Genomic DNA, 56,666 nt, shown 5'->3' with positions numbered 1-56,666 from the left:
ATATAATACTCGAAGAGTGTTTTTACCCCAAATAAGTCGGTTAAATACCCAATAATCTATTAAAATTACAAAAGACCTTCAGAATAAGCCCATTCTGAAGGTCTTTTGTCAACAACCTGAACTCACGCATTTGCATGAGTTCATTATTTATAAATAATTTATGAAATTAATTCTTTTACAACTTTTGAAATAGTTGCACCATCAGCTTTGCCAGCAAGTAATGGTTTTGCAATCTTCATTGCTTCCCCCATATTCATTCCTTTTACAACACCAGCTTCTCCTAGAACTTGAATTATTTCTTCTTCAGATAATTGCTTCGGTAAAAAACCTTTTAAAATCGATAATTTTAATTCTTCCTTTTCAATTAAGTCTTCACGGTTTGCCTGTTTAGCACCATCCAATGATTGATTTGTTTGTTTAATTTCACGATTAACAACAGCCACTTCTTCTTCTTCTGTTAATTGTGTACCCTTTTCCTTTTCTGCTTTATCCAGAGCCGACTTCAATAGAGTAAGGACACCCTTGGCTACAATATTTTTTTCCTTCATCGCAATTTTTAATTGTTCAAAAACAGTTTCTTTTAACATAATTGATTCTCTCCTTATATATCTTTTCACATATTATTTTACCTTTTTTGCAAAACAATATTAACTATATACTTTCTTTTCTATTCATTCCATTAGAAAACAGTTAAAAATAATTTAAAATATTATTATCTTTCTATTTCGATAAGAACTTTTCGTTATTTTAATTATAAAGTTATATTCTATTTGAAAACGTCATCATTCGCAAAATAGTTCTTTTTTCCTCACTCAATATATTTATCAGAATATTAACAGTTGAATTAATCTTCTAAACTTATATAATAATTTTTACTAACATTTGACGTTAACATCTAAGAGAGGAATTGAGATTTGTTATGAAAGAATTTTTTAATAAGTTATTAACAGGAATGAGTTTAGGTATTGTTGTATGTTTAATTCCAAATGCTCTCGTAGGTGAAATATTAAAATTAATTATTCCTTATGCACCATTTTTACAAACCGTTTTAAACGTATCGATTATTGTAATGAGTTTACTTCCTGTAGTTATTGGTGTAATGGCCGGTATTCAATTTAAATTAACTCCCATCCAAACATGTTCGGTTGGATTAGCAGCCTTTATCGGAAGTGGAGTTACTACTATTACAGAGGATGGCACATTCACAATTGCTGGAATCGGAACAGTTATAAATATAGCGATTACAACTGCAATCGCTATACTATTCGTGCAATTCTTAGGTTCAAGATTAAAGGAATGGACTTTACTTGCCATGCCTGCTTTAACTATTTTCATACCTGGTATCATTGGTCTTTCAATACTTCCATATGTAAAAAACGGTTCTTTACTAATTGGTGAAGGAATCATGTATTTAACAGATTTACAGCCAGTGATCATGGGTGCTTTGATTGCTATGATTTTCTCGGTGTTAATCTTATCACCTATTTCTACTATTGGCGTTGCAACAGTTATTATGCTTTCAGGCATCGGTGCTGGTGCTGCAAATTTAGGAGTTTGTGCTTCTGGAGTAGGAATGTGTATTGCAAGCTATCGTGCAAATAATTTTGGTACAGCTATCGCACATATTGCATCTGCTAAAATTCAAATGCGTAATTTCTTTATGAAACCAAAAATTGCATTTCCAATGATTCTTACTGCTGCAATTCTAGGTGCTCTTGGTGGAGTATTCGAGGTTATTGGAACACCATACAGCGCTGGATTCGGACTAGCAGGTTTTGTTGGACCACTTAAATACTTAGACTTAGTTGGTTGGAATTTAGAAAGTATTATCATTTCATCAACATTGTTCATTGCATTACCAGTAGTTTTAAATTTAGTATTTTTAAAACTATTTGAGGTAAAATTATGTTGGTTGAGCTCTGAAGATTATAAAGTAAATTATGAATAAGAAAAGCAAATACTTCAGCTCATCTATTATGCTGCTTGTACTGATAAACATTTAACAATCTTTACTATCTTATTCTAAAAAAATAGGAATGTGCCAACCATTACTAGCACATTCCTATTTTTATTTATTAATAAAGTTCATTAACTGATCAACTCGTTCATTTCCTAGCCTATAACCCATGTTATAGTTTTCCTTCATAATATCTACATCTTTTTCCAAGCTATTCATTGCATATTCTGGACGAAAGATAAAGCCTTCCCCTCTTTTTCTAATTGTTCACAGTAATCTAATGTCTCATTATAGTTATCAATGCGATCCTCTATTAAATCAGCAAGCTTAGGATATTTTTTCTTTAATAGCCGCATAGCCCATTTACTTTGGCGATCTAACTCCTTACGGTATCCATTAGGGCGCGTTAGTATTATCACATGCTTTTGATAGCCATCCTCAATCGCCTTTTTTATAGGAATTGGATCAGCTAAACCACCATCAAAATATGGAATATTATTTATTTTTATTTCAGGAAAAAGAATAGGAATTGCACATGTTGCACGCAATAAAGTACACTCACGATCCATTTCCAATGCATTCATGTACTCTACTTCACCAGTTAGCGCATTTGTTACACCAACCAATATGGTACCTTCATATTTTTGATATGTATCCCAATCAAATAACTCTAATTGATTTGGTATGACGTCATAAGCAAAGTTTAAACCAAATATACTTTTTTCTTTTAAGAAATTTCGAATTCCCATATATCGTTTATCGTGTCTATAATCAACAAACACACGCAACGTTCTTTCTTTTTGCTTTGAAATATAGGAGCATGCATTAATAGCCCCTGCAGAAATTCCAATTATGTAAGGCAGCATTATTTCATGATCCAACATAGCATCAAGAATCCCAGCTGTATAAACTGTACGAAATGTACCGCCTTCTAAAATCAAACTACTACTATTTAAATTAACCATTTTTAAACCTCTTACTTTTCTTTTATATTATTAGATTCATTTTTTGTAAATCTTTTAACCCTGTCTACCAGGACACTTTTTCGGGAGTATCCAAATTCATTATATAGCTCATCTAGATTTGCATCTGATTTTTTTGTTATTTCATTATTTATTGTTGAATACCTCAGCATTGTTGCTGTAACTTTAAAGCCAACTTCTCGTGAAATCGCTTGAAACAGTCGCTCAATTGTTTTAACAGTAATTGGTTCGTTTTGTTTATTTCCAATACCTAACCATATAAAATCAATCTCTGAATTAGCTGGCAACAAATCCTCTGCAGCTTTTTTATAAATATAGAGCCATTGTAACATCGCTATCGAGAGCTTTACTCTTCTAGATCTTTTTTGTTTAGTAATTCTAATAACCTGATCATTTATATGTGACCATTTCATTTCAACAACTTCTGAAGGCTTTAAACTAAGTTCAGAAATGATGCGAACAATACAAAAGTTTCTAAGTGCAATCCATTTGTATACTTCATCGTCACTTCGTCTATACAAATTTAACCAATAGTTAATCACCTTTTTCATTTGCTCTTCTTGTAATGTTTCAATATTATGTTCAACTAATTTTTTAGGAATTAAAAGCTCAATCGGTATTTCTTGAATTACATTACGTGATTTTAAAAAAAATAGAAAATGTTTTAAGGAAGCTATTTTACGATTAAAACTCGATACGGAACGATACGTATCACTCAAAAAAACTATATAATGTTCTACAGTGGAATCAATCCTATTTTCAAATGACAAATTACATTTATCAATATAGCTAATAAATTGTTCAATATCGATGCAATACTGTTTGATTGTATGAGGCGATTTGTTTAAAGATACTAAGTAAGCCTTGTAAAATTCCAAATAACTCACATAATCACTTCCTTATAGACTAATGCGTCATTTTTCATGTGTTTTACTTTAAGTTTAGTGCGTGAGGATGTAATTTTTTATACTATATAGTGTCGGATAATATGTAACTGTTGTCAATAACATATGGAAAATTTAACTATTGTTTATCGAGATTTTGTAAAAATTTCCCGAAAATGTGTGAGTAAAAGCTATTCTAGTATATACTATTGGAAACAAACTAAGGGGGATTTTTGCATGCAAGTTCGTACAATGAGATTAGAAAAGGAAGATGCAAAAATTATTTATCAAGAAACTGCAGGACTTGCGATTATTACCATTCATAGACCACAGCTTAAAAATGCATTAACTGCAAATATGTGGACACAGCTTTCCAAAATTGCATTGCAGGCGTTGGAAAACCCAAAAAACAAAGTGCTTTTGGTTCGTGGTTCAGGGGAAAACTTCACAGCGGGATCCGATATAAAAGAATTCAATTCTATTTCTTTAGAAAAGGCAGAAGAAGCATTTATTCATATGGAAAAAACGATCTCTACAATTGAAAATTTGCCTATTCCTGTTATCGGTATAATCAACGGTCCTGCAATGGGAGCTGGACTTGAGCTAGCACTCGCATGTGATATACGAATTGGTTCAGATAAAGCTCGTATGGGGATTCCCGTTGGCAAGCTAGGAATAACTATAAACAATAAATTCGCTAAACGTCTAGTTGATTTAGTCGGTCCATCAGCTACAAAGGATTTAGTTTTTACCGGAAGAATTTATAAAGCTGAGGAAGCCTATAAAGCAGGCATGCTTAATTACTTAGTTGCAGAAAAAGACTTAAATAAATTTTCTATCAGAATGGGAAAATTAGTAGAAGGGATGTCGCCTGCATCACTTCTTGCGATTAAGCGCTCTGTAAAAGAATGTGTTGATTCTGTCCCTGTTCTATGGGAGGGCTCTACACCCTTTGTCGATCCTAATGATTTCCCTGAAGGTGTCCGCGCATTTGTCGAAAAGCGTAAGCCACAGTTTACGCGTAATTAAAGCATGGGAAGTCATCACAAAATCATGACTTCCCTCCCGTAAACTTACTGTATACCTTTTACAAAAATTCGAATATCCTGCGGTTCAAATTCAAAATGCTGAATAAATTGATCACCTATTGCTTGCTGTAATCCGCGTATTTTATTAACGAGATGATAATTCACAGGCCCTTTAACTATTAATGATATATAGATGATTGGATTAAATTGTTTCATCGTAAATTGAACAGTTTCAGCTTTTAATACAACACTGCATTGTGCAACTGTATGCTTAATTAAATCAACATAAACATTCCTTGAAATATTAACTACCTGTTTATGAAAATCAGGTTGAACAATCGTTGTTTCTCCGAGCTTTACCTTTGTTTTTGAAATTATATCAAATCCTCTTTGAATAAATCGCTTAAAGAAATTTTGCTCCACCTGTTTATAAGGAACAGGCATGACATGTTTGCCCTGCGTCCCTCTGACAAACTTAGCCATTTGTATTTCTTTATTCGTTCTTATTTCTTCTATATGATGAAAATAATGAATTGGCGCTATTTCAAGACGACTTGCAATCTGTTTTGTCATTTTGTCGGATGTCCCAATGATTAGGATAGATTGTACTTTGTGCTGGTGAATCGCGTCGATTACTTCTTTTTTATGATTGTGATCTTGGAAAATGGCGCGTCTTACTGCGGTAATTGTATTTTTTTCAAATTTTGCTGAAGTACCTGCTTTCTTTTCACCATTAATAATGAGTAATCCGTCATCAATAATAGCTTCAATTTGATGCTCGTATGCAAATTGTATGGCACTAGTACTCTTCCCTGTCCCACTTGGACCGCTTAATGAATGAACAATCATCTAACCACTCCAGCGTTTTTCCTCAGTTTATACCAAACTGAAAAAACAATCTATTGTTTACTAATTATTAACTGCTTCTCTACCTTTATTTCTCTTAACATTCGCTCTATTTCCTATATTTTTTCTTTTTTCTGATTTTATAGCGAATTTTTATTTTTCCTATGTTAAAATGTGATTTATATTTGTAAGTTTATAAGGAGTGTTCCACCTTGAATATTGTTCCATCGAAGAAAATGTCATTATTTCAGCCTGCAATTTTTAGCGATTTAAAAAAATATGCTAAGCAGCAGCAAGAAAAAGGACTTGAGCTAATTGATTTAAGTTTAGGCAGCCCTGATATCCCACCGCATGAAATGCTGCGCAACCATATGTCAGAGTTAAGTAAACTCCCCTCTTCATACGGGTATACACTAACAGCATCTAAGAAATTTAGAGAAGCCGTAGCGAATTATTATAAACGTTGTAATCAAGTAGAATTAGATCCTGAAACAGAAATTGTTCAAACTATTGGTTCACAAGAAGGCTTAGTTCACTTGCCTGTTGCGTTTTGCGATCCAGGTGATATCGTACTAACAACAAATCCAGGCTATGTTGCCTATGCAGCAGGAATTAGTTTAGCAGGAGCCGAGCCTTATTACATACCTCTGGATACTGACAGAGGATACGTTCCAAATTTGAAGGCAATTCCTGAAGAGATTGCACAAAAAGCAAAGTTGCTAATTTTAAATATGCCTGGTAATCCAGTGCCAATGTCTCCATCTACTGAATATTTCAGTGAAGTTGTTGAGTTTGCAAAAAAATACAATATTATCGTATTGCACGATGCAGCATATTCTGAATTTTACTTTACAGGGGAAGGCCCTATAAGCTTCCTAGCTACTCCTGGAGCAAAAGAAGTTGGGTTAGAGATTAACTCGCTTTCAAAAAGCTTTAGTTTAGCTGGTGCTCGTGTAGCTTATATTGTGGGAAATGCTGAAATGATTAATATCATTCAACAATTAAAATCAAATTTAGATTTTGGTATTTTTGACCCGATTCAATCAACTGCAGCCCTTGCACTTGATCACGCTGAAGAAATTACAGCAAATTTACGAACAACATTTGCAAAACGTCATCATACATTAATGTCAGGCTTGATCGACCTTGGATGGGAAGTAGCTCCTTCAAACGGCGGTATGTTTGTATGGGCAAAATATCCATATAATATTGACAGCGTTTCCTTTGCTTATAAAGCCATTGAACAAACTGGCGTTATTATGGTACCTGGTACGACATTTGGTTCTGAAGGTGAAGGTTATATGCGCTTAGCACTTGTTCAACCAGTTGAATTATTAGAAAAAGCTGTCGAACGTTTAAAAACAATTTCTCTATAAGAAATGAGTATACTTTGTTAGCAGCATTTGCTTGCTTTAGAGTCTACGATAAAAATTTAATTTCATATGAAAAGGCTATTCATGTTATCAACCATGAATAGCCTTTATTTTGTATTAGCCTAAATGTTTAAATTTCATATTTATTTACAGGATCTTTCTCAAAGCGATTGTAACGCTTTTTAAATGTAGTATAAAGGTGCGTAACTAGAACTTTTAATAACGCATAGCCCGGAATACCTAGAATAACCCCTGCCACGCCGAATAATGAACCTGCTGTTAATAAAACGAAAATAATCGTAATCGGATGAATCGATAAAGATTTACCCATAATATTTGGTGTTATAAATTTCCCTTCTATTAACTGAACAACTGTCCATACAATAATAAGCTTTACTAGCATAAATGGTGAGGTTACAATAGCGATGACAACTGCTGGTGTTATTGCAATTGCTGGTCCTAAATAAGGAACCACGCTTGTAATCATAGCTAATATACCAAGTAAAAAAGCATAGTCAAGACCGATGATTAAAAAGCCAATTGTCATCATAATTCCTATACATATCGAAACTAAAATCTGTCCAAGTATGTAAGAACTTACTTGCTTATCCATCTCTTTCATTACTTGCCCTACTTCATTTCGCATACGAGGTGGGAAAATACGCAAAATAAATTTCGGAAGTTTTTCACCTTCATATAATAAATAAAACAGAATAAACGGTACCGTTATTAGGGACAACAGGATACCTGTTAATGTTGAAACAAAACCTGTTATTCCTGAAGCAACAGTGGATGCAATATTTGTAAATGTCTCTTTTACAGTATCTACAAGATCATTCGTTACATCGGTTAATACTTTGTCATAATTTAAATCAAATTTGTTAAATAATTCATTAAAGCTTGAATTATTTAAGTAAGTAACAACAGTTTCTATTAAAGACATAAAGTAAATTGGAAACTCTTGCACTAAATTCATAAACTGGTCACGTAAAAATGGATATACGAGTAAAACGAGTAATGTAATTAACGCAATGACAATCACATAAAGAATTAAAATGACTAGTGCACGAGGCACCTTCCCTTTTCCGCCTTTTTCAGCGAGCCTAATAAAAGGCCGCAGCAGATAGTAGCCAATAATAGCTAAAATACCTGGTAAAATGACAACCTCGAATAAAACTTGAATCGGATAAAAGATAAAAGAGATTTTATCAAAAACAAATATTACTAACCCCAATAAAAGTAAAGCACATAGTGAAAATAATAGATTTTTCCCGCCTAAAAATCGTATAAATCTCGATGAAGAAAATAATGATTTATTACGCGGTAATCGGTCATCATATCCATTTTCTCTTTCCAAAAAACCACCTCGTTAAACTATGAAAATTTATAATTATCTTTATTTTAGCACGGAACATGTTTAGATAAAACTTTACTCACCCTCTAATTGTAAAAATTGGTGAAGCAATTCTTTATTTTCCTCTTTATCAATTTCTATTACAGAGCCTGCATGACTATAGGAGCCATAGCTAAACGTTCCTTCTGCTGGAATAGTCATTTTTTCTATTTCGACACCTCCTCCTGCAACTACCGATAAAACAGTTTTTAATTCTTCTGCAGCTGTTAAATCCGTAGTAACATATCCTTGTGCTGCTCCAACTAGTTTCGGTAAGTTTGGCAGATTTTTAGGTGATAGAAGCTCGTCTTTTAAAGCTTCAATAACTTTTTGCTGACGTTCTACACGTCCAAAATCCCCTTCTTCGTCATGACGGAATCTAGAATAGCCTAAAAGCTCTTGTCCATTTAAGTTTTGAACACCTTGTGAGAGTGAGACGCCAATATGCGCTGACATATCTTTTTCTACATCAATTTCAACTCCATTTGGAGCCAAAATATCAATAAGCGATTCAAAATTTTTAAAATCAATTAATGCATAATGATGAATCGGTATATCAAACATATTGTTTAGGGTATCTTTTAATAGTTGAACTCCACCTAAGTAGTAGGCCGTATTAAGTTTATAAGATTGATATCCAGGTATTTCTGCATATATATCCCGCATGAAGGATACAAGCTTCATTTCATTTGTATCTTTATTCCATGAAAGAAGCATCATTGTATCGGATCGTGATTTTTCTTCCCCTCTACTATCTACTCCAATAATTAAATAGTTTGTAATTGTATCCTGTTTTTCATCTGCAACAAATTCCTCCTCAGGCAACTTCGTTTCATCTGCAAGTTTTAAGCCGCTGCGATATTGATAAATTGCAAAAATTGAGATACCGACTACTAGTAGTAATAATGTGGTGAATAATAGCCTTCCCTTTCGTAACTTTCTCTTTTTATAACGAGACTGACGCGTTTCGTGTAATTGATTTTCTTCCATAATAAATTACTCCTTTACCCTTGCAAATTACGAGACGAAAGTAACTTGAGAAAAGTTCGTTTTTCCATTATTATACTACGACAGAAGTAAAGAAATCTTGCATTTATCCTTTGAATTGTGTGATTATTACTATCATGATACAATACTATTTATTTTAAGCATTGGAGGCGTAAAAAAATGGAAAAAGCAACATTTGCAGGTGGTTGTTTTTGGTGTATGGTAAAACCATTTGTTGAATGGGATGGAATACATAAAGTAACTTCAGGTTATATGGGTGGTACAGTTGATAATCCAACATATGAACAAGTTAAAAAAGGCGATACAGGTCATTTAGAGGTTGTACAAATCGAATTTGATCCTGTTATTTTTCCTTATGAAAAATTGCTAGAGGTTTATTGGATGCAAATAGACCCTACAGATGATGGCGGACAATTCCATGATCGTGGTGAATCTTATAAAACTGCAATTTTTTATCACTCGAATGAGCAGCAGCAGTTAGCTGAGAAATCTAAGCAACAGTTAGGTGAAAGCGGCCGTTTCAAAAAGCCGATTGTAACTGAAATTAGACCAGCTACTACATTCTATGAAGCAGAAGACTACCATCAAGATTATTATAAAAAGGAAGAAGCACATTACAAAGAAGACCGCGCAAAATCCGGCCGTGATGAATTTATTAAAGAGCATTGGGAAACAAAACAGTAAGTTAAGCACAAAATTAGCCGACAAGTTCTTGTATCAGACTTGTCGCATTTTTTCATAAAGTAAAGATTTTTATGGCAAGAGCAGGCCCAATCTGCAATAGGATCTCCCTGTAAGAAATAATTGTTAGGTATTTATCTCCAACCAATCTTATGTTAAAATTCAATTACAAATAATAACATTTTCATTCTAAATCGGTCTTGTAGCTCAGTTGGGAGAGCACCACCTCGACAAGGTGGGGGTCGCAGGTTCGAGACCTGTCGGGACCATATCGCCGAAACCCTTTAATATCAACGGGTTTCGGCTTTTATTTTGTTGTTATTAAATATAAATATATCTATTTTTTCAATCTCCTGTGACCACGATGTGACGAATTTTAAAAAAACGTATTTTGCATAAATTCGATATATATTATTTAAAATCGATGAAGTAAAATGTTTATGAACAGTAATAGAATAGTATTTCATATTTCTAAAATATGTAGGTGATTTTATGAGAGTCTATTTATGGGCTCATATCGAAGGTGTTTATCTGTTGAATGAAGATCTAACCATGTGGAGCAAGCCTTACTTTGTCACGCATCCGCAAAGGACATTAGTTTTGAAAGACCGATATGCAGAGGGAATAAATAAAACGGAGCTACTTGTATCAGATTCATGGTGACCAGCTTTTAATACAGTTGCAGATACATCATATTTAGATGCAATTTGTTCTTCAATCTCAGTACTTACATCACCCGTTAGCATCTTTTAACAAATTTAAAGGTTATATTGAGAATTATGAAAAATATATTATTGATAGTATGGAAGCAAATACTTTCTCAGTAGTTTCAAGTTGGGCATTGTTAATTGCTAGTTTTGCAGTGATTGTTAAAAAAGATTTATGGAAAGGTCCAAAAGGTTGGGTTAATGCAATGGCTGCTGCCGTTAGTGGAGTATCTCTATTGGCTACTTTTACAAGTACTATATATGCAACTACAGCACGTGCTAAATATAGTAAAAAAGCTCAACAGTATCTTGTTAATGCACAAAACCAAATGAATTTAAAAACTGGTCTGATTATTCTGCTTCGTTAGTTAGTGGCTATTAATTATCCAAGTTATAGATTATTAAAGAAGGTGTATTTATGAAGAAATTAGGTATCCCAATAACTCTCTTTATACTTTCAATTATAGTTTTGGGAAATCAAATTCTACAAAACTATGATAAAATATCGAAAGGAGGAAGCTGAAGAGATTGCTCTCGAAGATGCTAAATCAGACGGATACATTTCGGCAACTCTTTGGAAAGAGTTCGACGATAAGACTCGATTAGTATATGTTTATTCTACTAAATACAATAAAGATATGAAAACTTGGAAGGTTCAACTAGACACTGATGAACAATCGCATGATATTTATTTACCTGCTTTGACATATTTCATAAGCGTTGATAATGGAGAAGTAATTGCTATAAGTAATGCTTTAGAAAACACTGAAAAAATTAAATAGTATTTATATTTTTCCAAAAAAGACCACCTTCCAAATGGAGGATGGTTTTAACTATTGCTCATTTTTACTTGATTGACAATGAAAAGTAATTAAATCTATTGCAGACATAAATTTAACCTTTTTATATTCTTGAGCTTGTGTAACTGTTTCAAAATGATAATATCCGATATTCCACTACCTCCTTTTTCCAAAAGGATAGCATTAAGGAAATAATTAAGCTGTTAAACTTTTGATAAACGCCCAAAATAAATATTTTGTTTTTTTAATAAAAAAACCACTAATATCAATATTAATACATAGTATTATTATTGACTGATTTAGAAGAAAACTTAATGACTTCCACCGATTCTACGACTTCTTTTTTCTTTGTAGTATTCTTTTTTTCTTTCGGAGTACTCCATTTAATTTAGCGTCCCAATTATCTTTTGCTTTGTACTTCCATGAACCTATAGTTTTCTCAGACACTCCAAGCATTTCAGCTATTGTACGATTTGTAATATTACCATCATGCTCTTTATATATTTCAAACGCTTTATCGGGATTAGGATCTCTAGCTCTAGCCATCTCTCATAACACCACCTCTATAAACATTTTTTAAGTTTACTAGTAAAAAAAGACGTCAATCGACGTCATGAATTTTTGTTATTTGTAATTTTTATCGATTCAGCTTTAATACTTGGAACTTCAATAGTTGATAGAATCTCAGAAACATTTAAATCAGATAAACTCACTTTATTCTGCCAATTTCCACTAAACTTTACGTCGGAAAATGGCACAATATTTTCCCCTTTGTAATTTTGTTTTTCAATTACTGTTTTAACTTTATTTGCTTCCTCTTTTATTTCTTTAATATCTTTATTATCCGAAGGCAAATTTTCAATTTTTTGCATTAGACCGTCGACAACAACTTTAATTTCATCCTGCTGTTGAGCGAATTTTTGTATATTCGCTAATAAGTTCTTAGTGTTATCTTCGTTTTGTTCATTAAAACTTTTTACCATACTTTCTATTTCTTTACTTACTTCTTTCAAATTCTCTACGCTATTTTTTACATCAAAAATATTATTACGTTGTCCAGCTACATCAATTAATGTAATTACAATTGCAATAACAGCTAGAAGTATTGAACTTAATGTTGCCGCAAAGTTTAACAACTCTCCTGCATAATTTGATTTATTAAAGATAAAAGCTAACAATAATACAATTATCCCACCGAAAATAATTGATACATAGAGTAGATGAATAGAGTCTACTTGTTTTCTCTGTTTATTTTCCATATTACACCTCCGAATAATATATTAGACTATTTCCGGAGATAATTCCTTAAATTTTTAATTCTCAGCAGCAAGCACTATCATATAAGCGAAGGGGTAACACTCGATAATGCCCACTGCTCAAAATAAATCAGTCGAGCAACGGTTTGATTTTGCCACCACAATTGCAAGTGCTGTTACAAAATTTGTTTCCAGGTTTGCTTTTTCCTTTATCTAAGTCCGCAGGACGTTTGCATTTCTCGCAAGATAACACATAATTCATAGACATTCTCCTCATTTCAAAACATAATAAAAAGCAACCACCTTCCTCAAAGTGGTCGCTTCACTCATAGAATAGATATTGTGTTGTGGTTAAAAACTGATATACTTAGCAATTGCCTTCTCAATTAAAAATTTGTGAATATAATAATCAAAGAATAATATTGAATTTTTTATTTTTCGCTTTATAAATATTAAATAATAATTAAATATGTTTATATATATTATTTCATAAAAACCACCCCTCTCAGATACTGGGACGATCGTGTTGTCGCTTCTTCGATATAACTTTCGGCGCGTGTCGTTGGTCGTCTTGTCTTTCTCCTTTTTAGAAGAAGATTTTGGTAAGACCGGATATTTTACCGCTCCGTCCTATCTCACAGTATAAAGTATTAGTAGTGATTTTGTGTAATTTGGAAAGTGTGGCAAGTATGGCAACTATTAATTTTTAGGACATTATTAGAAAAAGCCACAACTCGTATGAGTGTGACTTTACATATTCACCAAAAATTAAGGTAAACGTTTTTATATCAATATCCTATTTTCATTAAAACATACATATCATGATATGGTGCGTAATTTACAAAGAGAACAGGCATTACAGGAATATTAAGAGATAATTTTTGACCAGCTCCATAATAATAAGCTTGCCATACAATTAACGAGCAATAAGTAGTATTTAAACTAAGTGTTTTTGTTAAATCTTGGTCTATTGTTACTTTATAAGTTTTCTCTGCACCATCACCCCAAATATAATAATCATAAGCCCACTTAGCAGCATTTGAAGCCTTGGTAGAATTTTTATGTCTCACAACTACAGTTTTAGGATATTTAGTAAACCAAGAATTTAAGGATATTGATTTAGGTAAATAACCAGGTGCCTGAATATGAGTTACAGTTCCTGTAGAAGGATTTACTATCCCAACATGACCAGTAATCCCTTTACAAGTTTCACGGTTATCATCGTTACATTGTGTACTAGGAGTATATAATATATCACCAGCTTGCGGATTATAACTACTAGGATCAAGAGCATTAGTGGTAATATCATTACCTGAATATGTTCCATTAGGTACACTTTCTATAATTTCTTGAAATATTTTTTCTTGTTTTTCTTGTTCAAGTAGATACTCATCTTCTTGAACATTGGCATGAGAAGTAGAAACGTTAAAGGCGAAAATTAATATCAAGGTTGTGAAAAATAACATTGTTGTTTTTAATGGTCTTTTCATTGATAGAACACTCCTTTTATTGTAAAATATTTACAAAAGTAACGATATAGTATATCGCCTCGTTTTACAACTATTAATCTATTTTTTTAACATTATTTACAAATTTAGGGGGTGGAAGAGTTGAAAAAAAGTGGGCTTTTAGCCATTGTTTTCTTTTTCCTTTTCATAGGAACTCTAATATATTTCAACTATCAAAATTATAAGTTTGGAAGTAGAGAAGATAGAGAAGAGTTATTAGTGGCTGTTATGTTTGATATAATTGAAAATCGGTCTATTTCAGAAGAGGAAGTGAAAGAAATAGAAGTTTTTCGTTCACAAGCAGGAGTTTATCCCTTTTTTTATAATGTTCAAGTTACATTGAACAATGGAGATAGAATACTTTACGCGTGGTCCAATAAAGAAAAAAGTAATCTTAATATTACAGATTACCCCAATAAAAATCAGTAAACTAACACTTTGACTTCAAGGAAAAAATCCTTACAGTTCCTTTTAAGTGTTATATGAAATCTAGTAGGGCCATTTATATTAATTCTACATAGTTTTCAACACTTATAAAAATAGATACAATGTACCGAGCAACCATTTGGCTGCTCTTTTTTACATGAAAATATGCAAGATTCTATGCAAAAAGTGTCAAGGAAAAGTCCATACCACTCCCTTTGGGTCTAATACCCACTAAACCCACCCAATCCGCTTCGTCTACGATATTTTCTCATTCATAGAAATCACCTTTATTCAAATAACCACAAATTTCTACTCACTCAACTATTATAATTAATTTATCATTTGCTTAACAATACTATCCTTAATGTTCTGAATATTGACTCAATCCCACCATGGCCTTGGTTTGCACTACTAATGTTAGTATGTTTATTTTTTTGATATTGTCAGATTTAACCATCCAAATATTATAGTAAGTACTGGACTCAATAAGCAAAAGAACGCAAAAGGCAAATAGTCGGTCACGGAAACGTCAAGCATCGAGGCAATAAATAAACCACAAACACTCCACGGGACAAGTGGATTAATAACTGTACCCGCATCTTCCATCACTCGACTCAAATTTTTCGGATGTAAGCCCAGTTCTCTATATTTTTGCTTATAGGTCTCACCTGTTAATAAAATCGATAAATACTGCTCCCCAACTAATATATTAATACCAATCGCTGTAAAAGCAGTACCTGTTATTAGGGCACCGACTGACTTTAGCAATTGGTCAAATTTGCTAAGTAATGTTTGGATAATACCTAAAGCAAATAATAACCCACCCATGCTAAGGCTAAGGAACACAAGCATAATCGTGAAGAACATACTACTAATTCCACCACGAGTTAAGAGTGAATCAATCACTTCTACCCCTGTTTCAGAAATATATCCACTATATAAAATTTTACAGTAATCCATAAAGGATAATGAAGTATGAAAGATTGATAACAGCAGTGCTACAAGTGAACTTACAATAAGTGTTAAAAACGCTGGCATCTTTATGAATGTACAAATTATCAAGACAATTAGCGGCACAATTGCATACCAATGAACAAAATTAGTTGCTTGTAAACTAGCCTTATAGGACGTAATGGCCGTATCATCTAATCCCGAAATAGAAGGAGATAAAACAGAGTATAAGACAGCGCTAAGGAAAAACGCAGGAACAGTTGTCCAACTCATATTTTTTATATGTTCGAATAAATCAATATTGACGATGCTCGCAGCTAAATTAGTTGTATCTGATAATGGCGACATTTTATCACCAAAAAATGCACCGGATACGATAGCGCCGGCCGTCAAGACAAGCGATGCATCAATAGCACCTGCAATACTTATAAAAGCAACTCCGACAGTCGCTACAGTTGTCAGTGAACTGCCAATTGCTGTACCGATGATAGCTGTAATTATAAATACTATTGTATAAAAGAAACTTGCTGTTACGAGGGATAAGCCTATATATAAAAGTGTTGGTATTGTTCCGCCTACAATCCAACTACTAATTAGTATCCCTATTAAAAAGAAGATATAAATTGCACCTATTCCTGAAATTGCACCGGATTTCATACTATCTTCTAGGATATTAAATGGCACACGTTTTAGTAGCCCGTAAAAAATTAGAAGAATAATAGATAACAAAATAGGAATATGTGGTGTAGCACCAAGCTTTCCTATCGCAATAGAAATTATTGAAATTACTATTATTACAATGAATAATGCTTCGAATACTGACGGTTTTGTTTTTGTCTCAATAGAAAACATTTTGTTTACTCCTAGATGATATAATTCACGCTTTAAACTTCAACGCTTCAACGCAATGAAGTCATTTATCATTCTAGCACGTACTTGCTAAATGTCAATAGTGCGAGAAGTTTTATAAAAGAAGTAGATTTTTTCCTAAATAAACACGTCCAATTGTAATTAAAGACTTTTAAAGGGTCATGTTGGCATTCAAAATTTATTTTTAAATATATTTCTTACTGAATATCGTCCTTTTCCTAGGATAGTATCAGTTTTTTTAGTTTATGAGTTGAGCTTTGTGCAAATCTTTGAAGATATCTTTCCAGTACATGATAGCCAGGTCCAAAGCTGCCTTGCCCATGTCACTCTCACTCCCCTTAAAACTAAGATATAACAATGCTATATGTATAATGCTGTTGTTTTCTAAATACTGTATATATATTTTACTTTTAAGGAACAATAATAACGGTGTGATTACACCAACTAACATGATGGAGGGATTTCTAATGAACGTTCGTGAAGGTTTAATCCCAACTTTACTAGGTTCGGCTGTTACTGCTGCCGGGTATGCGATGAAACAAAGGAATAGCTCGAACAAAGCGTTTGCAAACACTATTTTTGGTTTCGGATTAGCACACATTGTTCTAGGTGCAATTGACCTAGTAGAACATCGTCGTTAGTTTAGGAGAGCACAATTTAGTGCTCTTCTTTATTTTTTTGGATTGTGCAGTTTGATAATACTTTAATGGTTTAAAATCCCAATTGTTTATGTTAATCTTTTATTGTAAATGGTTTACATATGAAGGAGGAATTAAAATGACTCGTATTTTTATAACCACAGTTACTGCTCTTTTATTTGTTATTCTTGTTCTTATGAACTTCTTGGGATACTGGACAGCAAACCATTCAATACAGATTCTATTTTTCCTGATAATGGTTGTCTCAATTTTCAACGCAGGTATTGAAACCAGTAAAATTCTAAAAAACAGAAGCTGATTGAAATTTTTCAATCGGCTTTTTTGCTGCACAATTTTTTCGAAGTATTTAATAGTTTTATTCCAAACAAAGCTTTATTTTATTTCCAACACTTTATTTTTACCTATCGAAAGGGTCAATTGCTATCGAACAATAATTTTGTTCAAATACTCAGCAAACTGAGCTTAGTCGATTATCATTTTTATCCACCCGTTTATAGACCTCACTGTTATAAAATCGAATCGTTTTAGACAGCACTCCACGTTCTTTAGATTTTCATTTAATGTTCCAATCGCCAACATCTGCTCACCATTGTGGAGAGCAGATTTTTCTTCCGCTTTTAGCACCATAGTATCACCTCAATAGCTATTTTCTTGACGTTGATGATTCTTTTTCTCGAATTTATTGGCTTGCAGTGAATCCAATTTTATAGTATTAAAATCAAAATTTACGATATTAATTTTTCGCACTAGAAACCACTTACTATCCCCTGCCCTCATCCCTTGATTCATTGCAACCCTTTAAAAAATTGGATGAATATGAAATAATTAAACAAGTTTTTATGAATTGAGGTATTCTTTATGGCAATAACAAAAAGCTATTTATTAACTACAGTACTTGGTGTCATTGGCGCCTTTGTTTTTCAATTGTTACATATCCCAATGCCTTGGCTTCTCGGTCCATTGCTAACGGTGCTAGTTTTACAATTAACAACGCCACTTCCTTTAAAATGGAATAAACACTTTCGGAATTTTGGTTTAGTTATTGCTGGATATTCAATTGGCCATGCCTTTACTCTTGAGGCACTTGCAGATATTCGACTTTATTTACCTGTAATGATTTCATTAAATGTCCTTTATATCCTTTTATTTATTTTCATCAGCTGGGTAATAGTTAAACGTGTGATGGTTGATCAACTTAGCGCACTTACTAGCTGTGTGCCTGGTGGTATGACACAAATTGTTGCCTATGCCGAGGAACAGGGCAGTAAAAATATTGCGATGATTACGTTTTATCAAGTATTGCGTGTACTCTGTATTATCGGCTTTGTGCCATTACTTATTGCAGGTAGTAGCAGCAGCTCGAGTACATCTGTTTCAGATACACAATACAATTTTACGTTTTTACTGTTTTTTGCTTTAAGTTATATTGCTGGCTTTATAGCAATGAAAATAAAAATCCCTACTGGCTATATGCTTGGTCCAGTATTTTTATTTATTGGCTTACAACTTGCAAATATCGAAATTCCTGAAATTCCAGTGAGCGCACTTCATATTGCACAAATTGTGATGGGGATATACATCGGACTACTTTTGAAAAAAGAAAATCTTCACTTATCGAGAAAGTTGATTTTCTACGCGTTCGTTTCTTCATTTCTATATATCGCAAGTGCGTACGGCCTTGCTCTATTAATGATGCAATTTTATCCGCTCGACTTTAAAACGAGTTTTTTAAGTATCGTGCCTGGTGGTCTCGATCAAATGGGGATTATTTCTACGTCAGTTCATGCTGACAGTACCGTTGTAACAGCGTTTCAATTGTTTCGCGTTCTAGTTGTCTCTATTGCGATTATTCCATCTATTAAATATTTCACGCGTAGGAATGACCAAATGGTTTAAACTTAACAATTGAAAAAATATATAAAATAAATATGGAGAGTTGATACTTATGATTAGAATGGCAACCCAAAAAGATAGTTTGGAAATTGCAAAACTTTTATGGGTAATATTTGAGGATATGGAGTTACCTTTACTTAAGAAGATTTCTAAGAATAAATTACTTGATATGGTTGCAGAATCCGTTGGAGAACCTACATATCGATTTGGTGTGAACAGAGGCTTAGTATATGAGTTAAATGGCGAAATTGCTGGGGTCATTTTTGGATATCCCTCAGCAGAAGAACCTATCATTGATGAACCGTTTAAAAAAGTATTAATTAAAAATGGCTTCGATCCTAATGAAAATTTATTTATTGATAAAGAGACACTTCCTGATGAATGGTATATAGATTCCGTAGTAGTAAACAAAAAATTTAGAGGATTAGGCATTGGTTCCGCATTACTTAACGAGATGAGTGAAACAGCGAAGAAGGCAGGTTACCATACGATAGGCCTAAATGTAGATATGGCTAATCCGAAAGCGAAAAAATTATATTGTAGTTTAGGATACAAGAAAGTTGCTGATTTAGTTATTAGTGGTCATCAATATGAACATATGTGTAAAAATTTAATTGACAATCTACATGTAAAATAACAACAAGTCTAATACATCTTGAATTAACTTAATATGTTTTCAGTTAAAATTTAAAAAGAAAAATCACGTAGTAATAATAATTTTAAACTAATTAAAAACCCAAAAGCACAAGTAATTAATACAAAAAAGATGGTCTTAAGCCATTGACTTAAAGACCATCTTTTATCGTATATATGAATCTTAAATTATTGTTGAATAAATTGTTGTGTCCAGTAGTTACCATCTGCAACGTAGCCAACACCGATATGTGTGTAGTTTCCGTTTAAAATGTTTGCACGGTGACCTTCTGAATTCATCCATGCCTGTACTACTTCTTCAGGTGTTCTTTGACCTTGTGCAATGTTTTCACCCGCTGAACGATATGAAATACCTGCAGCTTTGATTTGATCAAATGGACTTCCGTAAGTTGGGCTTGTATGTGAGAAATAATTATTTTTTGCCATATCTTCTGATTTTGCTTGAGCTACATTCATTAATGGATTAGAGATTTGAAGCGGTTTAAGACCTGCTTTTGCACGTTCCGCATTTGTTAAATCTACTACCTGTTTCTCAAATTCAGAGACTGATTGACTAACATTTGTAGAAGGTGTTTTTGCTGGCGCTTCTACTTGTTGGTTATTAGAATTTGTTGGTGCTGTAGTTTTGTTGTTGTTCGTTACATTAGTTGACTTTGCTGGTGCTTCTGTGTTCGTTTCTTTAGAAGCATTATTTTGATATACTTTTTTACCTTCTTTAATTACTTTTTGAGCTGCTTGATCATTTAACGATTTATTGACTAATTCTTTGAATTTATTAAAATCGAACTCTCCATTTTGTAACGCAATTTGATCGATTATTTTTAAAGCGATTCCTTGAACTTGATCGCCTTTAATTACTTGAATATATGAATTTGAATCACTCTTAACTTCTTCATTTAACCCTGTTGCACCTGCTGTTGTAAAAGATGCCCCAAATAATGTTGCTGCACATAGTGATGTTGCTAACCATTTTTTATTCATTTTGTATTCCTCCTCTTTGTTTACAACCCCTATGTTACAGTACAAATTAAGTAATATAGGGTCCATAAACTGGAAGGAGATGCAAATTAAAACGAAACTCTAATAGACTAAGAGATACATCACAATTCATTTCATAAAACATTCCATACAAAAATAATTTTGCCACTGAAAACCTATTGACAGGTATTTAATTCTGTATTTCAAGGAAATTAAATTAATCTATTTGTAACAAAAGTAGATGTTGTGTAATAAGAGTCTCCAATTTATAGAAGCCCATATTAACTTCATCTGTTTTCGTTGAATTTGTTCAAACAATCGGTTTTAGAATAAACATTTCGTCTAAGCTCTTAGAGTAACATTGAGAATTTACAAAATAATTGTCTATTTTTTAATCCGAGGAGTACTCCCTACTAACCAATCGTCTCTGAAAATACGACGATCCTTTAAACAATCTCGCCAGTTTATTCATTTTAGTTCAATTGACATATCGAGAAATCCAGATATATAATTACAGCCATGGAACCTATTGATGTATTTAAAGCGTTATCGAACGAAACAAGACTCAATATCCTAGAGTGGTTGAAGGAACCCGAGAAACATTTCCCAAAACAAGGCGCTCACCTGCCGAAGGAGGTAAGTTACAAAGGTGGAGTATGCGTTGGGGATATTCAAGAAAAGGCCAAAGTTTCTCAATCTACGGTTTCTAGCTACTTAAACATGATGCAAAAAGCTGGTCTACTTGAATCAATTCGACATGGACAATGGACTTATTACAGACGTAATGAAGAATTTATTCAACAATTAGCTGAATATTTTAAAACAGAAATCTAATTTTTGTTGATTTCTGTTTTTTTATCAAGATTTATATCTATATTTCTAGATATATAATTATACGAAAAAGGAGATATCCCCTATGCGATTTATATCTTATATACTAGCCCTATTGGCTGGGGCAGCACTTAGCTTTGAAGGAGCTATCTATGCTGAATTAGGAAAAACGATTGGACAAATAGAAACAAGTTTTTATAACTTCTTTATGGGATCTATAATTATGGGGCTATTATTGCTCTTTTTTGGAAAAGGAAAGCTTTCCTATACATTTGAAGCACCTAAATGGTCATTACTTGGAGGCGTTTTGGGTGTTGTTTATTTAACATCTATTGTTGTCAGTGTCCCATTCGTAGGTGTTGGTATAACAATGGTTGCTGTAATTATAGGACAACTAGTAATGAGCATGATTATTGAACATTTTGGATGGTTAGGCAGCAAGAAAACGAAGATTAATAAAGAAAAGATATTTGCAGTTATTTCAATGATCATAGCACTTATATTAATAAACTAGGAGGTCTTATATAATGGGATTATTTATGATTTTATTTACATTGATTGGTGGTATCACATTAAGTGCTCAATCATCTATCAATGGTACATTTAGTCGAAAAGCGGGAACAATTGAAACAACATTTTTAACCTTTCTTACGGGGACAATGTTTCTTACTATTTTCATATTCTTTTTTGGTAACGGAAATGTGATTGCACTTTTAGAAGTACCTAAATGGCAATTAAGTGCAGCGTTTTTAGGGACTATGTATTTACTATTAACTGTTATGGCAGTTCCTAGAATTGGAGTTATCGCAACTAATATTGCCGGAATAGCTGGTCAACTTGTGATTGGTGTAGTAATTGATCATTTTGGATGGTTCAATAGTTTAATCATAGAATTAGATATTAAACGTGTATTTGCATTATTATTTATGATTATTTCTCTTTATTTTATCTATAAAGGTAATAAACGCTCAAGCGAAGAATCAAAAGCATAGCATATAGATAAAAAAAACGCTGCTTAATTGCAGCGTTTTTATAATGACTTTTTTATAAACTCCGAATATTATTCAAGTAAATTGCCCCTATCGATTTTGTAGTCTCTTCAGACCTAAATTGAGAATGTATACCTCAATTATTTCAAGGGTGTTGTTCATTAATCTAGCACGATTGTCATCTTATATAAGAGCAATACAGACTAGCTGTTTACTCTTTTGTCAGCAAATTTTTTATATTGAACTTATTTAACTGAATTGAACTCAGTTATATTTCCTGAAAAATCATAATCATAACAATAATTGTATAGATCTATTATTTCTTGTTTAGTTGGCACTTTCGGATTGTTTGCAGGGCTTCCACTTGCTATTGCGTCCGTAGCCATTTTATCAAGTACTTGTCTAAATTTTTGTTCATCAATTCCCCATGTTTTCATATTGGGAATATTTAAGTCGCGACAAAGTTGTTTGATTTTATTAATAGTGATATTGGCTAATTCTGTATCAGTTAATGTAGTTGATTCAGGAGAAATCATACGTCCGATTGTTGCTAGTTTATCAATGGCAGATTCTTTCGTAAATTCAAGCACTCCAGGAAGCAGCATGGCATTTGAAATACCGTGTGGAACATGGAACAACGCTCCAATTGGACGTGACATTCCATGAATTAGAGTAACGGAAGCATTACTAAAAGCTATTCCAGCCTGCATTGAAGCAATAGCCATTTTTTGCCTTGCATCTGTATTTTCTCCTTCTTCATATACTACCTTTATATTATTTAAAATAGCTTCTATTGCCGAAAGAGCCAGCGTATCTGTTAGCGGTTGTGATAGACGTGATATATAAGCTTCTATTGCATGACAGAGAGCATCAACTCCAGTTGCAGCCGTAACGTTTGGTGGAGTTGAAGTTGTAAGCATTGGATCCACTATTGCAACTTTTGGCAGAAATGCTGGATGTTTAATCATCATTTTTATATCTTCTTTAGTATTAGTAATTACAGTGGCATTCGTTACTTCTGATCCAGTTCCAGCCGTGGTTGGAATTGCAATGAGTGGAATAGGGTTCTTTTCAATTGATGTCTTATTACCTATATAATTCCCAATATAACCACCATTTGTTGTTAGCACAGCTACTGCTTTAGCGGCATCAATACAACTTCCTCCACCAATGGCGACAATAACATCACATTGCTCTTTTAAACACAGTTGAAGTGCTTCGTCGACATGTAAATCTGTTGGTTCGGTGTTAACATCGAGATATGAGATGTAAGAAACATCAACCTCCTTTAGAATGTCCTGGCATGTTTTTACATGACCTATTTTTTCTATTATACGATCACTAATTAAAAGTACTTTCTTTCCATAAGCCTTCACTTGTTCTCCAAGCTCGGATAAAGAATTTTTACCATAAAAAACGGAATTAGGTATACAAAACTCCGAATATGCACCCATATATTTCCCCCCTACTTTCTCTTTTTTTATCAAGACGAAGTATTTATTAATAGGTCATTTTCTTCTAAAGTATTAATCTAATTTAAATTTTATGATTCATCTATTAATAATTGGAATTTAAAGTACTCTTGATTTAATTAGGAGACTCCTGATAAATTCACAATCGACCTTATTTATTTAAAGTAACTAGAGGTTTATAAGTTATTGATCGTTTTTATATTAACCTTTTTCTTATTACTTCTTTTCAAACGCCTCCCGCTTTTAAAGCTAAACCAAATCAATATATCTGAAGGCTTAGGTTACAAGTATCTGCTTATGAATATACGTGAATCTTATGTCAATAAAAGACTTGTAACTACTATTAACCTTAGATAGTAAAGGCTTTTTCCCCTGCTAGCTCACAGTAGTGCATATAAGTTTTCTACCATTTCGAATTGTATTTCGGTTTGACCATGTTGCCATTTTCCTTATATATAAGATACAACTAAGTTAAATTTGTGAAATGGTGTTGGTTTTGATTCAATACTATAAATGATTCTTTAATAGTCTTTGTAAATATTACTAAAAAATGAAACTTATGATATTATCGGAAGAAAATATTTTATTACTTTTTTGGAGGTTTAACTTAATGTTCGCACTTGAAATACATAATGCAATTTGGCTTTTTCTAGTGATATTTATGTTACACGATTTTGAAGAAATAATTAGTGTTGAAAATTGGTCACATAAAACGGCACACTTAGTTGAAAATACTAGTAATCATTTTCAGCTGCTAATTTGGAACTTTTGGAAAATAGACTCACATTCTTTTGCTAAAAGAGATGTTCTAATATTTTTAGGCTGTTCCATAATCGTATTCCTTAAGGTTCAAACTTTACAAAGTGGTTGGTCAGATATCCTATTTTTAACTTTTTTGAGTTTTGTACTATTACATAATCTTGTTCATATTATACAGACACTCATTTTAAGAACTTATACTCCTGGACTATACACAGCTATCGGACTTGTTACACCATATACAATTTATTTACTTTATAGGTTACTATAAAAAAACATTTTTACTTTGCTTCACAATATTTTTTAATGAATAGGTTTCCTTTCCGAACAAAATCCACTAAATTGTCACTTTTACTAAAAAAAAGTATCTACTCTAAAATTTGACATTTTGGTATATTTATCCTAAATAAATAGGAGAAAGTACTGATATGCTCTTTGATATTGATAAGTATAAAAGACCGTATGAAATAGAAAGAGTTAGAACTAAACTAATAAATACTGGTATGAAGCTAGGTCTAAATCATCCGATTACTATAAAAATTAGTCAAGATCTCGATAAATTGTTAAATGAATATTCCGCAAATAAAGGTTCGAAAAGCTTCTACAACTAAATAGAGGCTTTTTACTATTTCGACAAAATAGAAGCTAAAATAATACAAGTACTTTTTGGTCAAATGTTAAATTCTTGTCTATTAATAAAAGCTTCAATTGCCTCATAAAATATTTTAAAAATGGGGTGGATTTATACATGGTAAAATGGATTAACGTTTCTACTTCAAAACATGAATTAAAACTTTTTGATGGAAGCAATCTTATAAAGACCTATCCTATTGCAGTTGGAAAAATATTGTCACCGACACCTTTTGGATCGTACAAGATTATTAATAAACAACCTAATCCAGGTGGACCTTATGGTGCTTTTTGGATGGGATTGTCAAAACCTCATTATGGTATACACGGAACAAATGACCCCTCTTCAATTGGTAAAGATGTCTCACTTGGATGTATTAGAATGTTTAATCATGATGTCCTGGATTTATCATCTAGAGTTCCAATTGGTACTGATGTTGTTATTCGTAAATGAGTTCTTAAGCTGTCATAATTAACGTATCCTTCACATAATTCAGGATTATTTTTAGCATTTGCATTTAGCATTCTTCACAATAGACTGTGTATAGTAACTCCTGCCTTTTGAGTATTTTAAAATAGTCTTGTTATTTACGAAGTCCATTAATATCACCTTTAAAAATAAATTAAATTTATCCTGCTCTAAATTTTTTAATCGAAACGACCCCATACACATAAGAAGTAACTAAATTATCTATGTGTAAGGATTTTTTTGGGGTAGCAGATTGGAGCCCTATCAAAACCATCCATTAAAAAAGCCACAACTCCTTACATTTAAAGGGTTGTGGCTTTGTCAATACTTCCTAGAAAATTACAATTAGAGTGTTTTCTATACAACTGGAAGCAATTTTTCAACTACAATACTGTTTACCGCGCTGATATAGGCAAATGCACTAGCTTTCATAATATCTGTATCTGTTGCCTTAGCAACATACTTTTCTCCTTTATGCTCGACTTGTACCTTTACTTTCCCTAATGCTTCCTTGCCTCTTGATACACTGCTAATTTTGTATTCAATCAACTTGATATCTAAATCACATACTTCTGTAATAGCAGAATACAAAGCATCTATCGGACCTGATCCAACTGCACTGCTTTCTAATATTTGATCGCCCTTTTTAATCTTTACACTTGCGGAAGGGAAATTTGTATTACTAATCACTTGCAAGTCTATTAATTCATAGAAATTGTCACTATAATGTATCATTTCCTCACTAGGAGTATCATTTTTTGCATAATAATTCTCAACGATTACATATAAATCATGATTATATACTTCCTTTTTCACATCAGCTAATTTAAGAAAATCTTCAAATATTTCTTCAAATTGTGTCTCAGTTAACTGATTAAAACCAAGCTTCTCAAGGGCATTTTTCACCGCATGTCGACCAGAACGTGCAGTTAAAACTAGTTCCATATCATCTAAACCGACATCAATTGGGCTTATAATTTCATAGGCATCTCTTGATTTTAGTAAACCATCTTGGTGAATCCCAGAAGAATGTGCAAAAGCATTATCTCCTGTAATTGCTTTATTTACTTGGACATCAAGCCCCATTAGACTACTAACCAATCTAGATGTATTCATAATTTCTTTTATATTAATATTTGTATATGCGTTATAAACTGATGAGCGCGTATTAATTGCCATGACAATCTCTTCTAATGCAGCATTACCTGCTCGTTCACCAATGCCATTAATCGTACATTCAACTTTATCCGCACCATTTTTAATTGCCGCTAACGTATTCGCTGTTGCCATGCCAAGGTCATTATGACAATGAGCACTTAAAAGTACTTTATCATTTAAATTCTTCAAACGATCATTTAATTTAAAGATTAGTTCGCCAAACTCTTCTGGCTCGGCATAGCCAACTGTATCGGGCACATTAATCATAGTTGCTCCTGCCTTCACGACAGCTTCAATTGTTTTCCATAAATATTCAAAATCGGAGCGAGAGGCATCTTCTGTTGAGTATTGCACGTCTGGCAGAAGAGTTTTTGCATACTTAACTGCTTCAACCCCAATATCTAAAATTTGATCTTTCGATTTTCTAAATTTCTTTTCCACATGAATGTCCGAAGTGCCTAAAACCATATGAATTAACGGTTTTTCGGCATATTTTACACTATTATAAACAGCATCAATATCTGCCTTTACAGCTCTTGCCAACGCTGTAATCATGATATCGTCTGTATTTCCTACTTTCATGGCAATTTCCTTCACAGCATTAAAATCACCAGCTGAAGACGAAGGAAAACCTGCTTCAATGATATCAACTCGCAGTTTCTTTAGCTGCTGTGCTACTTCCAGCTTTTCATACAAATTCAGTTTTGCCCCTGGAACTTGCTCACCATCTCTTAAAGTCGTATCAAACACCCAAATTTTTCTCGTCATTTCAGAAACACTCCTTATCATTTAATTTATAAAAAAAGCCCCGTCTCTATAAAAATATAGAGACGAGGCATTGCTCGCGGTACCACTCTAATTGATTAATCATTGCATAATTAATCCACTCATTTTCGGCAGCTATCACCACCTATCTATATAACGGTAGAAACCGACCTCCCCTACTTAACGTTCAGGTAGTAGCTCTTGGACGAGTTCAAAGGCAATAACTACCGATTCTCACCAACCACCGGCTCTCTGAAAAGCTTATACATCCTTTTACTATTTCCAATCTTTGCTTTTTGGTATTTAATTATTAGCTATTTTATATCCATCAAATCTGGTTGTCAACTTTATTTTCGAAAAACAAATACTATTCGGAATTTAAAGTCCATTTTTAAAGCAGAGTTCTACATATGAATTCTTATTTTTAAAAATGTAGTAAACCATAAAAATACATTTTCTTATTAAATACTTTGAGCAAGCCGCCAAATGGCAAATTCTTGGTTTCGATGCTGTTCTGCCTTTGTTTTTTCACCATTTGCAACTTTTAATACTAGGTTATAAATTTCTTCCCCTACATCTTGTAAAGTTTTCTTTCCTTCTACAATTGTTCCTGCATTGACATCAATATGCTCAGACATTATTTCATACAGTTTTGGATTTGTTCCTATTTTAATTACTGGTACAATAGGAGAACCGGTAGGAGAACCTTTTCCTGTAGAGAATAATACAATTTGACATCCCCCAGCCGCGAGTCCTGCTACTGATTCCACATCATAACCTGGTGTATCCATAAAGACGAATCCTTTTGCAGAAGGCTTTTCTGCATATTTTAGCACCTGTTGTAACGGTGCATTCCCGCCCTTTTTTATACAACCAAGAGATTTTTCCTCAAGGGTAGTAAGGCCACCCACCATATTCCCAGGAGTTGGATTTGCAGAACGAATATCCTCTCCAGTATCTAAAATACGGTTCTCATAATTTTTGACAATTGTTAAAAAGTCTTTTGCAACTTGTTCATTTATTGCTCGTCTAGCTAAAATATGCTCAGCACCAATTGCTTCTGTTGTTTCAGCTAGAATACTTGTCGCTCCATCATCTACAATCATGTCGGAACAGACACCAATTGCAGGGTTCGCTGTTATTCCTGACCAAGCATCTGATCCACCACATTCTAACCCGATTGTGAGCTCTGTAATTGGCACATCTACTCTTTTATCTTCAAGACTTTCCTCGTATACTTTTTGTAACCAAGCTCTGCCGTCTACTAACAGTTTTTCAAGAGAAGTACTTTTATTAATTACAATCGCTTTTACCTTACATTGTTGTTCTCTAAGTTCTGCCGCGATTTGCTCAGCGAAATCATCTTCACCCATACCCAATATTAAAGCAGCATTAATATTTGGATGACCTACTGTTCCTTTAATTGTACGGATAGTTTGCATTGAGTCTTCAGGAAATTGTGAAGTACCGCCTTGTTGAATGACGGGCACTACACCCGGAACTAAATCTGCTAATCTATTGGCTACTCCTGCAAGTTCTCCTACCGTATTAATTACAATCACATGATTACGAACACCAAACGTTCCATTTGGTCGTTTATATCCTTTAAAAGTCTTCATACTTCACTCTCCTTTTACGCAAAGTCTACGACAGACACTAGCCTTTCCGATTCCTTAAGTCCACGGACATTGTGTACATGAACATGATGCCCTACTTTAATATCATTTGTTGCAATCCCCATACATTCACCATACTTTAATATTTTTTCACCCTTTTTAATCTCTTGTATACAAACTTTGTGTCCATATGGGATTTTATCTTTTACTTCTTGAACTAAACCAATTTCATCGATTAAAATATGTTCACCAACCTCTAACGAATTTAGTGCAACCACTACATTGTCAGATGGATGTAATTTAATTGCATTATTCACTTTCAAACCGTTAAACTCCCTTCCATCAAGTTTATTAAAACGTTGTACCAATATGTGAAATAGCAAATTCTTCTAGTTTAAATGTTTCTAGTTTTGTTAATTTTCCTGAAGCCACTTCAATCATCTCTTCAATTAGCTGAACTGGAGTTGAATCCCTATTAATTACGTAATCTATCATTTCCATACTTACATCTTTTTTCTGTTGAATTCCTACTGTCATACAGGGTACTGCAATTGTACCTGTAAATATTGGACGAATGGTTAAGAAGATAATTAAATTACAGCCACTAGCCACTAGATTTGAAGCGCTTTCAATAACATTGTTCGGCATTAGTGCTAAATGAAGTCCGCTGCTCTTAGGTATTTCTGCATATTTAACAATTGATTGAATTGGAACGTCTTTAATAAATTCAAGCTCTGCTTTTCCTAATGCTAAATCTGCCTCATTATATTTGAGATAGTTACTCTCATTAGGATTGACTTTGTCCCAAGTTTGCCTTGTTTTACTAGAACTAATTGCAAGTAATTGTTGCTTTACTACTTCGTCATTCGCTTGATGTTGAACATTTTCTAATACTCTTTCCATTTTATCTGTCATGCCTAATACGACTGTTGCTTTTTGTTCAACAAGTGATTGAATAGTAGCCAAAATTGTTTTCGATGCGAAAACATAGTCTTCAACTGTTAAATCAATAGGGAGTATACCTAGTTTCAAGTTAGAAATAGGTATTTCTGTGCGTTGTAGTTCTTTCAAACTATTTGACCATTCGCGAACAATTTTCGACCCTTGTTGTAATGTATTTGTTCCACCAGCCATTTGTTGAATGCTGAAACCAGCTTTAGGCTTTGAATCTATTGTTTCATCTAATAGAATTGAAACTTGGTTTGTTTCGCAACCTAAGCCTACTAAAAGTGATGCATAAATATTTGGATTTGCAACAACCCCTTTTAATGTATTTTTCGTTAATTTAAAGTCATCTCCTAATTGAGCGCAGCCGTTTGCATGGACAACAGGGATTCCTTCGGGTATTGTTTTCGCAATATCCCTTGTTACAACACTTGAACAAACAACTGTAGAAATGACACCTATATAATTTCGTGTACCTACTGAATGGTTATCACGGACATATCCCTTGAATGTTTTACTCACCTTGCACACCCCCAAGTCCTCTTTCCGGAACCGATTTAACAGTATTTTGTCGTTCTAATGATTTCCGTAATTCATCGTCTTCTAACGTTCCAATAATGCCTCTTTTTCTTTGATATTTGTCAGCTAGTATAACAGCGAATGGTACTAAAAGAGCTGTTGTAATAGTTGCAACTGAAATTTGCGCAGTTGCGATGGCTACAATATCTTGATAAACTTGCGCCTCAGCGGCAGTCATTAATCCCGTTCCACTGGCTACTGTTGCAGCAGCGGCAATAGCTGCTGGAGTTGCCACGGCATTACCGGCAGTTGATGCTTCAGCCCAAGGTGCAATATAGCTTTTTTGTTTGAAGATTTTAAATGCTATTACCATAAAACCACCAGAAATAATTATTGTCATTAAAGCTAATACAAGACCTGCTAATACTACTTCAGAATTGAAGAAATTCTTTAAATTCATATTTGCACCTAAAGCAAATGCGAAAAATGGAATAACTATATTTTCAGCAGGGGCTAAAAAGTCTCGTACTTTAGGATCAAGATTGCCTAATAGCATTCCAATCGCAATTGGTAAAAGCACAGCTACAAAAGCAATGATTGGAAATTGCGACCCCATCATTCCTAGTGCCATTAATGTAAAAAATGGTCCGTCATTTAATGAAAGTACTGCAGTTGCACCTACATCAGAACGATTTCCATATTGTCCAGTTAAAGCTGCATACATACCACCATTCCCATTTGTCATTGCTGCAATTATCGCCATTGTAGATAACCCAAGAAATCCGCTAACAGGGTCAGATAATATACCCCAAATAAATCCGATTGTAATTCCTGCCGCATATTTTGATGTTGTTAAAATAACTCCCTTTTTAAGAGCAATTCCTCCCACTCGAAGATTCATCTGACTGCCAGCACAGAATAAGAAAAGCGCACATAACGTATTTGCCCCATTTTTAAATAAAGCTTCAGAAAATCCTCCGATTCTTAAAAACTCATAATGCCCATCTGCTGTCGGAGAAACTCCAAGCGACTTTAAAAATTCCATAATAAACGGTAGATGTAATTGATCCACTGTATTAATCAAAGCTCCTAAAAACAATGGAACAATCATTAAGCCCCCCGGGATACGATCGATCGTATCTTTAATTTTCATCTAAATTTCCCCCTTTTAAGAAATAAAAAATAGACACCCCTTATGAGAACGCTTACAAATTATTGAATACTGTGAGCGTGATCACTCTTCGTTTGACAGCCCCCCTAACCCTATTCATCGTTAATATAATTCTATAAAGCTACCATTTTAAGCTAAATCCCTCTTTGATATTGAACATTCGGTATATCCCAATTCCTTAGATATATAATCAACGCAAAGTTTCAAATACTTTTTATTGCTTTCCGCTATCTCTTCATTAAAGATTGCTTTGGGAGTCGAGACACTTACTGCCGCTGTTACTTTTTTTGTATAATCTCGAATTGGTAGTGCATAACAAATGACGCCTTCTTCATTTTCTTCATTATCTATGGCAAAATGATTCATTCTTACTTTTTTGATTTCCTCTAAAAATTCTTCCATGGATTCAATTGAACGTTGTGTTCGCTTTATAAATTGATAGCCAGAGAAAATTTTATTGAAGTCTTTTTCATCTAAATGTGCTGCTAATACTTTCCCAACCGCAGATGAATGTAACTGAACTCTTTTTCCTATGCGAGATTGGACAACTAAAGTTCCTGTTCCATTAATTTTGTCAATATATACAGCTTCATTGCCTAATAGTTGTACTAAGTGGACTGTATTATTTGTTTGTTGATTCAACTTTTCTAAATGTTTTCTAGCTATTGCCCGTAAATCAAGCTGACTCGTCACCAAATTTCCTCTTTCATACAATTTCCATCCAAGATGATAATCGCTAGTTGTTGTATTTTGAGCGATATAACCGTAATGCATTAATGTTTTTAATAAGGAATGAACGGTACTCTTATGCAAATCAAGCCTATTACTAATTTCTTTAATTGAAAGTTCACGAGTGTTTTCATCAAATAATTCGAGTATTTCTAAAGATCTTGCTACGGATTGAATAATTGGCAAAACAATGCACCTCTTTGATTTGATAATGTAAAACAGCGTTTTTGCTTTTAGTTAAAAAATAACTTTTATTATTTTGATGCTTTATTAATCTAAAACACTATGTCTAAAATCTAAAAAATTTTTGTGTTTTATAATATCAAACGTCATTTTATAGTTATCGCTTACTAAAATACATCAATTATTATATTCTATTTTTTATTCGAGCAAATGATAAATTATTCTTAATTAATGAATAAAAATTCTAAAAAATAACTTAAATTCTTATAATATAAAATTTCATATGTATTGAAATAAAAAGAAGCCGCGATATTTAATAATCACGACTTCGTTTAGGGTATAGTTGCTACGACTATTACAAATAAAATATACAATCCACTGATTCATTCGATATAAATCGCCACCCTGTATATCCTAATTTTTAGCATTCATAAATTTAAAACCGTTATATAAATTTATGAAACAAATTCTCTTATAGCTTCAATAAACACTTCCCCATATCTTTCTAGTTTATTTTGTCCAACTCCACTTACGTCCAAAAATGATTCTTCATCTATCGGTTTCTTTTCGCACATGTCTCTTAATGTTTTATCGGAAAATACTACAAACGGTGGTACGCTCTCTCGATCTGCTATTTGTTTTCGAAGGGCACGCAAATGTTCAAATAATGGATCATCTTTTATAACGACTTTCGGCTCCTCACTTAATCGTCTTAATACTTTTCTATCACCAATTAATACTTCTTTTCCTTTTTCTGAAACGTAAATCGTAGGATATTGACCTGGTTTAACAGATAAAAGCTTTTCGGCAATTAAAAATTCGATGAATCTTGAAACTTCCTTTGAAGACATTGGCTTTAATATGCCATATGTTGATAAATGCTTAAAGTCTACAACCTTTTTATTGCGTGCTCCTGCTAATACATCTGCAGTAATTGTCTTGCCAAACTTCTGACCCATTCTTACAACGCAGGATAAAACCTTTTGAGTCTCTTCTGTTACATCTGTTTTCGGACGTTCATCAGTACAATTGCCACATTGCCCACATTCTTGTGATACTTGTTCTCCAAAATATTCAACAATGTATGCTTGTAAGCAATGTTGTGTATGACAATAATCTACCATTGTTTGTAATTTTTTTAATTCAAATGGAATCCGAGAACGGTCTAGTGATTGATCGATTAAAAAACGTTGGGTCTGCTCATCTACAGAGCTATACAACAAAATACATTCACTCGGTAAGCCATCTCTTCCTGCCCTGCCTGCTTCTTGATAATAGCTTTCCATATTTCTCGGCATTTGATAGTGAATCACGAAGCGAACATTCGTTTTGTTTATACCCATTCCAAATGCATTCGTAGCAACAATTATTTGAACCTCATCATTTAAAAAACGATTTTGTTCTTTCGTTCTCTCTGTTTCAGTCATACCCGCATGATATTTTGCAACCCGAACCCCTGATTTTAATAACATTTCATATACACTTTCTACCGATTTTCTCGTTGCAGCATAAATAATTCCTGTCTCATTTGGATAGCTTTGAATGTATTTTTTGACATACTTATCCTTATCCACACCAACTAATACTTTGAATGATAGATTTTCACGGGAAAAGCCAGTTATGTAGACATCCTCTTCATCAATAGCTAACAATGAACAAATATCATCGATTACAGAGGGTGTAGCGGTTGCAGTTAATGCAATCAATGTTGGTTTTTTGTTCCATAGGGATACGAGGTTAGAGATGATTCGATAACTCGGTCTAAAATCATGTCCCCATTGCGATATACAATGTGCCTCATCTATCGCCACAAAAGGGACGTTTAATTGGGAAAGTTCTTTACAAAATGATTCGTTTTCTAGCCGTTCAGGTGCAATATAAAGTAGTTTAGTTAATCCATTGCGAACATCTTCCATTGTTTGGTCAATTTGACTGTACGTTAAAGAGCTATTAATAAATGCTGCTGGAATCCCATTAGAACGTAAAATGTCTACTTGGTCCTTCATTAAAGAAATAAGCGGTGATATGACAATGGTAGTTCCATCTGAGCATAGTGATGGAATTTGATAGCATACTGATTTCCCACCACCAGTAGGCATAACACATAATGTATCACGCCCCTCTAATACATTTTGTATTACTTGCTCTTGTCCGATTCTAAATGAATCATAGCCAAAATATTGTTTTAATACTTGTCTTGCTTGTTGTAACATATTGTACCTCTCAGTTTTTTTGTTATCACCATTATACTAGAATGAAGCTAGACAAACACGGAGATATAATTACTCATTATAAAAACCTACTGTCGAACCAAAAATTCGACAGTAGGTTAAAAAAATTGTTAATTATTTAACTTGAAATGGCATCCATTAAATCACTGGATTTATATTCATCAAGATTCAATATTATTTCTATTATTTTATCTCTTTTATTTCCACTATAATTACTTGCTAATTCGTGGAATTTTAATAGCAATGTTTCTTCGTTTACTGGATTTTCAGGATCTCCTACTGGATATTGACTTGTCATTTCATCTATTTCACCATTACTCCAATAAACTTTAACTGTAGCCCCCCATTCAATCGGGTATGCCTCATTAATTTCCTCATGAACATATACTTCAATTTTTTTCATGAGTTCACGTATAGAAGAATCCTGCAGTGTTTTTTCATTAAAGCTATTATATCCCCCTGAACCTGTTAGGAGTGCTAAGGCTGCACAAAATTGCAAGCTAAATTTTGCTGCATAAATCGTATTGGGATTTGGATCATCCGTTATATTTAAAGCAACTTCATATGTTCCAATTTGGATTTTTTCAATTGTGGCAATGTCTTTCTCTTTTACTTTTTTATAATAACTCACAAGCAGATCCATAACAGAATGAGTATGGCGGCAAGAAGCATGCACTTTAAATGAGTTTTCGATAATTTTATATTGCTCACCTAAACCCATCGTCATTTTAGTTTGGTCATATTCATCTGCCATTGCTTCAAAAAATCCTCTACGCCCTTCAAAAATTTGCTTCGCTCCCGTAAATCCTTTTTCTGCTAGAAAACAGCTTAATACTCCATGCATTGCTGCTTTTCCAGGATGCAGCTGCTTGCTCATCGCACCATCTTCGATAAACTCCCAAAGCCCGGCCGCTTGTGTTCCAGCAGATCCTAAAGCTTCAATTATCTGAATTTCTGATAAGTTTAATAGCTTTGCAACTGCGACAGTAGCACCAAACGTTCCACACGTAGCAGTATTATGGAAATAGTAGTAGTGAGATGGAGATACAGTTTCTCCTACCCGAAAGGCAATTTCATAACCTGCAACAATTGCCGTAATTAATTCTTTTCCAGAAAGCTGTTTCCATTCTGCAACTGCTATTGCAGCAGGCATAATGACAGTTGCCGCATGGACAATCGATGCTTTATGAATATCATCTAATTCAATCACATGACTAGCACCACCGTTGACAAACGCAGCATTTGCTACATTTGTTTTCAGCCCTGTTATCGTGGTTGCCTGCGTGGTTCCACCAAGCTGTTGAACAACTTCGCTCATTATTTGTACCGGTTTGGCATCCCTACCTTTTATTAGGGAAGAAAAGTAATCTAAAATACAAAGCTTTGTAAACTTTACAACTTCTTCAGGTAACTGATCATATGATAGTGCTGCTACGTATTGTGCTATTTGTTTGCTAATCAATTAAAACACCTCAGTCCATTTTTATTATGATTCGTGAAGAGTCGCCTTTTGCTAATAAATCGAAACCTTCATTAATTTCTTCTAGCGAAATAATATTTGATAATAATTTATCAACTGGTAAACGACCTTGTTTCATCATATGAATAAAACGAGGGATATCACGTTTCGGAACACAACTGCCGATATATGAGCCCTTTAACGTTTTTTCTTCTGCAGTTAATGATACATATGGAAATGCGAATTTATGTTCTGGGTGAGGTAATCCAGTAGTTGTTGTAGTACCTCCACGTTTTGTAATTGCATATGCTACGTCCATTGCTGCAACAACACCAGCAGTTTCAAATGCAAAATCAACTCCGCCATTTGTATATGCTTTTACTTGATCAACAACATCAGTATCTCTAGAGTTGAACACAGCGGTAGCACCCAATTCTTTTGCTTGCTTTAATTTATTTTCATTAATATCGATGGCTATTACCTCACGAGCACCTGAAGCAATTGCTCCCAGCAGCGCACTTAATCCAATTCCGCCTAAACCAACAACTGCGACAGTACTGCCGAGTTTAATATTGGCTGTATTGACAACAGCTCCTACCCCTGTAATAACCGCACAGCCAAATAAAGCAAGCTTTTCAAATGGTAAATCTTCATCTACTTTTACGAGGGAATTTTCTGATACAACAACGTATTCTGAAAAAGCAGAAACGCCAACATGATGGCCAATATCCTCTGTTTCAGAGTGAATGCGAACTCCACCGCCCAACAATGTACCTGCTCCATTCGCCTCTGCACCAGGCTCACAAAGTGCTGGACGTCCTTCTGAGCAAGGAATACAATGTCCGCAGCTAGGAACAAACACACAAATTACTTTATCCCCCGGTGAAAAATTTGTTACCCCTTCGCCTACTTGCTCTACTACTCCAGAAGCTTCATGACCCAATGCCATTGGAAGTGGACGTGGACGGCTTCCATTAATAACGGATAAATCTGAGTGGCAAAGACTTGCCGCTTTTATTTTTACAAGGACTTCTCCTGCTTGAGGCGAATCAAGTTCCACCGTTTCAATTTGAATTGGCTTACTTTCTGCATATGGATGCTGTACTCCAGATGAACGTAAAATTGCCGATTGAATTTTCATTTTCCATATCCCCTTTATGGTAAAATTTTAATTCCAATAAATTTGATATCTGTCATTTCTTGAATGGAATAATGTATACCTTCCTTCCCCATTCCACTTTGTTTTACTCCCCCATATGGAATGTGATCATAACGTTTTACAGATACTTCATTAATCCAAACGCCGCCCATTTCCAAACGGTCTGCAATTTTTAATGCGCGGTTAATATCATTTGTGAAAACACCTGCCTGAAGCCCATATTGTGAATCGTTTGCCAACTCAATAACCTCTTCCTCGTTAGTAAATGGCATAACGGCAATAATTGGTGCAAATACTTCCGCGCAAACAACTTTCATTTCCCGAGTTACTTTTTCAATAATAGTAGGTTCTAAAATAGATCCATTTCTTTTGCCACCTGTTCGTACTATAGCCCCATCTTGAACTGCTTCATTAATCCATTGCTCCGCTCTGATGGCTGCATCCTCGGTAATCATCGGACCTAATTGTGTTGACTCCTCCATAGGGTTTCCGATTTTTAACTGTGAAACTCTATCAATTATTTTTTCTAAAAATGTATCGTAAATAGAGTGATGGACGTAAATACGTTGTGCTGAAACACAAGCTTGCCCAGCAAACGTATAACCTCCCATTAAAATTGCATTTACAGCATTGTCGATATTAGCATCTTCAAATATGATATTTGGTGCATTCGAACCTAGCTCTAACGTCACCTTCTTGCCCTTAGCCATCTCTTGGATTTTCCATCCCACTGCCCCACTTCCAGTAAAAGTTACCTTTTTAACAAGCGGATGTGTCACAAGTGTTTCAACTAAATCAACACCAGCACCGTTTACGATATTTAAAGCACCGGACGGTAAACCAGCTTCCTTTAATAGTTCATATAATGCAACTGAAGAAAATGGCGTTTTTTCAGCGGGCTTTAAAACAATCGTATTACCAGCAGCAATAGCAGGCGCTACTTTATGCAGTACAAGATTTAGTGGAAAATTAAATGGTGTTATCGCTGCAATCACACCAATTGGTACTCTTTTTGCTAAGCCTAATTGGGATTCCCCTCCAATGGCATTATCTAGTACAATTTGTTCTCCATTTAAATTTTTGGCACCTTCAGAAGCAAATTGCAATACTTGGATTGCTCTACCTACTTCTCCACGTGCTTCGACGATTGGTTTACCAGCCTCTTTTACAAGCAGCTGTGCAAATTGTTCTTGTCTTTCCTCTAAAAGCACTGCAGCTTTACGTAATATTAAGCTTCGGGCATGTGCAGGCATTGTTTTCATTGTGTTTTGAAATACTTCATGAGCATTCTCAACCGCAAGAGAAACTTCTTCCTTTGTCGCGCTAAGTATTTCACCAATTTTGTTGTGATCATACGGATTCAGTACTTCTATTATTTTTCTATCACCATTTTTCAGCTCTTCATTTCCGACAAAAGAACCGTATCGAAGCATATAAACACCTCCTACTATTGTTTGAAAAACACCCTAAGACAAAATCTGCCTTAGGGGTCAATTGCATACTATTATTCGTAATATCCTTCAGTAGATTTAATAAATGTTTTAAATTGGTTTGCATCATGGCCAAACCAAATTGTCGAATTATGCTCCTCTGCATATTTTCGAATATATTCAACTGTTGCGTTATAACCAACAGAATCGTATAAAATGCCAGGTGGTTTAACAGGTGGACCAAAGCTTTCTGCCGTATAAAGCGCATCAGAAGCAAGCAATAAATTTCCTGCACCAGGCAGCTCAATATGAAGTCCTAACATTCCATAGGCATGTCCAGGTCCAAAATTAATGATTTTTATTCCGTCTACTAATTTCACTTCTTTTTCATGAGGTTTTATCGTACGCCAGCGAAGTTCATTTTTAATCCAAGCCATGACATCTCCCCAAATATATGCTCCCATGTTACGTGTCAGTGCAAACGTTTTCATTACATTCGATAGTTCTGAATCATGTACGATAATCTCTGCGTTTGTGAATAGCTCTAAGCAGCCTGCATGATCCAAGTGAAGATGAGACGCCACAACATATTTAATATCTTTTGGGCTAACTTTTAATTGCTCTAAGCGATTAATTAAATAACATTCCTCACTAGCAAAGGCAGGGAATAATTTTTGAACTCCTTCTGGCCAGCGCCCATTTTCACCCATTCCTTCAGGATTGCAGCCTGTATCAAATAAGATTTTGCCATCTGGGTGATCAATTAGTACCGCATAAACTGGAAATTCAACAAACTCTGAAGGTGGATTTGGATTATCGATACTTGCAGGAGTATGCATAGTAATCATATAGTTTTTATCCATCTTCATCGTACCCGTATCAAGCACATACACTTTTTTATTACACATTTTTTTCCCTCCTAATCTTGTTTAATAAAAATATATGTTTATTCCTGTTGTTCACTAATTGAATACATTCATCACTTAGAGGTTTTCAATCTTTTCGACAGTTTTCCCCCAAACATTGGAGAAGGTTTTTAAATTTTTAGATAAGAAAATTTGTAAATGAGCTGCGTATTTAGTTTGTGATAAGAAAATTTTACTTTAAGAAATACATTCTCTAATTGATTGAATTTTACCTGCCTGTATGTATTCCTTTTTAATAATGCTTGTACAAACTTTAATAACAAGCATTTAAAATCCTAACAAACTTGTCGATTTTGCATTTTTCTATACTTTATTTTTATAGACAATTAAACTCATAAAAGAATATGCATTTACTCTCCTTAAATAGAACGATATTGATGGAAAATCACTAAATCTATACATGTACGAATGCTCCTTCGCTAAAATGTTAAAAATACTGTAATTTTGCCTACTTTTGATTTACTACCGAAAGCAGTAATTAGCAATAAAATAGAAGGTAAATAGACCTTGCTCATTGTTTAAAATATTATAACTACGTGCTATAATAGAAACATTGTGTACAAAAGAGAAATATCTTTTACAAACAATCGTTAAAAGCAAAAATGATATGAAGGAGGAACTTACATGATTCAAGTTAGTAATGTAGGTCTTCGTTATGGCGATCGTAAACTATTTGAAGACGTAAATATTAAATTCACACCTGGCAATTGCTACGGTCTTATCGGGGCAAATGGTGCTGGAAAATCTACTTTTTTAAAAATATTGTCTGGTGAGATTGAGCCTCAAGAAGGCCACGTTTCAATGGGCAAAGATGAGCGTTTATCAGTTTTAAAGCAAAACCATTTCGAGTACGATGAATTTACGGTACTTGATACAGTAATTATGGGAAATAAACGTTTATATGAAGTAAAACAAGAAAAAGATGCTATCTATATGAAAGAAGATTTTTCAGATGAAGATGGCATGCGTGCAGCTGAATTAGAGGGTGAATTTGCTGAATTAAATGGTTGGGAAGCAGATTCTGAAGCCGCAACTCTTTTAAATGGTCTTGGCATCGGTGATGAATTCCACTATATGTTAATGAAAGATTTAGAAGGTTCAGATAAAGTAAAAGTATTACTTGCTCAAGCTTTATTTGGTAAACCTGATGTATTACTTCTTGACGAGCCGACAAACCATTTAGACTTAAAAGCAATTCAATGGTTAGAAGAGTTTTTAATTAACTTTGAAAACACAGTTATTGTTGTATCCCATGACCGTCACTTCTTAAACAAAGTATGTACGCATATCGCTGACCTTGACTTTGGAAAAATCCAACTTTATGTAGGGAACTACGACTTCTGGTACGAGTCTTCTCAACTTGCATTAAAAATGGCGCAAGACCAAAATGCGAAAAAAGAAGAAAAAATTAAAGAATTACAAGCATTCATTGCTCGCTTCTCTGCAAACGCATCTAAGTCAAAACAAGCGACTTCACGTAAAAAAATGCTTGATAAAATCGAACTGGATGATATTAAACCATCTAGCCGTAAATATCCATTCATCAATTTCCAAATCGGGCGTGAAATCGGTAATGACGTATTAACAGTTGATGGCTTATCAGCTTCTCAAGATGGCGAAGTGTTATTTAAAGATATCCGCTTTATGATGAATAAAGAAGATAAAATTGTTTTACTTGGGAACCCACATGCAAAAACTGCTTTACTAGATATTTTAATGGAGCAACGCGAGCCAGATAGCGGTACATTTAAATGGGGCGTTACAACATCACAAAGCTATTTTGAAAATGATCATGACAAATATTTTACTGGAAATGAGAAAACATTAGTAGAATGGCTTCGTCAATATTCTCCAGAAGATGAAACTGAGTCTTTCTTACGCGGATTCTTAGGACGTATGCTATTCTCTGGTGAAGAAGTAAAAAAATCCCCTTCTGTACTTTCAGGAGGAGAAAAAGTTCGTTGTATGTTATCTAAAATGATGCTTTCAAATGCAAACGTATTATTATTAGATGAACCTACAAACCACTTAGACTTAGAATCAATTCAAGCTCTAAACGAAGGTTTAATTCGTTTCAAAGGTGCAATGCTGTTCACTTCACATGACCATCAGTTTATACAAACAATTGCAAACCGTGTCATTGAAATTCAAGAAGACGGTTCAATTTTAGATAAACAATTAACATATGATGAGTTCTTAGAGTGGAAAGAAGCTCAAGGAATTAAATAATTGAAATGAAATGCCATGGCTCTCTTGAGTTTGTGGCATTTTTTTAACAAGAATTGCTTTGAAATAAAGGTTAATCAAACTAACTTATTTACAGTAAATAAGAATAATGCATTTTGAAAAATTCAATTAAACAGATTCTTCTTCTTTACCTTTACATAGCCGATACAAGAAAAAGCGCAATTTCTATTCTGAAATTACACTCTTTAATAGAATATAAGCTATCACTAAAGTATTATTCATAACCATTTATTGAATTCATTAACTGGAAGAAGTATTCAGGTTGATGAGTCTTATTTAGGTAATACCATGAATGCAATGTATCTGGTGTAAAGACATCTATTATTTTCAGTACTTCCATTGCAAATTCCAAAGGTGCTACTCCTGAAGCTGTAACCAAATTTCCATCAGATACTACAGGCCCCTTCTCATATAATTTTTCTCCTTTATAATTAGGACAGGCCATTTTAAAATACTCTAAGTTATTGCTTGTATGCTTTCTGGAATCCAAATATCCAAAATTCGCGAGACCTTCAGTTGCACCACAAATTGCAGCAACAATAGTGCATTTCTTTAAAGCTTCGCCAACTTTTTTCAGGATAGGTTGATGAATATCTTCTCCCCAAGTAGTCCCTCCCGGCAAAACTAATAGATCTTTACTTTCAAAAGTACATTCATCAAGGGACATATCTGGTTTTATGCTTAAACCACCCATCGTCGTAATTATTTCTTTATTAACACCTACTGTCACTACTTTTAATGGTACTAAATCTTTTTTAAAATACCTTCCTGTGTTAAGTTCAGCAATTAAATATCCATATTCCCAGTCTGACATTGTATTAAAAACATAAAGATAAGCTTTTTCTGTTTGCATCCAATAACACTCCAATCAAAATTAATATAGCTTATTATAATAAAACTTCCCTGACATCTAACGTCAGGGAAGTTTTTATATTTTATGAAATTCTATTAATTCCGACAGCACTTCAACCAGCCTTTTCTTCAGACTAACGGGTTCAATTACTTGTATGGATTTACCATATGGTAAAAGTAAATACGGTACAACTGTATGTATCATATTTTCGTCAAGAAGAAATACTGCTTGATTTAAATTTCGTTCTTGTAAATAATGTCCTAAAAACCAATGTCTGCAAATATCCCCCAAAGTTCTTGCATTTCCATTAATAACTAAAGAAATACTCTCTTCCGCATCTTCTATAATTGGAAGGAGGTTTCTCATAAAAAAGTCACGTGCTGAAAAAGTTTCTGGCCGTTTAAACTTATTTTCGGTTAGCATTAGACTTTCAATTCGATCTACCCTAAAACTACGGATATCATTTCTAAGATGACAAAATCCAATCATATACCATTTATTATTCCAATATATAATTTTGAATGGATCAACTAATCTATCCTTTGATTGCTCTTTACCACTATTATCATATTGAATTTTTGCAGAGTACCCTTCAGATACAGCCTGCTCCAAATCCTTTAAAATAGGATCTACGGAGATGGAACCTAAACCACTTATTACTTCAAGACTAGTTATATGCTGGTTTATCTTTGTTTCTTGTGCTTGATTTGAATATTTGCTTAGCTTTGTAATAGCCCTATTTAGTGCTTCACCACCATAATATCCGGCTTCTTCTGCAAAAACAGCTGCATGAATTAATGAAGTTTGCTCCTCAAAATCAAAAAAAAGAGGAGCTTCAATATAATTATTCAATAAAGTGTATCCACCGTTATGTCCTGCCTCAGAAATGATAGGTACACCACTTGTTGAAAGAGTATCAATATAACGATAAACAGTCCTTATATTAATCTCTAACTTTTCTGAAATTTGTTTCGCAGTAACTTTTTCACCTGAGCTAAGCATCCAAAGAATTGCTAGTATATTGTCAATTTTAGGCATCCAAATCCACCCCTATAGAATCAAAAGTTTGTATTCTTTAATTAATAAGTTAAAGTTAATTTACCATTTAAGTTAAACATTAAGAAAACAACTCCATTTTGATTATCTTTTTCAAAATGGAGTTCTTACATTTAACATTGGCTGAAGGGATTTTTTAATCTTTATTCTAAAGCTGCATCAAATGTTGTCGCTTTTCATTCTTGAAAAACCTATTTTCATTGTAATTGAAGAACAATTACTTTATGAATCACAACCCTAATGTTTTTCATTTAAGTCTCGTATTAATTGAAAAGCTTCATAGGCATATGACACATCGAAAATTCAACATTTGCCTTTAGTTCTTTTTGTATTTCTGTTACTTCTTCAGCATTTTCACTTGGGATGATCATAAAAGGAATACCAGTTTTTTCAGTAATTTGTATTTTTTCTTTTATATTCACAACCCCAAAACCCTTACCAATTTGTCACAGCAATGGGGATTTGATTTTGGAAAGAGCCCTGTTTGATTAGACCACTTAATACTAAATTAAGCCCGGAACTATCGCCTTCAATATTTGGACGACTAAAGAAAGTTTTAAGCTATTCATCTAACGTCCCAAATATAGTGCCACATTCTCTCTTGTCTCTTCTGGTGAATGTTCTTTTAGAAGATGAAGCCATTTTAATACTTGTCTATTTTTAATTCCATATATCGTTTTATTATTAACTTCAATAACTGACAATACATCTACATGTTGTTTAGTCAAAAGCTCTTCAACCGCCTGTTTACTTTTCCCATTATTTAACGAAAATTGATCTACCCCTATCGAATAAATCCCAGTCCCTTTTAATGCCTCGGTGGGTTCCGAATACGCGTAAGCAAGGTGTGTTGGTGATGTGTAGTATCCGATTAATGGGACTTCATAGCAAAATAGTACAAAGATAATTAGAGTTGCAATTGCGATTTTCTTTTTTGCAACATATTTTTCGAAACACTACATATATAAACAGCATTATAAATAACTTACTAACAATATAATTAAACTAACAATATAATTAAAAAAAGAAACTCATCGATGATATCTTGAATATATAAAAATAGAAATAGAAGATAAAAAAGAATAGATAATATACCAATAACGATATTTGATTTATTTACTTAGCAATGACGCCCCCTGTTTGTCAGTTATGAATTTTCCCTTTAGCTAATTTGCCGCTTTATTTTATTTGATTAACTGGAGTTCTATTTTAGGTAAATTTTCTAACCGGAATTCTAAAATCTATTTGTTAACTAAACTGCGTCGTTACTTTAAATAAAAAAGTTCACAATTTCTTTTAAAATTTAAACATAGAAATCCTTTTTCATGTTGCCCTGTTAAATGCCTTAAAAGCAAATGGGAGCATTGTACTTACAACAAGAAAGAACCTAACTTAAAATCGTTAAATAATAAGTAGATAATAATAAGTTACTTAAAATTTGGTTGTAGCTCATTTTCTTTTAATCTACATTAACATCAAAAACAAAAATTTGTTTTCCATTAGTCCATGATGTTGTAATTTCATAAATATAATATCCACTTTCTGATGGCATAATTATTTCATTATCTTTCATTTCAAGAATATCACTTGTACCATCTTCATTTAGTTTGGCGATCGAAATGGAAGAAGGATTTTTATCAATTTCTAATTTTAATATATCGCCTTTATTGACTTCTAGTGTTTCGAAAAGTTCAGCTAATTCATTTATACCGGGAGTACTTTTTGTACTAATTTCAATGCTGTCTTCTTTCCACTCGTAATCACCCGGCATCATTGTATATTGTTCCTCATCTACAATCACTTTGCCTACTGGTTGACTTATAGTACCGTTAGGAAATCCAATGCATCCAGACAAAAAAATTGAAATGAATATGGGGAAAGCTATTTTACTCATTAAATTACACCCCTTATGCTTCGCTCCCGCCTTTTTGTAAGTGCATTATTTCAAGAATCACCTTTCATTTTAACATAATTATCCAATATAAGAACATGATCCTATTTAAAAAAGTGCGTATTTCATACTTCTAAATTTCATATTGCCTTCGATTACGTCTAGTTAGTACATACTTTATTCATTAAAGGTAACAATACAATTAATTATTTAACAAGAGGTGTATTGAAGATAATGAAAAAGATGTTAACCATTTTCATATTATCACTTGTTCTTATTACTTCTTTTCAAACATTTACCGTATCATCAGCTAAACCAACTCAAGACTCTGAAGAGCTTAGGCTACAGGATATGCTTATGAACATGCTGACTCCTTATATTGAAAAAGATTTGAATAGCTATTATTATCCGAAGATAACAAAGGATTTTTCACCTGTAGTCGTTCCATGGAAAATTGAAATGATTGAAACAAGAAGAGTTAATGGTTTCCGTGGTTTTAAATTGGAATTAACATTTGAAATTGAGCCAACCGATGGGGGACACTGGATTCCAATAGGAAAAGATCGAATGACCTACGAAATTTCTTCAGGGCCTACAATTATATTGAAAAATCATACACACTTGAAAACTTATAAATTACCTACCGAAAAATAAATTACCTTCCACTAAACTGCCATTTTCGTTTAATTCCATATTTATGGGATTAAACGAATTTAAATTAACTAGCGAGACTTTTCTTCTGGAGTTTAGCAAAAATAGGAACAATACCCTTTTCTGGGTTTTTTATAAAAAAATATGTTATGATGTTCTAAAATATAAAATACTTGACTTAAACTTGATTCGCTCTAAAAGGGAAGGTGTGTTTCTTTATGCAAATGACGATTGCTCGTGCTATGACACGTAAAAAAACCATAAAAGCGCAATTGGATAAAATTACAGAAGATATTTCTAAACACGGTGCCATTAATAATAAAAGGTTGCATATCTTATCGAACGAAAAGTCGGATATTAAAAAAAATCATCGTGAAGCTACTGAAAAAGTTAAAGCATTATTTCAACAATTTCATGATTTAAAAGATAACTATATAAAACTAACGTTAGCCATTAACAAAGCTAATTTAGAAACAGAGATTATCGTTGCAGGCAAGACTTTAAAAATTGCTGAAGCATTAATTTATAAAAATGACATACAACAATATCTTTCTAATTTGAAAACCGCTTATCAACATGCTGTAAAAAAAGCGACACGCGAAGTAGATACGTTTAATCAAAATTTGAAAACAGAAGGTTTATCTGAACAGGTAAAAAAAGAAGTTCTCGCAGATGTGTTATACTTAGTTCCTATAGAAAAAATGGATGAACTAGATTCATTTTTAGTTGAGTTTATGACAGAAATTGATGGTACTTTAAATGAGGTAAACGCTAGGACATTAATTGAAGTAGATATTGATTGATTTCAATTTTGCTTGCGTATCGTTGTAAACCACTAAAATCAGTCACACTTAATAGGTTTGCCAAAGAAGGTAAACAATTACAAATCTAATGAAAATTAGTGTTTAGTAATGAGTGTTCAGTGTTTAGTGTTTAGGTAAATTAGTATTCAGTGTGAAGTATTTAGTATTCAACAAATCCTACCATACAACTTTGAAGTTTTCTTCGAGGTAAATGACTGTCCTTGTGGTTTCATAGGTAGGCTGGTTCGTAAGCAAGATACATATAGCAGCATAAAGCCAAAAAGATGTGTGAAGCAGATCATTTCTTTCACACATCTTTTTTTGGCTATCAATACATCATTACCTTACCCACCAAAATAAACTTAAACAAACATAAACCTGTTCAAATTTAGAACGGGTTAATTTAGTTTTTAATATAAGCTGCTCCGTAATATAGCAATACAGGGTAAATAGATACCGTTCTTAAACAACCTATCCAAAGACAAGTTTAATACTTTACTTAAAACTATTTTCATATATATCGAAAAATTGAGTTATTTCACTACCTTGTTTTCGAATACTTTCTACATCTGTTGTTAATTGCCAACCAAAAATTTTATAGCTTTCCCAATTTTCACTGTTCACTGGATCTAAATTAAATTCTTCCTGAATAGCTATAAACCCGTTTTCGTAATCAATAAGTGCTTGTTCAAAAGCTTTGTTTGTATCTTTAAATATTGGCATTCCATCTTTATTTGCCCCGATTGAATATGCTTCATTATTTTGATTAAAATCATTGCTGAGTTTACTAGTATCATATTCTCCAAAAACTTGCCCAGGAGAATCTTCACATGCTGCAAGAAATAGCATCAAACTGATAACCCATAATGAAATCAAATATCTTTTTATTAGTATCACCTCGTGATCATTTATCCTTTCTCATCTCACCAATTAGCAGGTGCAATTGGTACAGCAATTGTCGTTACAGTTTATACAATATCTCAGATAATGTCTATGCTTTCATATCATCCTTGCCTTTTGTCGCACTAATAATCGTTTCATTCTTTTTCTTAGGCAAGTTAAGCAAGATAACTTGCCTAAGAAAAAGAAACTTAATAAAAAAATTAAAGCAGTTTCATAAAATACAAATTCATCACATTATCTGCGTAAGATATCCGAAATTATCCGATATGTTCCATTATTCTTAATTTAAGTTAAAACTTCGCCATAATTGGATAGTTAAGACTGCTACTAAGAAATAAGTTGCTCGTAATACCTAAATCTAAAACATTTTTGGAATGCCTCAATAAAAGAAGCTTTCCACCACTCCCATCATCCCCTATTTACAAAGTAAAAAGTTACCATGGAAAAGTGGTGGTTCCATTGGGCTTATGAAACACAATTTTCACCTTAATAATAGAAAAAGAATGATTAAGTACAACAAAAAGCGGCTTTCACTTACCCTAATATTCCCCTTTAATCACAAAAAACGAGCCTCTAATTGTTCCAGCAAGTCTTGACTTCTGCCTAGCAAACTTAAACTTTCCTTCTAGTTCCTTTGGTACCTCCATCCCTTCAGAAAGCTTAAAACCAACGGCTCGCTTCTTAGGGTCATCAACTGTATACATAACGTTGAGCGCAAGACCATCCTCATAAAAGACGTAGGCAAATTTAATATTTTCCACTTGAAAACGCGATGTTTCCAATGGTTTTGCCGCAAACTCAATATCCCGTTCTTCTTTCAAAATACGATTCACATATTCAAGTGTGTCACAGGAATCACTAGCGGGTACTACCGTAAATTCATGCTTGTATTTGTTCATAAAATAACGGGATTCATTAGCACGTAAACCAGCAAGTGCATCTGCCACCGGTGAAGACTCTAAACCAACCGTAGACACATTTTTAAAATCAACGATATAAGACATGTCCATCCCTCCAGTTAACCCTTTATTTCCTAACAATAGGAATCCACATTTCACCAAATACTAAGCCGTTTCGCAGTCCCATTTCAACTGTTGCATTTGGTCCACCAACATAGGCAAAATTCTTTGCTTCTGGCAAGATTTGACCAAAGGCAATGCCAGTTAGCTTATTACTCAATTCTTCACTCGTCGTCCCTTCTCCTTTAACAACTAGGTATTCTCCCTTAGGAAATTGGATAACCCTAGTTGCTTCTGGCAGGGATTCCTCTGTCATGACGCCGGCATAATGCATCATTTTGCCATTCACCGCTTCATTTACTGTAAAAATATAGTCATTTGTGGCTAAGGACTTTAGTGTATCAAGCCTTCCATCTTGTTTAACTGCCGACCAAAAATCTGCCTTTTCCTTATTTATGCCTGCATAGTCTGTGTAGTCGCTCTTAAGCTCAGTTCCAATACCTAAAACCGTAAAGCTGTCTTTTTCTTCTAAAGTATAATCTGCCATATTCAAAACCTTCCTTTTTTTAGATTAATCAAATGATTTTGACTTAATTCACTTGATATGTATATGATAGACTTAAATCATGTCAAAAAATGATACTGTTTAGGAGTCCATATGAAAAAAGTTGAACGGATTAATACCATTATGCGTTATATAAACAACCGCGCTCATTTTACGATTACTGAAATTATGCGTGAATTCAATATTTCTCGTTCGACAGCCATTAGAGATATTAAAGAAATTGAAGCTATGGGGATGCCTCTTGACGCTGAAGTTGGAAGGGACGGGGGTTATTTTGTCATGCATAACTCTGTCCTTCCCGATGTTCGCTTTACTGATAATGAGGTCAAAGCTCTTTTTATTGCCTTTATGGCCACGAGAAATCAACAACTTCCCTACCTAAAGAGTCGCCAATCTTTAGCTGAAAAATTACTTGGCTTAATCTCAAATAACCAACAAGATGATCTTGTTCTTTTAAATCAAATTTTACTATTTGAAGGGACTAATCCAAATAATCCTGACTTACTTGAACTATCAGATCTTCCCCATCCCATGTTAGAAAAGCTCATCCAAATCATACTATTGGATAGCTATTTATTGATTACTATCAAAGAAGAGAAGGAAATAAAGTCTTGTCCAATTTATCTCTTACATCTTTATCAAGAAAAAGGCATTTGGATGATTGAAGGTTTTAACTTAAAGGAAGAAAAGAAGGAAATTATCCCTGTCGACAATCTTACTGATGTCATAGCCTACCCTACAAAAAAGAGACTAAGTAAAAAAAAGATTTTAGAAAAACTAAGAAAGCAGGAAGAAGTATACAACCTTGTCCTTGAACTTGGCCCAAAAGCGATTGCCCAGTTCAAAAAATATCACCCTTTAAAAGTTTCAATTTCCTATACAAATCCTTACCAAACCACTGCCATTTTAAAAACTTTTATCAATATTAATAAGTCCGAGGAATTAACCGAAATAACAAATTGGCTTCTTTTTCTTGGTGAGGATATCAAGGTAAAAGAAGTGCCAAACGGAGTTTTAGAGAGTATAAAAGCGAGATTATACTTATACCATTAAGGAGTAGTGCAGTTAAAACCAAATAATTATAGTTTGTTATCAGATTGTCCCCTATTTTAGAGTACATAGAAAAAATTTTTTACTAAGATTATTAAATCTCTTGCAATAATAGCTCCAAGTCATTTATCAAGTTACTTCTTGTCTCTTTATAAAATTTTCCCACGTACTTCTTGAATAGGGTATTTAATTATTTATTTTCACAGTCTTTAAATGGAATTTCATTGAATATAAATTTCGATATTAGGAATGTAATCTAATCATTTGAATAGCGTTGTGAAAGTTTCTTTTTATGTGATTGAAAAACTTCTTCAAGTGAAATATTGTACTTGTTAGCGATTACAATTAAATTACCTAGTACATCTCCTAATTCTTCAGTTAACTCTTGTTTATTTTCTTCATACGTTCCTTTAACTTCATCTGGTCTATCCCTACCTATCTCAATGGCTCTTATAGCTCGTGCCACTTCACCTGTTTCTTCTGCTAAAAAACCAATACGAATAAAAATGTCTAACTCAGACCAGCCTCTACTTTCATAATATCTCTTTACCCATTGTTGAAATTCAGTAACATTCATTTTCATCTAACCTCCAATTTTCTACCATAATTTTAACAAAAAATGATAGTTTATATAATCTCAAATGGTGGACCTATGTTAGAGTTGTAGAGGCTTTGTTCACGATAGCTACCACAAAAACTATAAATTTTCACATTATTTTAACCACAATAAATTTCTTTTATATGATTATGTCATTATTTATCTCGGCGTTCTGCCCGATATATAAATAAAGAGCGTAATTTCTGTTCTGGAATTACGTCCAATTGTAAAATATCTTATTCTTTTGGATTCAATATATTATAAGATTTATTAATTTTTCGAGATATAATGTTCACATTATCCATGACAATCCTTGGATGTAGCTCTGGAATCATATGACCGATATTTGGAATAATATTTAATACTGCATGAGGAATATCTTCTTTTAAACGTCTCGCATGATCAATTACTCCAAATGGATCATCTTCTCCCACTACAATAACAACGGGAACTGTAATTTCCTTGTATCTTTTGGACAGGTTTTTAGAGGTTTCAGGGAACATAAGAACATCTTCCCTATTTGCTCTAAAGTGACCTGGGCGGAATCCTATTGCATACAGCTCTTTTGTATAGTCTTCCGGAACCTGTTCAGGTGCAAATGTTTCCTTGACCATTGAATATGCCATACCTTTTGATAAAGGTGTCTTTAGTAACATGTTTAAAATAATACTTCCTATAATAGGTTTTGTAACCACTTTGGATAATAAATCTCCGTTTTCTGCTGCATAGCCTTCTTTATACATAGCTCCTGCCAATGTCACTATTCCTGCAACCTCACTTGGAAACTGTAGTGCATAGGAAAGTGTCATGGTACCACTCCAAGAATGACCAACTAAAATAATCGGTTGATCTATTCCAAGCTCTTTTAACGCTTTATGTATAATAGTAGCTTGAGTAATTGGACTAATTTTTCTGTTTTTTTCCCTCTCACTATATCCATAACCAGGTCTGTCAAAGGCTAATGCCTGATAGCCTTGTTGAGCTGCCATTTTAACGGTTTCCTTAAAATCACTGCTAGAAAGGATTCCCCCATGGAGAAACACGATAGGCGGACCGTTTCCTTCAGTTATAAAATGTAACTTTATACCATCTACCGTAATAAATTTACCTGCTGGCTGATATGATTTCTCTGCTTTTTTAAATTGCCACTGATTATAAATGAACAGCAAACCAATCGATACAATAACTATCAATATTATCGAAGCAGCCATTTTATCCCCCTTTCTTTGCTTCTAAATTTATTATTATTTACGATTAAACATAGCAAAAGTTGCAATATATTGGAGTTTTTGTTATTACTAGCTAGATTTTTGACGAAGTAACTTGACAATTTAATATCGTTAAACAGAAGACGGCAGTTGTTTAAATATATTCAGATAATCGACTAGCTTCATCAATAAGCTTAATATTAATCATTGCGTCAATCACTGTTTTATTTAGTTTTTGGTTTTCTTGCAAAATATAATTGAGTTGAATATCCCTAAGTACTGCATGTCGTGAGGCAATTGGTGCAGAATAAAGGTATTCCTGCAACCAGTCTAAATTAGGTTCTGTGTCCTTGTGAATCGGGAATGGTATGTGTTTTTCACCTTGAAGAAGCGGAGTAGTAACGCCCAATCCATCTTGAGTTTTGATACTTATTATTCTTTGCCGCTCTAGGTCTACTTTTTGAACATAACGATACGGATTTTCAATGATAGGAATTCGGATATTCTCATTTAGAAACTTTGTAGCTCTCTCTCTTACCAATTTTTCATATCCAGATGGCTGGTCAGTCTCAGCAATCCATTGATTTTTTGCTACTAAATAGCTCTCTTCACTATCAAACTGATTATAGAACAGTTCACCGTCAGTTAAATTAATTCTTAAAAATTCACATAGATTGTTTGCAACGATACGAGTTGGACGATCAAAATTCATTGGACTAACACAAACAATAGGTGCTACCTCAAGATCCGTTACAGTACCAAAGTCAGTAAGGAATCCATAATGAACACCATCTAAACCAATATTGCCAAATACGACCACATCACTTGGTGTGTTAAAATATCTAAAATTCTCAAGAGAAAGGTAAAAATTAAGACCAAGATAAAATTTTTCAGAGTCACCAAGAACATTTTGTAAGTCTATTAACCTTTGGAGTGTAGGTGGTACATCATATTTACCAAAATTACTCCCCATAAAGCTGCCCCCTTAGCGTGTTTTAATAATTTTACATTTTCACTTCAACAAAAAACATCCTTTACTCCATTAAATTACTCTATCTATAAATAAAGAGCGCTACTTATACATTTGCGCCGATTGTTGGAAATATTAAATGAACATTTGCGCGTGCTAAATAAAAGTCATTCCTTGAAACAAGAAAAAAATACTCTATTTCTTAACCGATGTTGTATCCTCTGATTGGTTTAAAATATTATCTATTATTATTGTAAAAGAATATCAGTTTAAAACCTTTACGATAGGATCCTTAAATTGAGATTCACCGAGTTCTGAAAATAAAAATATTATTAATCTAATTTTTTGATTCTGGGAATATAACTTTGGATAGCCAAGCACTAATAAAAGCAGTTAAAACAATAAGAATTTGAATAATATATCTCAAATCATTATTAACTCTCAGCAGTATTACACCAATAATACTTGTAACAATTACAACTATTACACAAAATATTGTTTGCCTTTTGTTTAGTTTTAGCAGATTCATAAATCTACTCCTTATTTTAATTATTTCCATTACACAATCGTGCCCAGCTTTTTAAGAACAAAGGTTGTTGAAGCTAGTTCATACTAAATTTAATTTTATTCCTCGTTGCTCAACTATAATCTTCAAAGTTTTTTGAAATATACAGCAAAAAGTCTTATAAAGGCATAAGTAACGACATTTAAAAGAAGTAGGACAATCAATTGCAATGAGATAAATATCGATAAAAATAAAAGCAAATCAAAATTAGCTTCACCAGGCGGAAAATCTTCAGGAGTACCCTTTATAATATTTTTGATATACTGAATGATTAAATAGATAAAAACGGACGAAAAAAATCCTAAGTATATGTAGATCCAGTGCTGATAAAATTCCATTTTGTAATTTTGAAACCAAAGAAATAGATTAATAAGTCCAATAATCAGTGGGAAATAAAAAAACTGGAAAACTAATATATCAATTTTGTCATTCAATAATAAAAAATATAGAGACAGAGCCAAATAACTGAAAATGATGTTTGTAAAAGCTACTACAATGGATATTCGGGTATTTGTATACACTTTTTTTATCCTCCTATTTTGAAATAAAACAAAGCTTTTCCTGCTCTTTGAAGAAACTACTCAGCAATTTAGAAATTTGATTAACCGATTACGACAAAATAAAGCCTTTTTTGCTAATAAGAAGTATTTATATAGACTTAAACTTTCACAAGATTCTGCATAATAGGTATACCTTAGATAATCTTATTTAATTGTTATTTCTTTAACATTTATTTTAAGTCGCCTCGCACAACCCATTATCATAGATCTAACTGCTTGTTTGTCATTAGAATTCGAAAATTTTATTTGAAGAAGTACTTCTCCTTTATAATCTTTAATATTCTCTACTTCTGCCTTAAAATTTGAATAAGGCTATTTAAAAAAATTGTTACTTTCTCTTGCTTCCTTTTTCCAACAAAAAATATAATCTTAATCTTATATTTTTTAATTGAAAGTAAAGACTGATTCAATGCCCAAATATAATTATCTTTTTCAACATCATAATAACTAGGGTCACCAAAATGTTTAGCCTTGCCACAATATTGACAAATTGCTACATAACGAACATGACGAACTCCGATACCCGGTTGTTCAACATTCACAATAACTTCATAGGGAGTAAACACATCATTTGAACAAAATTGGCAGTTGATAGGTTCATTAAAAATAGTAATACGACTTTTTTCGGGACGTAAAGATTCATCCATACCACTCATTCTTTTATCACTTCCGAGCATTCAATAATAGATATATGTTTTTCCAACATGTGGTCATATCGATTTTTTTCTTGAAACATCTGAATATCACCACATGACGTACAGCTAAATGACTGTAATGTTAGCTGATGCTTCACCTCTTCACCTAATGGCATCAAATCCATGTAGATTTCTCTATGCAGAAACCGATTATTTTGACAAAATGGACAAATAAGCTGCTTATCACGAATTTTTATTTCATAGATTCCTTTTCTTCTAACCATTCTTTCACCCCGTAATCAAAATTCCAGCCTTTTATTCTTATCCCTCAATTAACTGTACAAATTTTATAAAGTAAGAATATTTCATTTCTAAAAAAAAGTGCTTGTTCAATGGAAGTGTGTTTTGATTCGGGCACACTATTTACAATTTTATCTATATTTTAACACCTTTATCCAATTTGCGGATTGTTCTTGAAGAAAATGGCCCGAAACATAAAGAAAGAGCGCAATTTCCACAGGAAATGCGCCCAACTGTAGGTATATATCAATGGTCATATAATATTTTCCTTTAGACTCTTTTAGTACTTCCAATAGAAACAGACTGGTCTAGTTAAATGCTTTTAATTCTTATTCTTGCTGAAAGTTGCTGTTACATTTTTGCAATTTTTTAAAACTCCACCCTGGATATATCTAAGCTTTGATTCATCACCTAATATATAAGGTAGTTGAAAAATGTATTTGATAAGCTAAAACTGAGCCACCATCGCAGTTGAAAAGTGAGCCACTTTTATATGAAAATAATCCTAACTTCATAGAGTTAGGAGCGTATAGAGGTGATTTCATTGGAAAAGAAA

General features: G+C 33.3%; 54 protein-coding genes, 1 tRNA gene, 2 pseudogenes and 1 other annotated feature. Of the genes and pseudogenes, 21 read left to right on the top strand and 36 right to left on the bottom strand.

Annotation, left to right across the window (positions count from 1 at the left end; translation table 11 throughout):
- Window positions 1-158: 158 nt before the first annotated feature.
- Window positions 159-587, bottom strand: coding sequence for a GatB/YqeY domain-containing protein (locus EKG35_RS10545; protein ID WP_126294413.1), 429 nt, complete (start codon window positions 585-587; stop codon window positions 159-161).
- Between the two features lie 332 nt (window positions 588-919).
- Here EKG35_RS10545 and EKG35_RS10540 point away from each other — a divergent pair, with 332 nt between their 5' ends.
- Entirely contained in the window at window positions 920-1,948 is a 1,029-nt protein-coding gene (locus EKG35_RS10540) for a PTS sugar transporter subunit IIC (RefSeq protein ID WP_126294412.1), read from the top strand.
- A 120-nt stretch (window positions 1,949-2,068) separates the two neighbouring features.
- Here EKG35_RS10540 and EKG35_RS10535 read toward each other — a convergent pair.
- Window positions 2,069-2,841, bottom strand: a pseudogene (locus EKG35_RS10535) (patatin-like phospholipase family protein).
- Window positions 2,842-2,933: 92 nt separating this feature from the next.
- Window positions 2,934-3,827, bottom strand: a complete 894-nt coding sequence (locus EKG35_RS10530; protein ID WP_126294411.1) for a tyrosine-type recombinase/integrase — start codon at window positions 3,825-3,827, stop codon at window positions 2,934-2,936.
- 234 nt (window positions 3,828-4,061) lie between these two features.
- Here EKG35_RS10530 and EKG35_RS10525 point away from each other — a divergent pair, with 234 nt between their 5' ends.
- Window positions 4,062-4,853, top strand: coding sequence for an enoyl-CoA hydratase/isomerase family protein (locus EKG35_RS10525; protein WP_126294410.1), 792 nt, complete (start codon window positions 4,062-4,064; stop codon window positions 4,851-4,853).
- Between the two features lie 44 nt (window positions 4,854-4,897).
- On the opposite strand, the gene EKG35_RS10520 is transcribed toward EKG35_RS10525, so the two are convergent.
- Entirely contained in the window at window positions 4,898-5,701 is an 804-nt protein-coding gene (locus EKG35_RS10520) for an ATP-binding protein (protein WP_126294409.1), read from the bottom strand.
- A 209-nt stretch (window positions 5,702-5,910) separates the two neighbouring features.
- On the opposite strand from EKG35_RS10520, the gene EKG35_RS10515 reads away from it, so the two are divergent.
- The gene (locus tag EKG35_RS10515; RefSeq protein WP_126294408.1) at window positions 5,911-7,074 is read left to right on the top strand and encodes an aminotransferase class I/II-fold pyridoxal phosphate-dependent enzyme; all 1,164 of its coding nucleotides are present in this window, start codon (window positions 5,911-5,913) and stop codon (window positions 7,072-7,074) included.
- Window positions 7,075-7,201: 127 nt separating this feature from the next.
- On the opposite strand, the gene EKG35_RS10510 is transcribed toward EKG35_RS10515, so the two are convergent.
- On the bottom strand, window positions 7,202-8,428 hold the full coding sequence (locus EKG35_RS10510; RefSeq protein WP_126294407.1) for an AI-2E family transporter: 1,227 nt from the start codon (window positions 8,426-8,428) through the stop codon (window positions 7,202-7,204).
- A 72-nt stretch (window positions 8,429-8,500) separates the two neighbouring features.
- Window positions 8,501-9,454, bottom strand: coding sequence for an LCP family protein (locus EKG35_RS10505; RefSeq protein ID WP_126294406.1), 954 nt, complete (start codon window positions 9,452-9,454; stop codon window positions 8,501-8,503).
- Window positions 9,455-9,631: 177 nt separating this feature from the next.
- Between EKG35_RS10505 and msrA the strand changes: the two genes are divergently transcribed.
- The 4 genes from msrA (at window position 9,632) to EKG35_RS20900 (ending at window position 11,642) form a co-directional block, all read left to right on the top strand.
- Window positions 9,632-10,156 (top strand): peptide-methionine (S)-S-oxide reductase MsrA, encoded by a 525-nt coding sequence (gene msrA, locus EKG35_RS10500; protein WP_126294405.1) that lies wholly within the window; start codon window positions 9,632-9,634, stop codon window positions 10,154-10,156.
- A 193-nt stretch (window positions 10,157-10,349) separates the two neighbouring features.
- Window positions 10,350-10,422, top strand: a tRNA-Val gene (locus EKG35_RS10495).
- Between the two features lie 431 nt (window positions 10,423-10,853).
- Window positions 10,854-11,228 carry a hypothetical protein gene (locus EKG35_RS10485; protein ID WP_185807716.1) on the top strand — a complete coding sequence of 125 codons (375 nt, stop codon included), beginning with the start codon at window positions 10,854-10,856 and terminating at the stop codon, window positions 11,226-11,228.
- A 126-nt stretch (window positions 11,229-11,354) separates the two neighbouring features.
- Window positions 11,355-11,642: a hypothetical protein gene (locus tag EKG35_RS20900; protein WP_126294403.1), complete on the top strand. Its 288-nt coding sequence runs from the start codon at window positions 11,355-11,357 to the stop codon at window positions 11,640-11,642.
- 360 nt (window positions 11,643-12,002) lie between these two features.
- On the opposite strand, the pseudogene EKG35_RS10475 reads toward EKG35_RS20900, so the two are convergent.
- From EKG35_RS10475 to EKG35_RS10465, 3 genes and pseudogenes are all read right to left on the bottom strand, one after another.
- Window positions 12,003-12,206, bottom strand: a pseudogene (locus EKG35_RS10475) (phage terminase small subunit-related protein); the annotation flags it as partial.
- Window positions 12,207-12,271: 65 nt separating this feature from the next.
- Window positions 12,272-12,919, bottom strand: coding sequence for a hypothetical protein (locus tag EKG35_RS10470; RefSeq protein ID WP_126294401.1), 648 nt, complete (start codon window positions 12,917-12,919; stop codon window positions 12,272-12,274).
- 785 nt (window positions 12,920-13,704) lie between these two features.
- Window positions 13,705-14,406 carry a hypothetical protein gene (locus tag EKG35_RS10465; RefSeq protein WP_126294400.1) on the bottom strand — a complete coding sequence of 234 codons (702 nt, stop codon included), beginning with the start codon at window positions 14,404-14,406 and terminating at the stop codon, window positions 13,705-13,707.
- 120 nt (window positions 14,407-14,526) lie between these two features.
- On the opposite strand from EKG35_RS10465, the gene EKG35_RS10460 reads away from it, so the two are divergent.
- Window positions 14,527-14,853 (top strand): hypothetical protein, encoded by a 327-nt coding sequence (locus tag EKG35_RS10460; protein WP_126294399.1) that lies wholly within the window; start codon window positions 14,527-14,529, stop codon window positions 14,851-14,853.
- 423 nt (window positions 14,854-15,276) lie between these two features.
- Here EKG35_RS10460 and nhaC read toward each other — a convergent pair whose 3' ends face one another.
- Window positions 15,277-16,653, bottom strand: a complete 1,377-nt coding sequence (gene nhaC / locus EKG35_RS10455) for a Na+/H+ antiporter NhaC (protein WP_126294398.1) — start codon at window positions 16,651-16,653, stop codon at window positions 15,277-15,279.
- A gap of 485 nt (window positions 16,654-17,138) precedes the next feature.
- Here nhaC and EKG35_RS10450 point away from each other — a divergent pair, with 485 nt between their 5' ends.
- From EKG35_RS10450 to EKG35_RS10435, 3 genes are all read left to right on the top strand, one after another.
- Complete coding sequence (locus tag EKG35_RS10450) at window positions 17,139-17,312, top strand: asparagine synthase (protein ID WP_126294397.1); 174 nt, start codon at window positions 17,139-17,141, stop codon at window positions 17,310-17,312.
- A gap of 876 nt (window positions 17,313-18,188) precedes the next feature.
- Window positions 18,189-19,226: an AbrB family transcriptional regulator gene (locus EKG35_RS10440; protein WP_126294395.1), complete on the top strand. Its 1,038-nt coding sequence runs from the start codon at window positions 18,189-18,191 to the stop codon at window positions 19,224-19,226.
- A 58-nt stretch (window positions 19,227-19,284) separates the two neighbouring features.
- A complete protein-coding gene (locus EKG35_RS10435; RefSeq protein WP_221766326.1) occupies window positions 19,285-19,860 on the top strand; it encodes a GNAT family N-acetyltransferase in 576 nt (191 codons plus the stop codon).
- Between the two features lie 185 nt (window positions 19,861-20,045).
- Here EKG35_RS10435 and EKG35_RS10430 read toward each other — a convergent pair whose 3' ends face one another.
- Window positions 20,046-20,858 carry a CAP domain-containing protein gene (locus tag EKG35_RS10430; RefSeq protein ID WP_126294393.1) on the bottom strand — a complete coding sequence of 271 codons (813 nt, stop codon included), beginning with the start codon at window positions 20,856-20,858 and terminating at the stop codon, window positions 20,046-20,048.
- 516 nt (window positions 20,859-21,374) lie between these two features.
- On the opposite strand from EKG35_RS10430, the gene EKG35_RS10425 reads away from it, so the two are divergent.
- The 3 genes from EKG35_RS10425 (at window position 21,375) to EKG35_RS10415 (ending at window position 22,678) form a co-directional block, all read left to right on the top strand.
- The gene (locus EKG35_RS10425) at window positions 21,375-21,689 is read left to right on the top strand and encodes an ArsR/SmtB family transcription factor (RefSeq protein WP_126294392.1); all 315 of its coding nucleotides are present in this window, start codon (window positions 21,375-21,377) and stop codon (window positions 21,687-21,689) included.
- Between the two features lie 82 nt (window positions 21,690-21,771).
- Entirely contained in the window at window positions 21,772-22,200 is a 429-nt protein-coding gene (locus EKG35_RS10420; RefSeq protein WP_126294391.1) for a DMT family transporter, read from the top strand.
- A 13-nt stretch (window positions 22,201-22,213) separates the two neighbouring features.
- Window positions 22,214-22,678, top strand: a complete 465-nt coding sequence (locus tag EKG35_RS10415) for a DMT family transporter (protein WP_126294390.1) — start codon at window positions 22,214-22,216, stop codon at window positions 22,676-22,678.
- A 242-nt stretch (window positions 22,679-22,920) separates the two neighbouring features.
- Here the strand turns inward: EKG35_RS10415 and EKG35_RS10410 are convergent, their stop codons facing one another.
- The gene (locus tag EKG35_RS10410) at window positions 22,921-24,129 is read right to left on the bottom strand and encodes an iron-containing alcohol dehydrogenase (RefSeq protein ID WP_126294389.1); all 1,209 of its coding nucleotides are present in this window, start codon (window positions 24,127-24,129) and stop codon (window positions 22,921-22,923) included.
- Window positions 24,130-24,757: 628 nt separating this feature from the next.
- On the opposite strand from EKG35_RS10410, the gene EKG35_RS10405 reads away from it, so the two are divergent.
- The 3 genes from EKG35_RS10405 (at window position 24,758) to EKG35_RS10395 (ending at window position 25,990) form a co-directional block, all read left to right on the top strand.
- The gene (locus EKG35_RS10405) at window positions 24,758-25,177 is read left to right on the top strand and encodes an HXXEE domain-containing protein (RefSeq protein ID WP_126294388.1); all 420 of its coding nucleotides are present in this window, start codon (window positions 24,758-24,760) and stop codon (window positions 25,175-25,177) included.
- A gap of 157 nt (window positions 25,178-25,334) precedes the next feature.
- Window positions 25,335-25,517, top strand: coding sequence for an aspartyl-phosphate phosphatase Spo0E family protein (locus tag EKG35_RS10400; RefSeq protein ID WP_126294387.1), 183 nt, complete (start codon window positions 25,335-25,337; stop codon window positions 25,515-25,517).
- A gap of 137 nt (window positions 25,518-25,654) precedes the next feature.
- A complete protein-coding gene (locus tag EKG35_RS10395) occupies window positions 25,655-25,990 on the top strand; it encodes a L,D-transpeptidase (protein WP_126294386.1) in 336 nt (111 codons plus the stop codon).
- Between the two features lie 372 nt (window positions 25,991-26,362).
- On the opposite strand, the gene EKG35_RS10390 is transcribed toward EKG35_RS10395, so the two are convergent.
- From EKG35_RS10390 to ahlS, 11 genes are all read right to left on the bottom strand, one after another.
- Window positions 26,363-27,931 carry a 2-isopropylmalate synthase gene (locus tag EKG35_RS10390; protein WP_126294385.1) on the bottom strand — a complete coding sequence of 523 codons (1,569 nt, stop codon included), beginning with the start codon at window positions 27,929-27,931 and terminating at the stop codon, window positions 26,363-26,365.
- 55 nt (window positions 27,932-27,986) lie between these two features.
- Window positions 27,987-28,227, bottom strand: a binding site (T-box leader).
- Between the two features lie 162 nt (window positions 28,228-28,389).
- Window positions 28,390-29,547 (bottom strand): UxaA family hydrolase, encoded by a 1,158-nt coding sequence (locus EKG35_RS10385; protein ID WP_126294384.1) that lies wholly within the window; start codon window positions 29,545-29,547, stop codon window positions 28,390-28,392.
- A 14-nt stretch (window positions 29,548-29,561) separates the two neighbouring features.
- Window positions 29,562-29,861, bottom strand: coding sequence for a UxaA family hydrolase (locus EKG35_RS10380; RefSeq protein WP_246020310.1), 300 nt, complete (start codon window positions 29,859-29,861; stop codon window positions 29,562-29,564).
- Window positions 29,862-29,895: 34 nt separating this feature from the next.
- Entirely contained in the window at window positions 29,896-31,011 is a 1,116-nt protein-coding gene (locus EKG35_RS10375) for a UxaA family hydrolase (RefSeq protein WP_185807715.1), read from the bottom strand.
- Window positions 31,004-32,161, bottom strand: a complete 1,158-nt coding sequence (locus EKG35_RS10370; RefSeq protein ID WP_126294381.1) for a 2-keto-3-deoxygluconate permease — start codon at window positions 32,159-32,161, stop codon at window positions 31,004-31,006. Before EKG35_RS10370 ends, EKG35_RS10375 begins: the two co-directional genes overlap by 8 nt.
- Window positions 32,162-32,308: 147 nt before the next feature.
- Window positions 32,309-33,094, bottom strand: a complete 786-nt coding sequence (locus tag EKG35_RS10365; RefSeq protein ID WP_126294380.1) for an IclR family transcriptional regulator — start codon at window positions 33,092-33,094, stop codon at window positions 32,309-32,311.
- 452 nt (window positions 33,095-33,546) lie between these two features.
- The gene (gene recQ, locus EKG35_RS10360) at window positions 33,547-35,304 is read right to left on the bottom strand and encodes a DNA helicase RecQ (RefSeq protein WP_126294379.1); all 1,758 of its coding nucleotides are present in this window, start codon (window positions 35,302-35,304) and stop codon (window positions 33,547-33,549) included.
- 136 nt (window positions 35,305-35,440) lie between these two features.
- The gene (locus tag EKG35_RS10355) at window positions 35,441-36,784 is read right to left on the bottom strand and encodes an MmgE/PrpD family protein (protein ID WP_126294378.1); all 1,344 of its coding nucleotides are present in this window, start codon (window positions 36,782-36,784) and stop codon (window positions 35,441-35,443) included.
- Window positions 36,785-36,794: 10 nt separating this feature from the next.
- Entirely contained in the window at window positions 36,795-37,922 is a 1,128-nt protein-coding gene (locus EKG35_RS10350) for a zinc-dependent alcohol dehydrogenase family protein (protein ID WP_126294377.1), read from the bottom strand.
- 14 nt (window positions 37,923-37,936) lie between these two features.
- Window positions 37,937-39,373, bottom strand: coding sequence for an aldehyde dehydrogenase family protein (locus tag EKG35_RS10345; protein WP_126294376.1), 1,437 nt, complete (start codon window positions 39,371-39,373; stop codon window positions 37,937-37,939).
- Between the two features lie 71 nt (window positions 39,374-39,444).
- Window positions 39,445-40,278, bottom strand: a complete 834-nt coding sequence (gene ahlS / locus EKG35_RS10340; protein ID WP_126294375.1) for an AhlS family quorum-quenching N-acyl homoserine lactonase — start codon at window positions 40,276-40,278, stop codon at window positions 39,445-39,447.
- Between the two features lie 642 nt (window positions 40,279-40,920).
- On the opposite strand from ahlS, the gene EKG35_RS10335 reads away from it, so the two are divergent.
- Window positions 40,921-42,525 carry an ABC-F family ATP-binding cassette domain-containing protein gene (locus EKG35_RS10335; RefSeq protein WP_126294374.1) on the top strand — a complete coding sequence of 535 codons (1,605 nt, stop codon included), beginning with the start codon at window positions 40,921-40,923 and terminating at the stop codon, window positions 42,523-42,525.
- A 232-nt stretch (window positions 42,526-42,757) separates the two neighbouring features.
- Here the strand turns inward: EKG35_RS10335 and EKG35_RS10330 are convergent, their stop codons facing one another.
- The 5 genes from EKG35_RS10330 to EKG35_RS10315 all read right to left on the bottom strand — a co-directional run bounded on the left by EKG35_RS10330 (window position 42,758) and on the right by EKG35_RS10315 (window position 46,346).
- Window positions 42,758-43,396 (bottom strand): type 1 glutamine amidotransferase family protein, encoded by a 639-nt coding sequence (locus EKG35_RS10330; protein WP_126294373.1) that lies wholly within the window; start codon window positions 43,394-43,396, stop codon window positions 42,758-42,760.
- Window positions 43,397-43,471: 75 nt separating this feature from the next.
- The gene (locus EKG35_RS10325) at window positions 43,472-44,434 is read right to left on the bottom strand and encodes a helix-turn-helix transcriptional regulator (RefSeq protein ID WP_126294372.1); all 963 of its coding nucleotides are present in this window, start codon (window positions 44,432-44,434) and stop codon (window positions 43,472-43,474) included.
- A 281-nt stretch (window positions 44,435-44,715) separates the two neighbouring features.
- On the bottom strand, window positions 44,716-44,874 hold the full coding sequence (locus tag EKG35_RS10320; RefSeq protein WP_185807714.1) for a S16 family serine protease: 159 nt from the start codon (window positions 44,872-44,874) through the stop codon (window positions 44,716-44,718).
- Between the two features lie 147 nt (window positions 44,875-45,021).
- Window positions 45,022-45,180 carry a hypothetical protein gene (locus EKG35_RS20895; RefSeq protein ID WP_185807713.1) on the bottom strand — a complete coding sequence of 53 codons (159 nt, stop codon included), beginning with the start codon at window positions 45,178-45,180 and terminating at the stop codon, window positions 45,022-45,024.
- 731 nt (window positions 45,181-45,911) lie between these two features.
- Window positions 45,912-46,346: a hypothetical protein gene (locus EKG35_RS10315; protein ID WP_126294370.1), complete on the bottom strand. Its 435-nt coding sequence runs from the start codon at window positions 46,344-46,346 to the stop codon at window positions 45,912-45,914.
- A 231-nt stretch (window positions 46,347-46,577) separates the two neighbouring features.
- On the opposite strand from EKG35_RS10315, the gene EKG35_RS10310 reads away from it, so the two are divergent.
- Together EKG35_RS10310 and EKG35_RS10305 are read left to right on the top strand one after the other, a co-directional pair.
- Window positions 46,578-46,997, top strand: a complete 420-nt coding sequence (locus tag EKG35_RS10310) for a DUF3888 domain-containing protein (RefSeq protein WP_126294369.1) — start codon at window positions 46,578-46,580, stop codon at window positions 46,995-46,997.
- Between the two features lie 221 nt (window positions 46,998-47,218).
- Window positions 47,219-47,797: a hypothetical protein gene (locus tag EKG35_RS10305; protein ID WP_185807712.1), complete on the top strand. Its 579-nt coding sequence runs from the start codon at window positions 47,219-47,221 to the stop codon at window positions 47,795-47,797.
- Between the two features lie 495 nt (window positions 47,798-48,292).
- Here EKG35_RS10305 and EKG35_RS10300 read toward each other — a convergent pair whose 3' ends face one another.
- The 3 genes from EKG35_RS10300 to EKG35_RS10290 form a co-directional block, all read right to left on the bottom strand.
- Window positions 48,293-48,673 (bottom strand): hypothetical protein, encoded by a 381-nt coding sequence (locus tag EKG35_RS10300; RefSeq protein WP_221766324.1) that lies wholly within the window; start codon window positions 48,671-48,673, stop codon window positions 48,293-48,295.
- Between the two features lie 566 nt (window positions 48,674-49,239).
- Window positions 49,240-49,704 (bottom strand): phage tail protein, encoded by a 465-nt coding sequence (locus EKG35_RS10295; protein ID WP_126294367.1) that lies wholly within the window; start codon window positions 49,702-49,704, stop codon window positions 49,240-49,242.
- A gap of 22 nt (window positions 49,705-49,726) precedes the next feature.
- A complete protein-coding gene (locus EKG35_RS10290) occupies window positions 49,727-50,206 on the bottom strand; it encodes a GyrI-like domain-containing protein (RefSeq protein ID WP_126294366.1) in 480 nt (159 codons plus the stop codon).
- Window positions 50,207-50,317: 111 nt separating this feature from the next.
- Between EKG35_RS10290 and EKG35_RS10285 the strand changes: the two genes are divergently transcribed.
- Window positions 50,318-51,277 (top strand): helix-turn-helix transcriptional regulator, encoded by a 960-nt coding sequence (locus EKG35_RS10285; RefSeq protein WP_126294365.1) that lies wholly within the window; start codon window positions 50,318-50,320, stop codon window positions 51,275-51,277.
- 253 nt (window positions 51,278-51,530) lie between these two features.
- On the opposite strand, the gene EKG35_RS10280 is transcribed toward EKG35_RS10285, so the two are convergent.
- The 5 genes from EKG35_RS10280 to EKG35_RS20890 all read right to left on the bottom strand — a co-directional run bounded on the left by EKG35_RS10280 (window position 51,531) and on the right by EKG35_RS20890 (window position 55,995).
- A complete protein-coding gene (locus EKG35_RS10280; RefSeq protein WP_126294364.1) occupies window positions 51,531-51,851 on the bottom strand; it encodes a MazG nucleotide pyrophosphohydrolase domain-containing protein in 321 nt (106 codons plus the stop codon).
- Window positions 51,852-52,108: 257 nt separating this feature from the next.
- Window positions 52,109-53,083, bottom strand: coding sequence for an alpha/beta fold hydrolase (locus tag EKG35_RS10275; RefSeq protein WP_126294363.1), 975 nt, complete (start codon window positions 53,081-53,083; stop codon window positions 52,109-52,111).
- Window positions 53,084-53,234: 151 nt separating this feature from the next.
- The gene (locus EKG35_RS10270) at window positions 53,235-54,053 is read right to left on the bottom strand and encodes a hypothetical protein (protein ID WP_126294362.1); all 819 of its coding nucleotides are present in this window, start codon (window positions 54,051-54,053) and stop codon (window positions 53,235-53,237) included.
- Between the two features lie 1,406 nt (window positions 54,054-55,459).
- Window positions 55,460-55,852 (bottom strand): hypothetical protein, encoded by a 393-nt coding sequence (locus EKG35_RS10265; protein WP_185807711.1) that lies wholly within the window; start codon window positions 55,850-55,852, stop codon window positions 55,460-55,462.
- Window positions 55,828-55,995, bottom strand: coding sequence for a hypothetical protein (locus EKG35_RS20890; protein ID WP_185807710.1), 168 nt, complete (start codon window positions 55,993-55,995; stop codon window positions 55,828-55,830). The genes EKG35_RS10265 and EKG35_RS20890 overlap by 25 nt, the downstream gene beginning before the upstream one ends.
- Window positions 55,996-56,666: the final 671 nt, after the last annotated feature.

It is taken from the genome of Lysinibacillus telephonicus (assembly GCF_003966145.1).
GTDB classification, from domain to species: domain Bacteria; phylum Bacillota; class Bacilli; order Bacillales_A; family Planococcaceae; genus Ureibacillus; species Ureibacillus telephonicus.
This window is presented reverse-complemented; position numbering and strand designations above follow the sequence as displayed.

Excerpts from the sequence above, each read along its gene's own strand:
- EKG35_RS10545 (WP_126294413.1), bottom strand. The coding sequence starts at position 587 with ATGTTAAAAGAAACTGTTTTTGAACAATTAAAAATTGCGATGAAGGAA.
- EKG35_RS10540 (WP_126294412.1), top strand. The coding sequence starts at position 920 with ATGAAAGAATTTTTTAATAAGTTATTAACAGGAATGAGTTTAGGTATT.
- EKG35_RS10525 (WP_126294410.1), top strand. The coding sequence starts at position 4,062 with ATGCAAGTTCGTACAATGAGATTAGAAAAGGAAGATGCAAAAATTATT.
- EKG35_RS10520 (WP_126294409.1), bottom strand. The coding sequence starts at position 5,701 with ATGATTGTTCATTCATTAAGCGGTCCAAGTGGGACAGGGAAGAGTACT.
- EKG35_RS10505 (WP_126294406.1), bottom strand. The coding sequence starts at position 9,454 with ATGGAAGAAAATCAATTACACGAAACGCGTCAGTCTCGTTATAAAAAG.
- msrA (WP_126294405.1), top strand. The coding sequence starts at position 9,632 with ATGGAAAAAGCAACATTTGCAGGTGGTTGTTTTTGGTGTATGGTAAAA.
- EKG35_RS10485 (WP_185807716.1), top strand. The coding sequence starts at position 10,854 with ATGCAATTTGTTCTTCAATCTCAGTACTTACATCACCCGTTAGCATCT.
- EKG35_RS20900 (WP_126294403.1), top strand. The coding sequence starts at position 11,355 with ATGATAAAATATCGAAAGGAGGAAGCTGAAGAGATTGCTCTCGAAGAT.
- EKG35_RS10470 (WP_126294401.1), bottom strand. The coding sequence starts at position 12,919 with ATGGAAAATAAACAGAGAAAACAAGTAGACTCTATTCATCTACTCTAT.
- EKG35_RS10465 (WP_126294400.1), bottom strand. The coding sequence starts at position 14,406 with ATGAAAAGACCATTAAAAACAACAATGTTATTTTTCACAACCTTGATA.
- nhaC (WP_126294398.1), bottom strand. The coding sequence starts at position 16,653 with ATGTTTTCTATTGAGACAAAAACAAAACCGTCAGTATTCGAAGCATTA.
- EKG35_RS10450 (WP_126294397.1), top strand. The coding sequence starts at position 17,139 with ATGAACGTTCGTGAAGGTTTAATCCCAACTTTACTAGGTTCGGCTGTT.
- EKG35_RS10440 (WP_126294395.1), top strand. The coding sequence starts at position 18,189 with ATGGCAATAACAAAAAGCTATTTATTAACTACAGTACTTGGTGTCATT.
- EKG35_RS10435 (WP_221766326.1), top strand. The coding sequence starts at position 19,285 with ATGGCAACCCAAAAAGATAGTTTGGAAATTGCAAAACTTTTATGGGTA.
- EKG35_RS10430 (WP_126294393.1), bottom strand. The coding sequence starts at position 20,858 with ATGAATAAAAAATGGTTAGCAACATCACTATGTGCAGCAACATTATTT.
- EKG35_RS10425 (WP_126294392.1), top strand. The coding sequence starts at position 21,375 with ATGGAACCTATTGATGTATTTAAAGCGTTATCGAACGAAACAAGACTC.
- EKG35_RS10420 (WP_126294391.1), top strand. The coding sequence starts at position 21,772 with ATGCGATTTATATCTTATATACTAGCCCTATTGGCTGGGGCAGCACTT.
- EKG35_RS10415 (WP_126294390.1), top strand. The coding sequence starts at position 22,214 with ATGGGATTATTTATGATTTTATTTACATTGATTGGTGGTATCACATTA.
- EKG35_RS10410 (WP_126294389.1), bottom strand. The coding sequence starts at position 24,129 with ATGGGTGCATATTCGGAGTTTTGTATACCTAATTCCGTTTTTTATGGT.
- EKG35_RS10405 (WP_126294388.1), top strand. The coding sequence starts at position 24,758 with ATGTTCGCACTTGAAATACATAATGCAATTTGGCTTTTTCTAGTGATA.
- EKG35_RS10400 (WP_126294387.1), top strand. The coding sequence starts at position 25,335 with ATGCTCTTTGATATTGATAAGTATAAAAGACCGTATGAAATAGAAAGA.
- EKG35_RS10395 (WP_126294386.1), top strand. The coding sequence starts at position 25,655 with ATGGTAAAATGGATTAACGTTTCTACTTCAAAACATGAATTAAAACTT.
- EKG35_RS10390 (WP_126294385.1), bottom strand. The coding sequence starts at position 27,931 with ATGACGAGAAAAATTTGGGTGTTTGATACGACTTTAAGAGATGGTGAG.
- EKG35_RS10385 (WP_126294384.1), bottom strand. The coding sequence starts at position 29,547 with ATGAAGACTTTTAAAGGATATAAACGACCAAATGGAACGTTTGGTGTT.
- EKG35_RS10370 (WP_126294381.1), bottom strand. The coding sequence starts at position 32,161 with ATGAAAATTAAAGATACGATCGATCGTATCCCGGGGGGCTTAATGATT.
- recQ (WP_126294379.1), bottom strand. The coding sequence starts at position 35,304 with ATGTTACAACAAGCAAGACAAGTATTAAAACAATATTTTGGCTATGAT.
- EKG35_RS10350 (WP_126294377.1), bottom strand. The coding sequence starts at position 37,922 with ATGAAAATTCAATCGGCAATTTTACGTTCATCTGGAGTACAGCATCCA.
- EKG35_RS10345 (WP_126294376.1), bottom strand. The coding sequence starts at position 39,373 with ATGCTTCGATACGGTTCTTTTGTCGGAAATGAAGAGCTGAAAAATGGT.
- ahlS (WP_126294375.1), bottom strand. The coding sequence starts at position 40,278 with ATGTGTAATAAAAAAGTGTATGTGCTTGATACGGGTACGATGAAGATG.
- EKG35_RS10335 (WP_126294374.1), top strand. The coding sequence starts at position 40,921 with ATGATTCAAGTTAGTAATGTAGGTCTTCGTTATGGCGATCGTAAACTA.
- EKG35_RS10330 (WP_126294373.1), bottom strand. The coding sequence starts at position 43,396 with ATGCAAACAGAAAAAGCTTATCTTTATGTTTTTAATACAATGTCAGAC.
- EKG35_RS10325 (WP_126294372.1), bottom strand. The coding sequence starts at position 44,434 with ATGCCTAAAATTGACAATATACTAGCAATTCTTTGGATGCTTAGCTCA.
- EKG35_RS10315 (WP_126294370.1), bottom strand. The coding sequence starts at position 46,346 with ATGAGTAAAATAGCTTTCCCCATATTCATTTCAATTTTTTTGTCTGGA.
- EKG35_RS10310 (WP_126294369.1), top strand. The coding sequence starts at position 46,578 with ATGAAAAAGATGTTAACCATTTTCATATTATCACTTGTTCTTATTACT.
- EKG35_RS10305 (WP_185807712.1), top strand. The coding sequence starts at position 47,219 with ATGACGATTGCTCGTGCTATGACACGTAAAAAAACCATAAAAGCGCAA.
- EKG35_RS10295 (WP_126294367.1), bottom strand. The coding sequence starts at position 49,704 with ATGTCTTATATCGTTGATTTTAAAAATGTGTCTACGGTTGGTTTAGAG.
- EKG35_RS10290 (WP_126294366.1), bottom strand. The coding sequence starts at position 50,206 with ATGGCAGATTATACTTTAGAAGAAAAAGACAGCTTTACGGTTTTAGGT.
- EKG35_RS10285 (WP_126294365.1), top strand. The coding sequence starts at position 50,318 with ATGAAAAAAGTTGAACGGATTAATACCATTATGCGTTATATAAACAAC.
- EKG35_RS10280 (WP_126294364.1), bottom strand. The coding sequence starts at position 51,851 with ATGAATGTTACTGAATTTCAACAATGGGTAAAGAGATATTATGAAAGT.
- EKG35_RS10275 (WP_126294363.1), bottom strand. The coding sequence starts at position 53,083 with ATGGCTGCTTCGATAATATTGATAGTTATTGTATCGATTGGTTTGCTG.
- EKG35_RS10270 (WP_126294362.1), bottom strand. The coding sequence starts at position 54,053 with ATGGGGAGTAATTTTGGTAAATATGATGTACCACCTACACTCCAAAGG.
- EKG35_RS10265 (WP_185807711.1), bottom strand. The coding sequence starts at position 55,852 with ATGCTCGGAAGTGATAAAAGAATGAGTGGTATGGATGAATCTTTACGT.
- EKG35_RS20890 (WP_185807710.1), bottom strand. The coding sequence starts at position 55,995 with ATGGATTTGATGCCATTAGGTGAAGAGGTGAAGCATCAGCTAACATTA.